Annotated in this window: 50 protein-coding genes (2 of these 50 cut by a window edge); 17 read left to right on the top strand and 33 right to left on the bottom strand. The window is 65.4% G+C overall.

Translation table 11 applies throughout. The annotated features are described in order from the left end of the window. Positions 1-509, top strand: the 3' end of a protein-coding gene (locus tag GN330_RS09345) for an SAM-dependent methyltransferase (RefSeq protein ID WP_156712412.1). The gene continues 739 nt to the left of window position 1, outside the view; only the last 509 of its 1,248 coding nucleotides appear in the window; its start codon lies off the left edge, out of view; the stop codon is at positions 507-509. A 116-nt stretch (positions 510-625) separates the two neighbouring features. Continuing rightward, the gene (locus tag GN330_RS09340) at positions 626-922 is read left to right on the top strand and encodes a hypothetical protein (protein ID WP_156712411.1); all 297 of its coding nucleotides are present in this window, start codon (positions 626-628) and stop codon (positions 920-922) included. A gap of 132 nt (positions 923-1,054) precedes the next feature. Here the strand turns inward: GN330_RS09340 and GN330_RS09335 are convergent, their stop codons facing one another. Both GN330_RS09335 and GN330_RS09330 read right to left on the bottom strand, forming a co-directional pair. After that, positions 1,055-3,031, bottom strand: coding sequence for a bifunctional 2',3'-cyclic-nucleotide 2'-phosphodiesterase/3'-nucleotidase (locus GN330_RS09335; protein WP_156712410.1), 1,977 nt, complete (start codon positions 3,029-3,031; stop codon positions 1,055-1,057). 275 nt (positions 3,032-3,306) lie between these two features. Beyond that, positions 3,307-5,709 carry a putative bifunctional diguanylate cyclase/phosphodiesterase gene (locus tag GN330_RS09330; RefSeq protein ID WP_197435103.1) on the bottom strand — a complete coding sequence of 801 codons (2,403 nt, stop codon included), beginning with the start codon at positions 5,707-5,709 and terminating at the stop codon, positions 3,307-3,309. Between the two features lie 302 nt (positions 5,710-6,011). Here GN330_RS09330 and GN330_RS09325 point away from each other — a divergent pair, with 302 nt between their 5' ends. Next, entirely contained in the window at positions 6,012-7,337 is a 1,326-nt protein-coding gene (locus GN330_RS09325) for a mechanosensitive ion channel family protein (protein ID WP_156712408.1), read from the top strand. Between the two features lie 7 nt (positions 7,338-7,344). Here the strand turns inward: GN330_RS09325 and GN330_RS09320 are convergent, their stop codons facing one another. Beyond that, positions 7,345-7,818, bottom strand: a complete 474-nt coding sequence (locus GN330_RS09320; protein ID WP_156712407.1) for an Lrp/AsnC family transcriptional regulator — start codon at positions 7,816-7,818, stop codon at positions 7,345-7,347. Between the two features lie 155 nt (positions 7,819-7,973). On the opposite strand from GN330_RS09320, the gene ald reads away from it, so the two are divergent. Further along, positions 7,974-9,089 (top strand): alanine dehydrogenase, encoded by a 1,116-nt coding sequence (ald, locus tag GN330_RS09315; protein ID WP_156712406.1) that lies wholly within the window; start codon positions 7,974-7,976, stop codon positions 9,087-9,089. Between the two features lie 128 nt (positions 9,090-9,217). Here the strand turns inward: ald and GN330_RS09310 are convergent, their stop codons facing one another. The 4 genes from GN330_RS09310 to sseA all read right to left on the bottom strand — a co-directional run bounded on the left by GN330_RS09310 (position 9,218) and on the right by sseA (position 14,265). Continuing rightward, a complete protein-coding gene (locus GN330_RS09310; protein ID WP_156712405.1) occupies positions 9,218-12,052 on the bottom strand; it encodes a caspase family protein in 2,835 nt (944 codons plus the stop codon). Positions 12,053-12,337: 285 nt separating this feature from the next. Next, on the bottom strand, positions 12,338-12,808 hold the full coding sequence (locus GN330_RS09305) for a DUF1203 domain-containing protein (RefSeq protein WP_156712404.1): 471 nt from the start codon (positions 12,806-12,808) through the stop codon (positions 12,338-12,340). A gap of 75 nt (positions 12,809-12,883) precedes the next feature. Further along, positions 12,884-13,411: a GNAT family N-acetyltransferase gene (locus tag GN330_RS09300; RefSeq protein WP_156712403.1), complete on the bottom strand. Its 528-nt coding sequence runs from the start codon at positions 13,409-13,411 to the stop codon at positions 12,884-12,886. A gap of 2 nt (positions 13,412-13,413) precedes the next feature. After that, positions 13,414-14,265: a 3-mercaptopyruvate sulfurtransferase gene (gene sseA / locus GN330_RS09295; protein ID WP_156712402.1), complete on the bottom strand. Its 852-nt coding sequence runs from the start codon at positions 14,263-14,265 to the stop codon at positions 13,414-13,416. A 282-nt stretch (positions 14,266-14,547) separates the two neighbouring features. Between sseA and GN330_RS09290 the strand changes: the two genes are divergently transcribed. Continuing rightward, positions 14,548-14,697 carry a hypothetical protein gene (locus GN330_RS09290; RefSeq protein WP_156712401.1) on the top strand — a complete coding sequence of 50 codons (150 nt, stop codon included), beginning with the start codon at positions 14,548-14,550 and terminating at the stop codon, positions 14,695-14,697. 58 nt (positions 14,698-14,755) lie between these two features. Here the strand turns inward: GN330_RS09290 and GN330_RS09285 are convergent, their stop codons facing one another. Then, a complete protein-coding gene (locus GN330_RS09285; protein WP_156712400.1) occupies positions 14,756-15,499 on the bottom strand; it encodes an alanyl-tRNA editing protein in 744 nt (247 codons plus the stop codon). After that, the gene (locus GN330_RS09280) at positions 15,499-16,533 is read right to left on the bottom strand and encodes a cysteine synthase A (protein ID WP_156712399.1); all 1,035 of its coding nucleotides are present in this window, start codon (positions 16,531-16,533) and stop codon (positions 15,499-15,501) included. The genes GN330_RS09285 and GN330_RS09280 overlap by 1 nt, the downstream gene beginning before the upstream one ends. Before the next feature lie 272 nt (positions 16,534-16,805). Between GN330_RS09280 and GN330_RS09275 the strand changes: the two genes are divergently transcribed. The 3 genes from GN330_RS09275 (at position 16,806) to GN330_RS09265 (ending at position 19,350) form a co-directional block, all read left to right on the top strand. Further along, on the top strand, positions 16,806-17,450 hold the full coding sequence (locus tag GN330_RS09275; protein ID WP_156712398.1) for a ChrR family anti-sigma-E factor: 645 nt from the start codon (positions 16,806-16,808) through the stop codon (positions 17,448-17,450). A gap of 45 nt (positions 17,451-17,495) precedes the next feature. Beyond that, the gene (locus GN330_RS09270) at positions 17,496-18,296 is read left to right on the top strand and encodes an SDR family NAD(P)-dependent oxidoreductase (protein WP_156712397.1); all 801 of its coding nucleotides are present in this window, start codon (positions 17,496-17,498) and stop codon (positions 18,294-18,296) included. An 82-nt stretch (positions 18,297-18,378) separates the two neighbouring features. Continuing rightward, positions 18,379-19,350, top strand: coding sequence for an alpha/beta hydrolase (locus GN330_RS09265; RefSeq protein WP_156712396.1), 972 nt, complete (start codon positions 18,379-18,381; stop codon positions 19,348-19,350). 60 nt (positions 19,351-19,410) lie between these two features. Here the strand turns inward: GN330_RS09265 and ccoS are convergent, their stop codons facing one another. From ccoS to ccoN, 8 genes are all read right to left on the bottom strand, one after another. Continuing rightward, positions 19,411-19,608 (bottom strand): cbb3-type cytochrome oxidase assembly protein CcoS, encoded by a 198-nt coding sequence (gene ccoS, locus GN330_RS09260; protein WP_156712395.1) that lies wholly within the window; start codon positions 19,606-19,608, stop codon positions 19,411-19,413. Beyond that, a complete protein-coding gene (locus tag GN330_RS09255) occupies positions 19,605-21,893 on the bottom strand; it encodes a heavy metal translocating P-type ATPase (RefSeq protein ID WP_156712394.1) in 2,289 nt (762 codons plus the stop codon). The genes ccoS and GN330_RS09255 overlap by 4 nt, the downstream gene beginning before the upstream one ends. Next, entirely contained in the window at positions 21,890-22,387 is a 498-nt protein-coding gene (locus GN330_RS09250; RefSeq protein ID WP_156712393.1) for a FixH family protein, read from the bottom strand. Before GN330_RS09250 ends, GN330_RS09255 begins: the two co-directional genes overlap by 4 nt. Beyond that, positions 22,387-23,943 (bottom strand): cytochrome c oxidase accessory protein CcoG, encoded by a 1,557-nt coding sequence (ccoG, locus tag GN330_RS09245; protein ID WP_156712392.1) that lies wholly within the window; start codon positions 23,941-23,943, stop codon positions 22,387-22,389. Before ccoG ends, GN330_RS09250 begins: the two co-directional genes overlap by 1 nt. Before the next feature lie 222 nt (positions 23,944-24,165). Continuing rightward, positions 24,166-25,026 (bottom strand): cytochrome-c oxidase, cbb3-type subunit III, encoded by an 861-nt coding sequence (ccoP, locus tag GN330_RS09240; protein WP_156712391.1) that lies wholly within the window; start codon positions 25,024-25,026, stop codon positions 24,166-24,168. Between the two features lie 3 nt (positions 25,027-25,029). Then, positions 25,030-25,191 (bottom strand): cbb3-type cytochrome oxidase subunit 3, encoded by a 162-nt coding sequence (locus GN330_RS09235; RefSeq protein WP_156712390.1) that lies wholly within the window; start codon positions 25,189-25,191, stop codon positions 25,030-25,032. Continuing rightward, a complete protein-coding gene (gene ccoO / locus GN330_RS09230) occupies positions 25,191-25,922 on the bottom strand; it encodes a cytochrome-c oxidase, cbb3-type subunit II (RefSeq protein ID WP_156712389.1) in 732 nt (243 codons plus the stop codon). The genes GN330_RS09235 and ccoO overlap by 1 nt, the downstream gene beginning before the upstream one ends. Before the next feature lie 13 nt (positions 25,923-25,935). Then, positions 25,936-27,552: a cytochrome-c oxidase, cbb3-type subunit I gene (ccoN, locus tag GN330_RS09225; RefSeq protein WP_156712388.1), complete on the bottom strand. Its 1,617-nt coding sequence runs from the start codon at positions 27,550-27,552 to the stop codon at positions 25,936-25,938. Positions 27,553-27,736: 184 nt separating this feature from the next. Between ccoN and GN330_RS09220 the strand changes: the two genes are divergently transcribed. Then, positions 27,737-28,207 (top strand): hemerythrin domain-containing protein, encoded by a 471-nt coding sequence (locus tag GN330_RS09220; RefSeq protein WP_156712387.1) that lies wholly within the window; start codon positions 27,737-27,739, stop codon positions 28,205-28,207. Positions 28,208-28,247: 40 nt separating this feature from the next. Here GN330_RS09220 and GN330_RS09215 read toward each other — a convergent pair whose 3' ends face one another. After that, positions 28,248-28,976 (bottom strand): Crp/Fnr family transcriptional regulator, encoded by a 729-nt coding sequence (locus tag GN330_RS09215; protein WP_156712386.1) that lies wholly within the window; start codon positions 28,974-28,976, stop codon positions 28,248-28,250. A gap of 181 nt (positions 28,977-29,157) precedes the next feature. Between GN330_RS09215 and hemN the strand changes: the two genes are divergently transcribed. Then, a complete protein-coding gene (hemN, locus tag GN330_RS09210; protein WP_156712385.1) occupies positions 29,158-30,507 on the top strand; it encodes an oxygen-independent coproporphyrinogen III oxidase in 1,350 nt (449 codons plus the stop codon). A gap of 34 nt (positions 30,508-30,541) precedes the next feature. Here hemN and trpA read toward each other — a convergent pair whose 3' ends face one another. The 4 genes from trpA to trpB are packed head-to-tail and all read right to left on the bottom strand — an operon-like array spanning position 30,542 to position 33,203. Then, positions 30,542-31,372 (bottom strand): tryptophan synthase subunit alpha, encoded by an 831-nt coding sequence (gene trpA, locus GN330_RS09205; RefSeq protein WP_156712384.1) that lies wholly within the window; start codon positions 31,370-31,372, stop codon positions 30,542-30,544. Further along, complete coding sequence (gene cutA / locus GN330_RS09200) at positions 31,369-31,716, bottom strand: divalent-cation tolerance protein CutA (protein ID WP_156712383.1); 348 nt, start codon at positions 31,714-31,716, stop codon at positions 31,369-31,371. The genes trpA and cutA overlap by 4 nt, the downstream gene beginning before the upstream one ends. Then, positions 31,706-31,945, bottom strand: a complete 240-nt coding sequence (locus tag GN330_RS09195; RefSeq protein WP_156712382.1) for a hypothetical protein — start codon at positions 31,943-31,945, stop codon at positions 31,706-31,708. Before GN330_RS09195 ends, cutA begins: the two co-directional genes overlap by 11 nt. A 31-nt stretch (positions 31,946-31,976) precedes the next feature. Then, positions 31,977-33,203, bottom strand: a complete 1,227-nt coding sequence (gene trpB, locus GN330_RS09190) for a tryptophan synthase subunit beta (RefSeq protein ID WP_156712381.1) — start codon at positions 33,201-33,203, stop codon at positions 31,977-31,979. 256 nt (positions 33,204-33,459) lie between these two features. On the opposite strand from trpB, the gene GN330_RS09185 reads away from it, so the two are divergent. From GN330_RS09185 to GN330_RS09160, 6 genes are all read left to right on the top strand, one after another. After that, positions 33,460-34,500, top strand: coding sequence for an AraC family transcriptional regulator (locus GN330_RS09185; protein WP_343040485.1), 1,041 nt, complete (start codon positions 33,460-33,462; stop codon positions 34,498-34,500). Positions 34,501-34,631: 131 nt separating this feature from the next. After that, on the top strand, positions 34,632-36,143 hold the full coding sequence (locus tag GN330_RS09180) for a xylulokinase (RefSeq protein WP_246188601.1): 1,512 nt from the start codon (positions 34,632-34,634) through the stop codon (positions 36,141-36,143). After that, positions 36,140-37,057 carry a sugar ABC transporter substrate-binding protein gene (locus GN330_RS09175; protein ID WP_156712380.1) on the top strand — a complete coding sequence of 306 codons (918 nt, stop codon included), beginning with the start codon at positions 36,140-36,142 and terminating at the stop codon, positions 37,055-37,057. Before GN330_RS09180 ends, GN330_RS09175 begins: the two co-directional genes overlap by 4 nt. 318 nt (positions 37,058-37,375) lie before the next feature. Then, on the top strand, positions 37,376-38,884 hold the full coding sequence (locus GN330_RS09170) for a sugar ABC transporter ATP-binding protein (RefSeq protein WP_156712379.1): 1,509 nt from the start codon (positions 37,376-37,378) through the stop codon (positions 38,882-38,884). Positions 38,885-38,898: 14 nt separating this feature from the next. Beyond that, on the top strand, positions 38,899-39,828 hold the full coding sequence (locus GN330_RS09165) for an ABC transporter permease (protein ID WP_156712378.1): 930 nt from the start codon (positions 38,899-38,901) through the stop codon (positions 39,826-39,828). Continuing rightward, positions 39,825-40,538: a UTRA domain-containing protein gene (locus GN330_RS09160; protein ID WP_156712377.1), complete on the top strand. Its 714-nt coding sequence runs from the start codon at positions 39,825-39,827 to the stop codon at positions 40,536-40,538. The genes GN330_RS09165 and GN330_RS09160 overlap by 4 nt, the downstream gene beginning before the upstream one ends. Before the next feature lie 155 nt (positions 40,539-40,693). On the opposite strand, the gene GN330_RS09155 is transcribed toward GN330_RS09160, so the two are convergent. From GN330_RS09155 to pyrC, 10 genes are all read right to left on the bottom strand, one after another. Then, positions 40,694-42,265, bottom strand: a complete 1,572-nt coding sequence (locus tag GN330_RS09155; protein ID WP_197435102.1) for an ABC transporter substrate-binding protein — start codon at positions 42,263-42,265, stop codon at positions 40,694-40,696. Positions 42,266-42,305: 40 nt separating this feature from the next. Then, positions 42,306-43,400: an S-methyl thiohydantoin desulfurase family protein gene (locus tag GN330_RS09150; protein ID WP_156712376.1), complete on the bottom strand. Its 1,095-nt coding sequence runs from the start codon at positions 43,398-43,400 to the stop codon at positions 42,306-42,308. Beyond that, entirely contained in the window at positions 43,397-44,521 is a 1,125-nt protein-coding gene (locus GN330_RS09145; protein ID WP_156712375.1) for an S-methyl thiohydantoin desulfurase family protein, read from the bottom strand. Before GN330_RS09145 ends, GN330_RS09150 begins: the two co-directional genes overlap by 4 nt. Continuing rightward, positions 44,505-46,073: a hydantoinase/oxoprolinase N-terminal domain-containing protein gene (locus GN330_RS09140; RefSeq protein WP_343040481.1), complete on the bottom strand. Its 1,569-nt coding sequence runs from the start codon at positions 46,071-46,073 to the stop codon at positions 44,505-44,507. The genes GN330_RS09145 and GN330_RS09140 overlap by 17 nt, the downstream gene beginning before the upstream one ends. A gap of 33 nt (positions 46,074-46,106) precedes the next feature. Then, a complete protein-coding gene (nikE, locus tag GN330_RS09135; RefSeq protein ID WP_156712374.1) occupies positions 46,107-47,786 on the bottom strand; it encodes a nickel ABC transporter ATP-binding protein NikE in 1,680 nt (559 codons plus the stop codon). Between the two features lie 2 nt (positions 47,787-47,788). After that, positions 47,789-48,664: an ABC transporter permease gene (locus GN330_RS09130; protein WP_156712373.1), complete on the bottom strand. Its 876-nt coding sequence runs from the start codon at positions 48,662-48,664 to the stop codon at positions 47,789-47,791. Beyond that, the gene (locus GN330_RS09125) at positions 48,664-49,692 is read right to left on the bottom strand and encodes an ABC transporter permease (RefSeq protein ID WP_156712372.1); all 1,029 of its coding nucleotides are present in this window, start codon (positions 49,690-49,692) and stop codon (positions 48,664-48,666) included. The genes GN330_RS09130 and GN330_RS09125 overlap by 1 nt, the downstream gene beginning before the upstream one ends. Before the next feature lie 152 nt (positions 49,693-49,844). Continuing rightward, positions 49,845-51,782, bottom strand: coding sequence for a LuxR family transcriptional regulator (locus GN330_RS09120; RefSeq protein ID WP_156712371.1), 1,938 nt, complete (start codon positions 51,780-51,782; stop codon positions 49,845-49,847). A gap of 145 nt (positions 51,783-51,927) precedes the next feature. Continuing rightward, positions 51,928-52,623, bottom strand: coding sequence for an orotate phosphoribosyltransferase (locus GN330_RS09115; protein ID WP_156712370.1), 696 nt, complete (start codon positions 52,621-52,623; stop codon positions 51,928-51,930). Between the two features lie 46 nt (positions 52,624-52,669). After that, positions 52,670-53,659, bottom strand: a complete 990-nt coding sequence (gene pyrC, locus GN330_RS09110; RefSeq protein ID WP_246188641.1) for a dihydroorotase — start codon at positions 53,657-53,659, stop codon at positions 52,670-52,672. Between the two features lie 495 nt (positions 53,660-54,154). Between pyrC and GN330_RS09105 the strand changes: the two genes are divergently transcribed. Next, positions 54,155-55,048, top strand: coding sequence for an alpha/beta hydrolase family protein (locus tag GN330_RS09105; protein ID WP_156712369.1), 894 nt, complete (start codon positions 54,155-54,157; stop codon positions 55,046-55,048). Between the two features lie 13 nt (positions 55,049-55,061). On the opposite strand, the gene GN330_RS09100 is transcribed toward GN330_RS09105, so the two are convergent. After that, positions 55,062-57,671: the 3' portion of an efflux RND transporter permease subunit gene (locus GN330_RS09100; protein WP_156712368.1), read on the bottom strand. 459 nt of this gene lie beyond the right edge of the window; 2,610 of the gene's 3,069 nt are visible here — the last part of the coding sequence; its start codon lies beyond the right edge, outside the window; it ends in the stop codon at positions 55,062-55,064.

Genomic DNA, 57,671 nt, shown 5'->3' with positions numbered 1-57,671 from the left:
GCCTCGCCGAGAAGGTCGAGATCAAGTTGCAGGATTACCGCGACGAACAGGGCCGCTACGACAATATCGCCTCGATCGAGATGTTCGAGGCGGTCGGCGAAAAATACTGGCCGGTGTTTTTCGGCAAGGTCAAGCAATGCCTGAAGCCGAACGGAACCGCAGCCTTGCAGATCATCACCATCAACGAAGAGGCCTTCAAGCTCTATCGCAACCGGCCGGACTTCATCCAGCGTTACATCTTCCCCGGCGGCATGCTGCCGACGCCGGAAATCCTGCGCAGTCTCGGCGCCGAACAGGGGCTTTCCTTCCTGCGCGAACGGGCTTTTCCGCAGGATTACGCCCGCACGCTGGCCGAATGGCGCGCCCGCTTCTGGGCGTCGTGGGAAAAGATCATGCCACTCGGCTTCGACGAGCGTTTCAAGAAGTTGTGGGAGTTCTACCTGCATTATTGCGAGGCCGGCTTCCGGGCCGAATTCATCGACGTCAGGCAGGTGGTCTACAAGGCCTGATACGCCGCGCATGACGCGCGACGCCGCGCGCAACCGATACCGGCTGTGTTAATTAGTTCGCTGTCGGCTCCATCCGCGGCCCGCACAATGAAACCGTCCCCGAAAAGGAGGGTTTCATGGCTAGCAATCGGTTCAGCGAATATGACTGCAAGGGTCTTACCGAGGTCGGCAAGCTGATCATCGGCTCGGCCGACGCCGTGGTCGCGCAGATGCGATCTTGGTCCAACCATCCCAACCAGGACATTCGCGGCCTGGTGATGAAGTCACTCAGGATCCTGTTCAAGTTCCTGCAGGACATGTGGACCGACGCAAGGATGGAATACAGCCGCAAGAGCTGCGGAAGCGGCGATCTGGCCAAGGATATCGGCAGCAACTTCCCCTCCAGCCCGGCCAATCCGCAAGACCCGCTCTGACGGCCTTTCATCCGGCCGCGCCGTAACGCCTGCGAAAGCGGCTCTTGTCGCCGTCCTTGCGCGAGAGTGGAAAGATCGTGCTCCTTCAGAGTGTTGAAGCACGATCTCGATTCAATCTCGCAACATCCGCGCCTAAAGCGTGATGCGGTATTGGGCGAAACCGTCGGCGCCGTCGCCGGCGGCCTCGATCGCCACGCCCTTGACGTCGGCAATGAAGTCCTTCGCCTTCGGGCCGGTCTCAAACAGCACGGTCGCGCCGTCCACCGGCGCGAACGACCAGTTGGCGTCGGCCGCCGGATTGATGGTGCCCTGCTCGACGATGAAGCGCACGATCACGTCGCGATTGGTGTCAGGCGCCTGGAAGATCACCTTGTCCGGACCGATATCGGGGAAATTGCCGCCGCCGCCGGCGCGGTAATTGTTCGACGCAACGACGAATTTCTGCTCCGGATCGATCGGTTTGCCGTCGAACTCGAGCGCCACGATCCGGTTGGCGCCCTCGTTGATGAGATTGCCCTTCGGATCGTATTTCGGCGGCTGAGCCAGGTCGATCCTGTAGGTCACGCCGTCGATGACGTCGAAATTATAGGACGGAAACTCCGTGTTGATCAGCGTCTGGTCGGCCTTGCCGGGTTCGACCTGGTTGAAGATTCCAGCCGACATCTCGAGCCAGTCCTTGACCTGGGCGCCGGTCACCAGCACCGCCTGGACCGTGTTCGGATAGAGATAGAGGTCGGCGACGTTCTTGATCGCGATGTCGCCCGCCGGAACGTCGGTATAATAGTCCGGTCCGCCGCGACCGCCGGCCTTGAACGGCGCGGCCGCCGACAGCACCGGCAGGTCTTTGTGCTCGGTCTCGCTCAGCATGTCGGCGATGTACCAGGTCTGCGCCTGGGACACGATCTGCACGGAGGGATCGTCGGCCACCAGCGCGAAATAGGAATGCAGCGGCGCCGCGGTTTTGCCGACGGCGGTGCGCACATAGGCCAGTGTCGCCTCGTGCATGTCGCGGGCCGCGTCCTCGACCTCGGCCTTGCTTTCGACCAGTGGTTTGGCCTTGCGGTCGACGCGCTCGAAGATCGGCCGCGCCTCGCTGGTCGAGGCGCTCACGCGCCAGTTCTTGCCGTCGCGCTCCAGCATCAGGTCGATCAGGCCGAGATGCGAGCCCCAGAACCCGCCCATCACGGCCGGCTTGCCGCCGATCGTGCCCTTGGCGTTGTCGACACCCTCCATGCCCTCGAATTTCGGGCCCGGGAAGTCGAGATGGCTGTGGCCGGTGACGATCGCGTCGATGCCGTCGACGCCGGCCAGGTGCAGCGAGGCGTTTTCGAGGTTCTCCTCATACTGGGCCGGCCCGACGCCCGAGTGCGACAGGGCAATCACGATATCGGCGCCCTCTTCGCGCATTTGCGGCACCCAGGCCTCGGCCGCCTTGACGATGTCGCGCGTCATTGCCTTGCCGGTCAGGTGGCGGGCGTCCCAGTTCATGATCTGCGGCGGCACAAAGCCGATCAGGCCGACCCGGATCGGATGGTCCTGGCCCGCGCCGTCCGTGATCGTCTTGTCGAGGATCACGTACGGCTTGATGAACAGCGCGTCGTCGCGCGCGTTGGCAGCCAGCGACCCTTTGGTCAGGTTGGCGCACACGAACGGGAAGTTCGCGCCCGCCAGCACCTTGAACATGAAGTCGAGCCCGTAATTGAACTCGTGATTGCCGAGCGTGGAGCATTCATAGCCCAGCGTGTTCATGGCGGAGATGATCGGATGCATGTCGCCATCCTTCATGCCGCGCTGATAGGCGATATAGTCGCCCATCGGGTTGCCCTGCAGAAAATCGCCATTGTCGATCAGCATCGAATTGCCGGCCTCGGCGCGGATTCCATCGATGATCGCGGCGGTGCGCGCCAGACCCATCGTGTCGTTCGGCCGGTCGGCATAATAATCGTAGGGAAATACGTGCACATGCAGATCGGTCGTTTCCATCAGCCGCAGATGGGCCTGATTGGCGCTCGCACGCGCGGCGAAGGGATGGAGCATGACCACGCCGCCCAGTGCTGCCGCACCGGACAGGAATAGGCGGCGGGAAATCGGATGGAGCATTGCGGACATTGTCGTCTCCCTGGATTTCTGGACGGTCGCGCCCCGTGCGCTGCGTCGCTGTGTATCAGGTCGCGGAGTTGCGCGTTTCATCCAGCAGATTTCGATGACGGCCGCATGACCGCGTCCGCGCCATTGCGGCTGCGCACCATGTCGCCATCACCCGAAAGCGAGTGTCGGTCCGAAAAAGGCGCGAGGCAAGGCTGAAACGCGGGCCGGGCCGCAATTGTGACGCCGGCCGCGGTTTTGCCCGGCGCGACCGGATCGGATGCTGGCTCTATCCGGATTCAGGCAGCGCTGTTGCGCGACGAGCCCGGCACGTTCTTCGACTGTGTGTCCGCCGTCAGGAGATCGGCGACCGCATCGCCCGGCATCGGGCGCCCGAAATAGAAACCCTGCAGGCTGTCCACGCCGATGCCGCGCAGAAAGGCCTCCTGCTCGGGTGTCTCCACCCCCTCCGCCGTGACCTGCATGCCGAGCGTGCGGCCGATGGTGACGATCGAGCGCAGCACGCTGACCGTGCGCTTGTCGGCGGCTCCCTGGCCCACCAGCGACTGGTCGATCTTGATCTTGTCGAACGGAACCTCGCGCAGCGATGACAGGCTGGAATAACCGGTGCCGAAATCGTCCATGGCCACGGTCACGCCAAGCTCGTGCAATTGCGCCACCACGCTCGCGACTAGGCCCACGCCACCGCGATAGGCGCTTTCGGTGACCTCGATCTCGAGCCGGTTCGGCACAAGGCCGGTGGTCTCCAGCACGGCCCGCACCAGGTCCGGTAGGTCGCCATATTCGAGCTGGCGCGGGGAAATGTTGACCGCGACACGCACCGCCTGCGGCCACATGGCGGCCCGGCCGCAAGCCTCGGCGAGCACCCAGGCGCCGATCTCGCCGATGCTGCCGGTCTGCTCGGCGAGCGCGACAAAATCACCGGGCTCGACAAGGCCGAAATCGGGATGGCGCCAGCGGGCGAGCGCCTCGAACAGGATCGGGCGACCGGTGCGCGCCGAGACCACCGGCTGGAACTCGACGAAGATCTCGCCGCGCGAGATCGCCTTCCACAGATCGAGTTCGAGCTGTTTTCTACGCGCGAAGGCCGCGCCCGCCTCGTTGCTGGCCAAGCGCACCTGCTCCTTGCCGCGCGATTTGGCATCGTAGAGCGCAATGTCGGCGAGCTGCATCAATTGTTCGGGGTCGCGGCCGTCATCGGGCATGACGGCGATCCCCGCGCTCACGCCGACCTTGAAGGTGCCGTCCGACGATTCGACCGGTCGCGCCACCTCGTGCACGACCTTCTCGACGATCTCGCGCAGGCGCGCGGCGTCCATGTTTTCCTTAATCTCGATAATGGCGGCGAATTCGTCGCCGCCGATCCGTGCCAGGAAAGAATCGCGCGGCAGAAATCCGGCGATGCGACGCGTGGTGGTTTGCAGCACGGTGTCGCCGACAGAATGTCCGGCGGTGTCGTTGATTGCCTTGAAATCGTCGAGGTCGAAAAGCACCAGCGCGAAGCGGCGCGAAGCCGCCTCGGCAAGTCCGCGGGCACGCACCAATTCGCGGTTGAAACGTGCCCGGTTGCCGACACCCGTTAAACTGTCGTGGTGGGCGAGATATTCGAGCTCTTCCTCCTTGATCTTCTGCGCCCCGATATCGCGGCCGATACCGCGGAAGCCGGCGAAAACACCGTCGCGATCATAGGTCGGCGTACCCGTGATCGACCACCAGCGCTCGTGCCCGTCGATTACGAGAAGCACCGCGCAGTCGCGGAACGCCTCGCCGCGCAAGAGATGCAGCAACACTTCCTCGCGCCGGTCGCCGGCCCTTTCTCGGGGTGACGCGCACATCGTCAGCACGCGGTCGAGCCGCAGCCGGCTGAGCCTGCCGGCGGACAAGCCGGACTGTTTGGCAAACGAATCGGAGGCGCGCACGAGGTTCAACCGGGAATCGCACTGCCAATGCCAGTCGTTTGAATTCGCTTCAAAATCATGCAGAAGCAACGAAATGAGCTGGGTTTGCTCCCGCACCTGAGCCATCGCAATCACCCGTTCGGCGAACGCACTGGCATGCTGGCGCAGCGCGATCGGGAAGGCGAGCGCGTAGACGCCGATCAACTGGAGTTCGAAGGTGTGGCCGACCACGCCGGCCTGCACGAAGGTGACGACCATCATGATCGCGATCGGAACCGAAAAGGCGAACACGGCCAGCGGCAAGGCAGCGAGGATAAAAGCCGAGGAGGCCAGATAGGCGGTTATCAACACCGTCAATATGTGGCGAACGCCCTCGTCCGCGCCGGCGTAGAAAATCAATGGCAGGCTGCCCCACACCGCGCCGAACAGGAAGCAGATGACGATATTGCGCCAGTATTGGGCGGCGACCTCGTCGCGCGCCGGCCTCTGGCCGGCCAGAGGCGGTCCGCTCAGAATGTCGAAAATGATCGCGGCCAGCATCACCCCGAACCAGGCCGGCACGATCGCCGCGTCGTCCGAACGCGCAAGCGCGTCGAGCACGATCAGCGCGCCAAGCAGATGGGCGAGGATTGCGACGGGTCGCAGCCGGTTGATCGCCTCGACCTGGTCGGTGCGTACCAGCAGCCGCTGCTCGGTCGTCACCGATCGGCAACGCATGATGCTGGATGTGAAGTCCTTGCCTACCCATCCACGCAGGAAAGCCATCCCGGCGCGCTCACCCATATCTGTCCCGAACTGATTTCCCTCGCGGCACCTCGACCATAGGTCCGCAAAGGAACGAAAAGCCTTACCGATCCGGTCTAATTTTAGAGGTTGGATACAAAACCGTCTCGTGGGACGTCCAGGCGGCGCGGCAAGGTGCCGTCGAACCGCGCCAGTTGCCGTCGGGTCGACGATTGCCGGAATTGGCCAGGCACGCCGGGCGAACCGGTTCAATCTCGCCATGAAAGGCTCTACCATGCGGTTTCAGACTCGCGACGAGCGGCGCCTGCCGCCGCAATGGCCGAAAGGGCAGTTCAGACGCGATGAACGATTACGTGCAGTTTTTGGCGGACCGCCTCGCGCTCTTCGTCGACACCGCCGTCCGCTACGCCTCGGACGCGTGGTTCTTTTACCAAATCGGACTGATCGTGTTGCTGTTCGCGCTGGCCAAGCCGATCGGCAACGCCCTGGAAACCAGGCTCGAAGGGCTGGCGCGCCACATCAAGGGTCAGCCCGGCCTGTTGCGGGTCGCCGTGGCCACGATCCGCCGCACCAACTGGATCGTCTTCGTGCTGTTGCTGTTCGTGGCGCTGACCGCACTCAGGGAGCTTACCTGGCCAAGCCGGAGCTGGCTGGTCTCGACCGCGTTCTCCCTGGCCCTCGTCTGGCTTCTCGTCTCGGTCGCCTCGCGGGTGATCCGCAACCGGGTTGTCGCGCGCACGGTCGCCTGGCTGTTATGGCTCTATGCCGCCCTGGTGATCCTGCAATTCGACAATACGGCCGCCACGCTGCTCGATCGGCTGGCGCTGCCGGTCGGCGAATTGCGCATTTCCGCACTGATGGTGCTGAAGGTCGCCGTCCTGCTCACCGCCGCCCTGTGGCTCGCCAACGCGATCGGCAATTTCGTCGAGCGCCGCGTCCAGAATTCGGCCGAATTGACGCCGTCGATCCGGGTCCTGATCGGCAAGATCGCCAAAATCGGGCTGGTGCTTCTGGCCGGCGTCGTGGCGCTGTCGGCCGTCGGCGTCGACCTGACTGCACTGACGGTGTTTTCCGGCGCGGTCGGCGTGGGCCTTGGCTTCGGCCTGCAGAAAGTCGTTTCGAACTTCATTTCCGGCATCATCATCCTGCTCGACAAGTCGATCAAGCCGGGCGATACCATCTCGCTCGGCGACACGTTCGGCTGGATCCGCGAGTTGCGGGCCCGCTTCGTGTCCGTCGTCACCCGAGACGGGCGCGAATATCTGATCCCGAACGAAGACTTCATAACCCAACGCGTGATCAACTGGTCGTTCAGCGACGAGCTGGTGCGTCTCGACGTCGCCTTCGGCGTCTCTTACGAGGCCGATCCGCACACCGTCAGCGCGCTGGCGATCGAGGCGGCGACGAGCGTCGGCCGCGTCGACGCAGATCGCCGACCGGTGTGCTGGCTGACCGGGTTCGGTGAGTCCTCGCTGGATTTCGTGCTGCGCTTCTGGATCCGCGATCCCCAGCAGGGCCTGACCAATGTCCGTGGCCGGGTGCTGCTCGCCCTGTGGGACGCTTTTAAGGAAAACGGCGTCCAGATCCCCTACCCGCACCGCGAGATCGTCATGAAGACGCCGGTCAGGGTCGAGGACGGCGAACCGGCCGCGTCGCCGCGAGACTGACGCTGCCTCACGCGATATCGGGTCTTATGCCGACACCGGTCCGGTCGATCACCTCGCGCAAGGCGAAGGAGGAGTTGATCTTGATGACATGCGGCATCGCCGTCAGCCATTCCTTGTGAACGCGCTCGTAATCCTCCAGATCGCGCGCAGCGATCCTGAGAACATAGTCATATTCGCCCGACATCAAATGGCAGGACAGCACGTTGGGGCAGCGTTTGATGGCCGCCTCGAATTCGGCCAGCGACTTTTCGAACTGGCCCGACAGCGAAATGTGCACGATCGCCGTCATCTTGTAGCCGAGCGCGGCGTTTGACAGCTTGGCGTGATAACCGTGGATGACGCCGGATTTCTCGAGACTGTCGAGACGGCGCGAGCAGGCCGACTGCGACAGCCCGACCTTCTCGGCAAGCGCGGCATTGGAAATCCGCCCGTCCCGCTGCAACGTATCGAGAATGGCGTAATCGATCCGGTCGAGGCTCATAATCGGGATTATCTTCGAGTTTTTCTCTAAAATACGCAAGGATCGGCGAAAATTCCCGGGTGCCCCCGCCGACTTCGCAAACACATGCGCAACGCAATGTGCTCTACTCAACATCCATCCTGAATACAACCCGCAACCGGTGGAGGAGAGCGGTTATGCTTGTGGGCTGCCCGACGGAAATCAAGAACCATGAATATCGCGTCGGCCTGACCCCGGGCTCGGTGCGCGAATACATCGCCCACGGCCACGACGTACTCGTGCAGAGCGGCGCCGGCGCCGGCATCGGCGCCGACGACAGCGCCTACAAGGCGGCGGGCGCGCGCATCGCCAAAACCGCCGAAGAGGTTTTTGCCAAGGCCGACATGGTGGTCAAGGTCAAGGAACCGCAGCCCGGCGAATGGGTGCAGCTTCGCGAAGGCCAGCTTCTCTACACCTATCTGCATCTCGCCCCCGATCCGGACCAGACCGAGGGTCTCGTCAAGTCGGGCGTGACGGCGATTGCCTATGAGACCGTAACCGACGACCGCGGCGGCCTGCCCCTGCTGGCCCCGATGTCGGAAGTCGCCGGACGGTTGGCGATCCAGGCCGGCGCCACCGCGCTGCAGAAGGCCAATGGCGGCCGCGGCGTGCTTCTGGGCGGCGTGCCCGGCGTGCTTCCGGGCAAGGTCGCCATCATCGGCGGCGGCGTCGTCGGCCTGCAGGCGGCCAAGATGGCGGTCGGCCTCGGCGCCGACGTCAGCATCATTGACCGCTCGATCCCGCGCCTGCGTCAGCTCGACGACATTTTCAACGGCCGTATCCACACCCGCTATTCGACCGTCGAGGCGCTCGAGGAGGAATGTTTTTCGGCCGATATCGTCGTCGGTGCGGTGCTGATCCCGGGCGCCGCGGCGCCCAAGCTGGTCACCCGCGAGATGCTGTCGGGCATGAAGAAGGGCGCGGTTCTGGTTGATGTCGCGATCGACCAGGGCGGCTGCTTCGAGACCTCGCACGCGACCACTCATGCCGAGCCGACCTACGAGGTCGACGGCATCATCCATTATTGCGTGGCCAACATGCCGGGCGCCGTTCCCGTCACCTCCGCGCACGCGCTCAACAACGCCACCTTGCAATACGGCCTCCAGCTTGCCGACAAGGGGCTGCGCGCGCTGGCCGACGACACCCATCTCAGAAACGGGCTCAACGTCCATCGGGGCAAGATCACCAATCGCGCGGTGGCCGAAGCGCTCGGCTACGAAATGGCCGAACCCAGGACCGTGCTTGCCGCCTGAGCGGATTTGAAGGGACACCTCCCCACCGGCCCGCGGGTTTTCGCCCGCGGGTCTTCTTTTTCGAAACCGCGCCGTGGATGCCGGCCAGCGCCCGACCGGCGCCCGGAAGGCGGAAGCTCGCAAGCAACCTATTGAAACCCGATCTCGACCCTGAACGGGTTCGGCGAGCGGGCGTCATTGTTGCCGTCCCTGACCTCGAGCCTGTAATGGCCGGGCCCTTCGACCGGCAGACGCGCCTCGGTAACGCCGCCCTTGCGCGGCGGCCCCACCCAGCTTCCGGCCTTGCCGTCGGGGTTCCACAACCGCACATGGATGTCGAGTTCCGGATCGACCTCGTCGATCACCACCGCCAATTCGCCCGCGCGAGGCGCCTCGACAAGAAACCAGTCCGCATCGCCCAGGGGCAGCATGGTCGCATGAAAGACGACACCGGGTGACACCGGGCGCGCCGCGCCGAAACTGTCGTTCGGCTCGAACCGGTCTCCGGTCGCGGTAAAGACTGTCTTCAAGGTCGCGTGATCGATCGAGCGCGCATCGTTGTTGCCGTCCGCGACCTCGATGAAGTAGCTGCCTTCCGTAGCCAGATCGACGAACCCCTCGGTCAGCCCGCCTTTGCGGTAGGGCGCCACCCAATTGCGGATGACGGCGCGGTTGGCATCCCACACCCGATAGTGCAAATCGAGATTGTCGGGACCCTCGTCGATCGAAATCGCCAGTTCACCCTGCGCCGGCACTTCAACCCTGAACCAGTCCCGGTCGCCCTTGGGCAGGATGTTGAATAAGATCTCCCCGCCGGGGGTCAATGGCGCCGCCTCGGCCGGCCCGTCATTGGGCTCGTACTGGTCGGGCTGCGGCGTGAACGCCAACCGGTACTCAAACAGATGCGCGCTCGACGCATCGGAATTGCCATCGGCGATCTCGACGAAATAGCGGCCGGGACGCGGCAGGTCGACAAATCCGTCGGTGTCCCCGCCCCGTCTGAGCGGCGCGATCCAGTTGCGGATTACATCCTTGTTGGAATCCCACACCCGCATGTGGATATCGAGCTGTTCCGGCGATCCGGTCGCCAGCATGCGCAATTCGCCGGGCTGCTCGACATCGATGCTGAGCCAGTCGCGGTCGCCGCGCGGGAAGATCGCCAGCTTGCGCCGGCCGGAGCGTTCGACCGGCGCTGCCTCGGCAAAGCTTTCGTTCGGCTCGGTCTCGTCCTCGACAGGCGTGAAGCTGGCCGACAGGTCGAAGGTTTCATGGCTCGATGCGTCATTGTTGCCATCGGCCATCTCCAGTACGTAGACGCCCGGCACCGCCAGTTCCGCCTCCAGCACGGTGTCGCCGCCGGCGCGTGCAGGCTGTTGCCAGTTTTGCACGACATCGCCGTCGAGGTTCCACAGTCGCAAGGCGATGTCGAGACGGTCCGGCACGTTTTCCGCAACGACGCTCAAGAGCCCCGGCTGCGCGATCCAGAACCGCAGCCAGTCGCGGTCGCCGCGCGGAAAGATCGCCGGCCGGACGGCGCTGGGCAGCGGCAGCGGCTTTGCCGCGCCGACCGTGTCGTTCGGTTCCAGCGGATCGTTCGACGGCAGGAACTCGAAATCGATCGCAAACGGCGCGGCGCTGTCGGCGCTGTTATTGCCGTCGGCGATCTCGATCCGGTACTCGCCGGCTGCCGGAATCTCGAAAACGGCGTCGAGCGCACCGCCATCGCGCGGGGCGCCTTGCCAGTTGCCGGCAACGGCGACATCGGCGTTCCAAAGCCGGGCGTAAAGGTCGATGTTTTCCGGCGGCGCGTCGGCGCCGACGCGCAGCAGGCCGGCGATCGGCACCGTCAGCCGATACCAGTCGCGATCGCCGCGCGGGGTTATCCTGCCCTCGACGCGGGCGTCGGGCGGAATGGCCTGGGCCGAGCCATAACTGTCATTGCCGTCGGCCTCGACGATCGGTTTCGGCGCGGCGCGGCGGTAGTCCGGCACGACCGGAGCCGCAACCTTCTCCGCCCACACCGGCTTGCGGATGGCGCGGTTGCCGAAAAACCCTTCCGCGCGCGTCGAGCGCACGACGACCCCCTTTTCGGCCGCCGCCGCGGCCACCACGATTTCCTCCGGCGCCGGCGGTGCCGGCTGGGTCGCCGCCTGGTCGGCGACCGGCCGGGCCGCCGACGCCGAACCGGGGTCGTCCGCGATCGCGACTTCGACCGCGGGCGCGGGTTTCAGGTAGACCTCGTCGACCAGACGCACCAGAAGCTCCGGCCGCTGCATGCCGCCCGTCGCCTCGAAGACACGGCCGGCCGCGCGCCGAAACATCAGCCCCACTTCCACGCCCGGCGTGGCGATCTCTTCAAGCAGGGCCTCGCTGTAGGGCGAATGGTCGCCGGTGCCGTCGCTTGCGACTTCACCGGCAGCGGCGGCGTAGGCGATGATCGCGCCTCGGCCAGAAAGCCGCATCAACGACAGACCCTCGAGCGGGCGCGCCGCGCGGTCGTCCTGTACGGTTTTTGCGATGGCGTCGACATAGGGATTGTCGCGACAGGCATCGAGCACGACCAGCGTCACCCGCGCCCGGCTTTCCATCTCGGCCACCACCTCGCCGATGTCGATGGCGCTGTAGCGCAGTGCGCGCTCGCTCGATATGTCGACATCGACCGGCAGCAGGAAGTTCCGCCCGGAAATCTGCATGCCGTGCCCGGCATAAAACAGGAACGCGATGTCGGCGTCCGTCAGCCGCCGGGTAAACGCGTCGATCGCGGAAATCGCGGCGCGGCGATCGATGTCGTTTGCCAGCGTGACATCGAAGCCGAGCGCTTCGAGGGATTCGCCGATCGCCCTGGCATCGTTGATCGTGTTGACCAATTGTCCGGTGCCTTCGTAAGCACCGTTGCCGATCACCAGGGCAACCCGTTTTTGCGCCCAACAGGCGCCAGCCGTTCCGAAGAACACTAGGAAGAGGATGAACAACAGCTTGCGCATGCAGCCCCCACGCGCCGGTTTTGTTCCGTTTGCCTACCAACCAGTCTATCGGAAAAAATGGCGAAATCACGAGATTTTCCCGCAAAACAGACCGAATTCGTCGCTTCGAGCCGCACGAACGATGTCTTTTTTCCGCGATCCGCCGACGGAAATCCGCAACGCGGCGAAACTTTGTACAACGGCTCTCACAGTGCGGACCGGTCTGGCGGGCTCACGCCGCGCCGCCCGTTGGCCCGCGGGTTTCGGTCGCCGGGCCGTTCGAAACGGGCCGCCGAAACGCCGGCCTCAGGCGCGTTCCACGCGCACCTGATAACAATTATTGCTGGCCGAGCGCATGTGCAGATAGGCGATCTCGGGCCGTTGCAGCAATTCATGCGCATGCGTGCATATCCGGTGCGTCGGCACGACGCCGCCGGAACCGTAGACGATGCGGTCGTCAGGACCGTAGCCCCGCAGGATATAGCTCGGCGTGGCCTGGAACATCGCAGGCACGATGTCGGTCTCGGGCGCCCGTCGGCATGGGTCGGCGTGCAGGAAGATCGGTCCCGTCTCGGCGTAGGGCTGCAAATCGGGGAACGGCCGGTAGGCGAGGATCAGATAGGCTTCGCCTTTGCCGACGGTCTTCAGGCAGTGGCGGCACGGTATGCCAGTTCCGTCGGAAATGCGCCGCTCCGGGAGATGCCCGTAAGCGTCGGAACCGCCGGCCTGCAGCGCGCGGACCTCATCGGTGGGCAGGGCAACAAAGCGAATGAGCATCGGCAACCTCCTGGGATCGAAGGTCTAGCGCTAAGGCCAACCGTGCCGGTCCGCCACCCGATTCCCGCCGAGCCCTCAACTCCAGGGCTCGACCTCCTCCTCCGACCACGAGACCGCGGCGAAGCCCATCTTCTGGTAAAGCTGCAGCGCGCGCGGACTGTCGAGCGTGTTTGTATGGATCGTGACCTTGTCGGGATCGTGTGCCCAGGCGGCGGCGACAGCGCCCGACAGGAAGAAGCGGGCGAGCCCCCTGCCCTGAAAGTCCGGCATCAGCCCGAAATAGAGGATCTCGACCTCGCCGGCGAGGCGGGACAGGTCGAGTTCGAAAAAACCGGCCGGCGCGCCGTCGACGTAAAGCACCTCGATTTCGGTCGTCGATCCATGCACGGCCTCGGCGAGCGCGGCGTCCGAACAGTCTCGGCGCAATGCCCAGTGATGCGGCCTGCCGACTTGCTCGTAGAGATAGCGGTAGAAATGCAGCGGGATTGAATTGACGCGCATCATCGCGAGCCGCGCCCCGAGCGGCATCGACACCGGCTTGCCCGGCGGCGTGGTCATTTCGAGATGGGTGATACGCGCCTTGAGCGTTTTCGTCCGCGCCATGGTTACGGCGCACCGGTTTCGACCGGCGTGTCGTCGCGGCCGCCCCATTCCGTCCAGGAACCGTCGTAAAGCCGGGTGTCGGTGTGGCCGAGGCTCTCCAGCGCCAGCGCGAGCACGGCGGCCGTCACGCCCGAACCGCACGAAGTGACCACCGGTCGCGACAGATCGATACCGGCCTTTTCGAACGCCTGCGCCAAGGCGGCGGGCGGCAGCAGGGCGCCGTCCTGGACCAGGGAGGCCGCGGGCACATTGCGTGCGCCCGGCATATGGCCCGAGCGCATGCCTTTGCGCGGCTCCGGCTCGCTGCCGGCAAAACGCCCCGGCGATCGCGCATCGGCGACCTGGGTCGTTCCCCCGGCAACGATCCGGCGCATGTCGTCCAGCGCAGCCACCCGGTTTTCGTCGAAATCGGTCTCGAACAGGCAGGAGGCGACCTTGGTCGGCTTGGCGGTCACGAACCGGTCTTCCGCCTTCCAGCGGTCGATCCCGCCTTCCAGGATACGGACCGTCTTGGCGCCCATGACGCGGAACATCCACCACGCCCGGGCCGAGGAAAACAGACCCGGCCCGTCATAGACCACGATCGTGTCGGTGGCCGAAATGCCCATCGAAGCGGCGAAGGTGGCAAAGGTCCGCGGCGACGGCAGTGCGTGCGGCAGGTCCGAATCCGGATCGACGACCAGGTCGTGATCGAAAAACACCGCCCTGGGAATGTGACCGGCATCATATTCGGCGCGTGCGTCGCGCCCCTGAGCCGGCAGATACCAGGACGCATCGACGATCGACAGGCCGGGCTCGTTCAGATGCTCGGCCAGCCAGTCGGTCGTGACGAAGAAAGCGTTTTTGTCGGTCATCCCGATCACCCGATCCAAATTCGCCGACGGTGGCGAAACACAATCCATTCCTGTCGCATTTTTGCCACCGCGCGAAAAGCCGCAAGCCTTATGGCTCCGAGCTTTTGTTCACCGGAGCCACCGGAATGGACAACACGTTCGACACCCAAACGGTTCCGGCCCAAACCGGACACGACGCGCTCGGCCGGTTCGTCGCGGCCGGCGTGGCGGCTGCCTTGGCTTGTCGGTTGCCCCTCGCCCGGCACTGCGGTAGCCTTCAAGTCCCGCCAAAGGAGGTCCGACATGCGTAGAGCCGTCCTTGCCGTGCTTGTCCTGTCGCTTTCCGGGTCTGTGGCCGGTTCGGCCCTGGCCGCCGCCGACCAGCCACCGCCGTCCGAGGGAAGCGGCGGCCACGAATGCGAGCGCACCAAGGGCGAGCCGCAAACGTCCTGACCGCGCGATCTCGAATTTCGGTTTCGAGGCCGGACAGAAACTGCGTACCAGTACCGCCCTACATAGCCGGCAACGCGCCGAACCTGATGCGAAAGCGACGGTTTTCGCGGCCCTTTTTCTCGATCTTGCCGATATGTATATCGCCCACTTCCTGGGTTTCCGACACATGTGTGCCGCCGCAGGGCTGGCTGTCGACCGCCGCCTCATCGCCGATGCACACCAGCCGGATACGGCCCGAACCCGCCGGCGGACGGACGTTTTTCGACTTCACCAGGCCCGGATTGGCGGCGAGTTCCGCCTCGCTGATCCATTGCGTGAAGATCGGATGATTGGCCGCAACCAGCGCCATCATATCGGCCGTCACGCCCTCCTTGGACACGCCGGCGTCGGGCAGGTCGAAATCAACCCGCGATTCGTCCTCGCCGACCGCCGCGCCGGTGATCGGATAAGGACACACCACGCTCAAGAGATGGCAGGCGGTGTGCATGCGCATCAGCTTGTAGCGACGCGCCCAATCGATGTGCAGCACGAGCGTCTCGCCGATCTCCGGCCGGGCCGCGTCCGGTGCCGGCAGATGAACGATCTCTTCCTTGGTCTGGCCGGTAATCGTGCCGGCAATCGTGATCCGCGCCCCGTCGGCGCGCTCGAAAAAACCAGTGTCGCCGGGTTGGCCGCCCGAGGTGGCATAGAAATTCGTGCGATTGAGAACGATGCCGCCACGCTCGTTGATCGCGGCGACAATACCTTCGGCGGTCGACAGATAGGCATCTTCGCGAAACAGCGCCTCGGTGGCATCGCCCATTACGGCACCTCCTCGTACGGCACGCTTATGTCGCTGGTCTTTTCGATCCAATCGGGCACCGGCAGCCCCTTGCCGCGCAGGAAGTCCGGATTGAACAGCTTCGACTGATAGCGCGTACCGTAGTCGCACAACACCGTCACGATGGTGTGTCCGGGGCCGAGCTCCCTTGCGAGCCGAACCGCGCCGGCGATGTTGATGCCGGTCGAACCGCCCATGCACAAGCCTTCTTCCCGCACGAGATCGAAAATGATCTGGAGCGCCTCGTCGTCGGCGACCCGGTAGGAAAAATCGGGCGCGAACCCTTCCAGATTGGCGGTGATGCGGCCCTGGCCGATGCCTTCGGTGATCGAGGAGCCTTCCGATTTCAGTTCGCCCTCGGTGTAGAAGGAATAGAGCGCGGCCCCCATCGGGTCGGCGAGCGCGATCTTCACGTCCTTGTTGTTCGCCCGCAGCCCCTCGGCGACACCGACCAACGTGCCGCCGCTGCCGACGGAGGCAACGAAACCATCCACCTTGCCGACGGTCTGCTGCCAGATCTCGACCGCCGTCGTTTCGACATGGCCCTGGCGATTGGCGACATTGTCGAACTGGTTGGCCCAGATGGCACCGTTCGGCTCGACCCTGGCCATCTGCTCGGCCAGCCGGGCGGACAGTTTGACGTAATTGTTCGGGTTCTTGTAGGGAACCGCCGGCACCTCGATCAGCTCCGCGCCGAGGACGCGGATGGCGTCCTTCTTCTCCTGGCTCTGGGTCTCGGGAATGACGATCGCGGTGCGGTAGCCAAGCGCCCTGGCCACCAGCGTCAGTCCGATGCCGGTATTGCCGGCCGTCCCCTCGACGATCAGCCCGCCCGGCCGCAGCAGCCCCCGCTTCTCGGCGTCGCGGATGATGAACAGCCCGGCCCGGTCTTTCACCGACTGGCCCGGATTCATGAATTCGGCCTTGCCGAGAATTTCGCAGCCGGTCTCCTCAGACGCACGCTTCAGCCTGATCAGCGGCGTGTTTCCGATGGCATCGATCACCGATCGGTCCATGATTTTTCCTTCGTCTGCCTGACGGCCGCACGCCGGATCGGCTCGCGACACTCTTCGGCTTTCACGTCTAAGCAGGCGGCGGGCGGCTTTCAAGAAGCGTTTTTTTGCCGAAACCGGCAAAACCGCGATTATTTTTCTGGATCGCCGATGTGATGACATGGTCGGTCTGTCCGGCTGATCCGGTTGGAGCCCGCGCCCGTATGTGCCACAAGAATGCCGCCGGAAACCGGATCGAAACCCGGTTTTAGAGACGGCCAGCCATTCGAGGTCACATGACATCCGCCGCACAGACCGTCGATTCGCTGATCGCGAGCCACATTGCCGGCACGCTGCCGCTGCCGGCGCATGTGCTCGTGGCCGCGCATCTGCAACTCAAGAATGACAACCGCGCCTTCGCCGGCGACCTGGAACGCCTCGGCGGGCTTGGCCTTTCGGAAACACCCCCCATCGCACTCTCCGACCGGGACCGACGGCTCGCCTCGGTCCTCGACGGCGCCGATCCGGGCGATGGTTCCAACGCGGGACCAACACAAAACGGCCTGTTTCCGCCCATCCTGCGCGATTTTGTCGGCTTCGACGTCGCCGACGTGCCCTGGCGCACCAAAATGCCCGGCTTCCGCGAGCATGATGTCGGCCAAATCGACGGCTGCCATATCAACCTGTTTTGGATCCGTCCCGGCCGTGCCATTCCAACCCACACCCATGGCGGGCTGGAATTGACCCTGGTGCTGGACGGTGCCTTCAACGACGTCAACGGCCGCTACGGCCGCGGCGACATCGCGTTCGCCGACGAGACCGTCGAACATCGCCCGGTCATCGAAAAGGACCGGCCCTGCATTGGCCTGGCGGTCACCGCCGCGCCGCTGCGCCTGACCGGCCCGCTCGGCCGGAGGCTGATCGACATTATCGGCGGTTGACGCCGCCGCGTCGAAAATTCCCAATTGCACCTGACGAGGTTTCCGATGTCCCTTTATCGCGCCGGACCGCAAGATGGTGTCGCCTGGGTGACGGGCGCAAGCAGCGGCATAGGCCGCCTCCTGGCGCTCGAACTCGCCCGCGGCGGCTATGCCGTTGCCGTCACCGCCCGGCGCGCGGAGCGACTTGACGAACTTGCGGCCGAGGCCGGCCCGCTCGCCGGCAGCATCCGGTCTTTCGCCTGCGATGTCACCGACGAGGCCGCCATGACGGCCACTGTGGCGGCGATCGAACGCGACTGCGGACCGATCGCGCTCGCCGTCTTCAACGCCGGGGACTATTTTCCCACCCGCGGCGAGGCCCTGGGCACACGTGAATTCGTCGACACGTTCGGCGTCAATGTGTTCGGCACGGTGTTCGGCCTCGTACCGGTCGTCGAGCAGATGAAGTCCCGAGGCCGGGGCCACGTCGCCATTGTCGGCTCGGCCTCCAGCTATGGCGGGTTGCCGCGCGCCGCCGCATACGGCGCGACCAAGGCCGCCCTCAACACCATGGCCGCCGGGCTGAAATTCGACTTCGATCTCCTCAACATCCGCATCCAGGTCTTCAATCCGGGCTTCGTTGCGACTCCGCTCACCGAACAGAACCGTTTCGCCATGCCGGCGTTGATGAGCGTCGAGGCCGCCGCGCGGCGCATCCGCGACGGCTTGCGCACAGGAGGCTTCGAGGTTTCCTTCCCGCGCCGCTTCACATGGGCGCTCAAACTGCTCGCGCTGTTGCCTTATCCCGCTTATTTCGCGGTCGTTCGCCGCGCCACCGGGTGGAACCGGCGCTCGCCGAAAGGTTAGCGGTTCGTCCCGCCGGTCACGAGCGATTGCGCGGTCCGCCAAGCCGTCCTATGGATCGGGCCGCAAGGAAACGGAGGAGCGCATGCGGCGCATGGTGGGTATCGTCCTGATTGTGATCGCCGCGGGCGCGGCGGCCTGGTTTTTGGGACCACGCGTCGCGCGCGACACCACCGTCAGTTTCGACCCCGCCGCGATCGGCCAAGATGTCGAAGCCTGGCTCGCTGAGACGGAAGCGCGCGTGCCCAACCTGCGCCCCGACGCGCAAAAGCAGATCGTGTGGGCTTTCCCCGCCTCGCGCGCCCGCACGCCGCTCGCCATCGTCTACGTGCACGGGTTTTCCGCCTCCAAGAACGAGATCAGGCCGGTGCCGAACCGCGTCGCCGCAACGCTCGGCGCCAATCTGTTCTTCACCCGCCTGACCGGCCACGGCCGTGACGGCCCGGCGATGGCCGAGGCGAGCGTCAAGGCGTGGGTGAACGACTATGCAGAGGCGCTGGCGGTCGGCCGCCGGCTGGGCGAGCGCGTCATCGTCGTCGCGGTGTCGACCGGCGCCTCGATCGCCGCCTGGGCGGCGACCCGGCCGGAACTGGCTAAGGACGTTTCCGGCTATGTGCTGATCTCGCCCAATTTCGGCGTGCAGGCCGGCGGCGCCGGGCTGCTGGCGGGCCCCTGGGGCCTGCGGATCGCCAAGCTTGTCGCCGGCGACGAGCGCGGTTTCGAGCCGCACAACGAAGCGCATGGCCGGTTCTGGACCACGCGCTATCCCACCGAAGCGCTGCTGCCAATGGCGGCGACGGTCGAACTGGCCGCGGCGGCCCCGGTGGAAAAAGCGACGGCTCCGGCGCTGTTCATCCTTTCCGATCACGACAAGGTGGTGCGGCCCGACATCACCCGGCAGATCGCCGAGCGGTGGGGCGCGCTGCACGAGCTGCGCACGGTCGAACACAGCGACGACCCGTCCCATCACGTGATTGCCGGCGACGCGCTGTCGCCCGGCAATAATGACCGGTTCGTCGACTGGATCGTCGAGTGGGTGCGCGCACACACTGAATAGGGTTTCCTTGCCCGGAACGATCCGCTTGTCCCGCGTCTCCCAGGCGCGACACGGCGCGGATCAGGACAGCGGCCCGCCGTCCTTGCCGGGTTTTTCCTCGGCGGGTTTTTCCTCGTCGTCGTCGTCGTCGTGCAGGATGCGTTCGGCGGCGCCGTCGAGATCGTCATACTGCCCGCTCCTGAGCGACCACAAAAAGGCCGCAAGACCGACCACGCCCAGAAAAAGCGCGACCGGTATCAGGATGGCGAGGTTGATCATGCCGTCTTGCCGCCGGCCGACGGGAGAGCGGCCGGGGCCCGGCCCGAAGGCGCGACGAAGGATGCTGCGGCGGCCTTGCCGCCCCGCAGCCGCAGCGCATTGGCGATCACCAGCAGCGAAGACAGGGACATCGCCGCCGCCGCGATCAGCGGGGTGACGAAGCCGGCGACCGCGATCGGCACCGCGATCACATTATAGGCGATGGCGAGCCCGAAATTCTGCCGCACCAGCCGGTCGGCCCGGCGCGCGATCGCGATCGCGAACGGCACCGCCTGGAGACTGTCGTGCAGAAACACGAAATCGGCGGCGTTGCGCCCGATATCGGCCGCCGTCGCCGGGGCCATCGAGACATGGGCCGCCGCCAGCGCCGGCGCGTCGTTGAGCCCGTCGCCGACCATCAGCGCCTTGTGGCCGTCGGCGGCCAGGCGCGCCAGCCTCTCGGCCTTGTCGCCGGGCAGCACGCCGGCGCGCACGGTCGCGATCCCGACCTCGGCGGCCACGGTTTGGGCGTTGGCGGCGGTGTCGCCACTCAGCAGTTCGATCTCGAGCCCGTCGTCCCGCAAGGCGGCGAGCGCTGCGCCGGCATCGGCGCGCAACCGGTCGCGCATGCCAAACCGCGCCAGGATTGTGCCGCCCCGCGCCAGCACCGGATCGCCGGCGTCCTCGCTCGTCCCCGCGTCGGCGCCCTTGCATGCCCAGCCCGCACGGCCCAGCCGGTAAAGACTGCCGGCCGACCGGCCCTTAATGCCGCGGCCCGGCACTTCCACGATATCGCTGAAAGCCGGCGCCTTGTTCCGCGCATCGTCGAAGGCCCGCGCCAGCGCGCGCGAGACGGGATGGCGCGAATGGGCCGCAAGCGCGGCGACATGCGCGGCGGTCGCCGCGTCGATGCGGTCTATATCGGCGACAACCGGGCGACCGACGGTCAGCGTGCCGGTCTTGTCAAACACCACCGTGTCGATTTCGGCCAGACGTTCCATCGCCGAGCCGTCCTTGACCATCACGCCCCGTTCGAACAGCCGCCGCGCGGCGACGACCTGAACGATCGGCACCGCCAGGCCGAGCGCGCAAGGGCAGGTGATGATCAGGACGGCGATGGCGATCGTGATCGCGCGGTGCCAGTCGCCGGTCGCCGCCATCCAGCCGACAAAGGTCGCCAACGCGGCGAGATGGACCAGCGGCGAATAAAGCGCGGAGGCGCGGTCGGCGATGCGCCGGTAGCGCGCGCGGCCACCCTCGGCCGCCTCCATCAGCCGCACCATTTCGGCCAGGAACGACTCGCGCGCCGCCGCCGTCGCCTCGACCAGCAGCGAGCCGGTCAGATTGACCATGCCGGCCCGCACCGCGTCGCCCGTCGCCATCGGCTGGGGCGCGCCCTCGCCGGTCACCAGCGACACGTCGACATCGGACCGTCCCTCCAGGATATGTCCGTCCACCGGCACCCGGTCGCCGGCCGCGATCCGCAGCCGCATGCCGGGCTCGATCTCGTCGAGCGGCAGGAAGCGCGCCTGTCCGTCGGCGCCGATCACCGTCGCCCCGCCGGGCGCCATCCGCGCCAGCCCGCTGACGGCCACGCGCGCGCGTTCGCGCATCACATGGTCGAGCGTGCGGCCGATCAGAAGGAAAAACAGCAGCGATACGGAGGCGTCGAAATAGGCGTGCTGGCCGTGATTGATCGTCTCGTAGAGGCTGAGCCCGTAGGCCAGCGACACGCCGAGCGCGATCGGCACGTCCATGTTCATGCGCCCGTGTCTGAGCGCCTGCCATGCCGATCGGTAAAAAATGCCGCCGGCGAAAAACAGCGCCGGCATCGCGATCAGCGCCGACAGCCAGTGAAACAGGTCGCGCGTCGCGCCGTCCGCGCCCGACCAGACCGAAACCGACAACAACATGATGTTGCCGGCCGCAAAGCCGGCGACGGCCAGCGCGCGCACCAGCTCCGACAGGGTCTTGTCCTTGCCGGCCGTGCCGTCGTCGCTCAGATGCGCGGCGTAGCCGAGGCGGTTGAGCGTGTCCACGATCGCCGGCTGGGTGTCGTCGCGCCAGCGCACCCTTACCCGCTTCGTCGACAGATTGACGCGCGCCTCCTCCACGCCGTCGAGCCGGCCGAGCGCGGTTTCGATCGTATGGATGCAACCGCCGCAATGGATCGCCGGCACGGATAGGTCGCTCTGGCGCGCGCCATCGCCGAGATCGCGGCTGGCCAGGCGCAATTCTTCCGGGCCCGGGCCGGCCGGAACCCCGTCGTTCCCCGCCCCCTCGACGCCCGGCGCGCAGCAACTCATCTGATTTCGCCTCCGGCGACGCGGACCCGCTCGACCTGGCGGTAGGGATCGGCCTGACCGACATCGGAAAGGATTTCCACGATCCAGCCGCCATCGGCGATTTCGATCGCTGCGGCAAAGACGCCCGTGCCGGCGCGGGCGAGCGCCAGCGCGCGGTCGCCCTGTTCAGACACCGGCCGGCGGAAGATCATGCGCACCGCTTCGACGGACACCGGATCGCCGGACCGGTCGGTCAGCCGGTATCCCACCGTCCCGTCCGATATCGTCAATTCGCCGCGCCACCCCAGCGCATCTTGCGCCCGCGCCAGCGCGGCCTTGTCGTTGAACTGCTGGCTGGCGACATAGGAATTCTTGACCACCAACCCGGTCCAGCTCCGATTCGCAAACGTCGCCATGGTCAGGTTGACGGTGATGATGGTTCCGAAAAAGGCAAGCATGATGAAGAACATGTGCCGGCCGGTGAATTCGCCCTTGGCGCGTTTACTGATCTTCATCATCTCGCCTCCGGCGCATTGAACGTCGCGGTGTAGGCATCGCTTTCGAAACTCGCCTTGTCGTCGGCGACGAAACGGAAGCGCTGCGCAGTACCCTCGATCAGGTCCTGCGGCTGGCGCACGAAGATTTTTAGCGTCCGCAGCCGGTCGGGTTCAACCGGAATCACCAGGGACCGTCCCTCCGGCTGATCGATGCCGTTCGCCGTCATCGTGGCGCCCGGCAATCCCTCGAGCGACAGGAAGATCACGCGCGGCTCGGGAATCATGTTCAACAGCTTGACCGTGTAGCCGTTGCGGATCGAGCCGTCGGCGAGCGTGACGAATTGCGGATTGCGGTCGTGCAGCACGTTGACCTCGAGCCGGTCGCGCGAGAACAGGGCGTAAAGCAGGACGATGCCGATCAGCCCCCACATGCCGAAATAGACGAAGGTACGCGCCCGGAAGAGCTGGCGCAGGCGGAAATGCCGGACCTTGTCCGACAATCGGCCACCTTGGTCGCGCACACGCGCCGGATCGATAGCGGCGGTGCCGCCGGCGGTCGCGAGCGCCATGTTGGCGTTGTATTCGTCGAGAGTTGCATAGGAGATCAGGCCGCGCTCCTTGCCAATCTTGTCCATGACCGCGTCGCAGGCGTCGATGCACAGCGCGCAGGTGATGCATTCGAGCTGCTGGCCGTCGCGGATGTCGATGCCCATCGGGCACACCGCCACGCAGGCGTTGCAATCAACGCAGTCGCCGACGGACTGGCCCGCCGCCGCCGCCTTCTTGACACCGCGCGTGCGCGGTTCGCCGCGCCAGTCATTATAGGTCACGGTGAGGGAGTTTTCGTCGAGCATGGCCGCCTGGATACGCGGCCAGGGACACATATAGGTGCATACCTGTTCGCGCATCAGCCCGCCGAAAACATAGGTCGTAGCCGTCAGCACGGCGACCGTGATGTAGGCCACCGGCGCCGCCTCGCCGCGCCCGAGATCGACCAGAAGGCCGGGCGTATCGGCGAAATAGAAAATCCACGCCCCGCCGGTCGCCACCGCGATCACCAGCCAGATCGCATGTTTTGCAACCCGCTTTGCAACTTTGCCGGCGCTCCAGTCGGCTTTGTCGAGCTTGATGCGTGCGTTGCGGTCGCCCTCCACCCAGCGTTCCACGACGAGAAACAGGTCGACCCAGACCGTCTGCGGACAGGTATAGCCGCACCAAGCCCTCCCCACCGTCGAGGTGATAAGGAACAGGCCGACACCGGCCATCACCAGCAGACCGGCCACGAAAATGAACTCCTGCGGCCAGATTTCGATGAAAAGGAAGTAAAAGCGGCGATTGGCGAGATCGATCAGCACGGCTTGGTCCGGCGCGTGCGGCCCGCGGTCCCAGCGCAGCCAGGGCGTCAGATAATAGATGCCGAGCGTGACCAGCATCACCAGCCATTTGAAGCGCCGGAACTGTCCGCTGGCCCGCTTGGGAAAGATTTTCTCGCGCGCGGCGTAGAGCGGCTGGCGCACCTTGGCCGAATTGACAGCCTCCGCCTCGTGGCGTTCGACTTCGCTCGTATTCAGCATTGCCGCCTCCTGGGTAGACGCGCCGCGACCACTCGGCACGGAACAGGGCGGGACTGCTCGGTCCGTGCCCGGCCGCGGCCCGACCGAAATGCCCGGCCCATAACGCAGCGACCTTGATTCAGATCAACAAGGCCGATTAAGGGTAAAAGAGGGGCCCGGCACGAAGCCGGACCCCCTTCGCCCGGACGGCCCCAGGACGAATAGGGAGGTTCCCGCCATGCCCTATTCGCCGCCGCCAAGCGAATGCACGTAGACGGCCAGTTCCTTGACCGTCACATCGCCGAGCCGCTCCCCCCAGGCCGGCATCACGCCGTGCTTGGGTGCACGCATCTGGCTGGCGATGTCTGCTACCGTCGATCCGTAGAGCCAGATCGCATCCGTCAGGTCCGGCGCGCCGAGATCGGCCATGCCCTTGCCGCCGTCGCCGTGGCAAGCGGCGCAGTTTTCGGCGTAGACCGTCTGGCCGCGCTCCGCCGCCGCGCCATCGGCCGCCCCGCCCGACAGCGACACGACGTAATTGGCCGCATCCGTGATCTGGCTGGCCTCCAGATAGTCGAAAGCCGGCATTTCCGAAAACCGTGTCTCGTCGTCGCCGGCGAAGCGGATGCCGTGGGCGATGGTCAGGCGAATCTGCTCGACCGAACCGCCCCACAGCCATTCGTCATCGTTGAGATTGGGATAGCCGGCCGAGCCCTGCGCGCCCGAGCCGTGGCATTGCACACAATTGACCTTGAATGCGGCCGCGCCGGCGGATACCGCGAACAAGCGCAACTGTTCGTCAGCAAGGATATCGGCGACGTCCTTGCCGGACACGGCCTCGACATAGCCGCCCTTGGCGGCCTCGGCCGCGTCGAGCTCGGCACGCACATCCTGTCGGCTCGAATAGCCCAGCACCCCCGTCGTCGCCGTCGAGATCAGAGGCCAGGCCGGATAGGCGATTACATAGCCGATCGACCAAACTATGGTGGCGTAGAAGGTCCAGACCCACCAGCGCGGCAAGGGATTGTTGAGTTCGCGGATGCCGTCCCACTCGTGACCGGTGGTTTCGATCCCGGTCACCTCGTCGATATGGTCCTTGCTCATGCCTCAGTCATCCTTCAGCGGAATCTGCGCCGCGCGCTCGGCCGCCTTTCGTCCACCGGGACGGAAGACGAACAGCACGACGCCGATGAAAAAGAGCATCAAAAACAACAGCCCCCAGCTGTCGGCGAAGGCGCGCAAGGTGTCGTAGTTGAAGAACCGTTCCATCACCGGTATCCCGCAGCTTCGTCATAGGTGGAAAAGTCGACAAGCGTGCCGAGCATCTGGAGATAGGCGACAAGCGCGTCCATCTCCGTCAACGCGGCCGGATTGCCGTCGAAATCGCCGAGCTTGGCTTTCGGATAGCGCGCCTCGACGCCCGACGTGTCGGCGTTCGGGTCGGCCTGGGCGAGAAGGTCGGCCTTGGCCTCGGCGATCATCTCGTCGCTGTAGGGAACGCCGACCCCGCGATTGGCCTGCAGATGGTAGGCGACGTCTTCGACCGGCAGCGGCGTTTCCTTCAAAAACGCGTAGCTCGGCATGACCGATTCCGGCACCACCGAGCGCGGTTCGATCAGATGCTGGACATGCCACTCGTTGGAATAGCGATCGCCGACGCGGGCGAGATCCGGCCCGGTGCGCTTCGATCCCCACTGGAAGGGATGATCGTACATCGATTCCGCGGCCAGGCTGTAATGCCCGTAGCGCTCAACCTCGTCACGGAACGGTCGGATCATCTGCGAATGGCAGGTATAGCAGCCTTCGCGGACATAGATGTTGCGCCCCGCCAGTTCGAGCGGCGAATAGGGCCGCATGCCCTCCACCTTCTCGATGGTGTTTTCCAGGTAGAACAGCGGTGCGATCTCGACGATCCCGCCGACCGTGACGACAAGGAACGACCCGACCAGAAGCAGCGTGGCGTTCTTTTCGATAATTTCGTGTTTGTCCATCAAACCCATCGTGCGGGCTCCCTTATTCGGCCGGCTGGAGAGCGGGTACGGCCCCGCCGATCGGTGCTTCCTCGCGCTGGCGGCCGAGGATCGTCATGGTGATGTTCCACACCATCACCAGCGCGCCGGCGAGGTAGAGGGCGCCGCCCATGGCGCGGACGACGTAATAGGGGAACATCGCGGCGACCGATTCGGCGAACGAGTAGACCAGGAAGCCCTGATCGTCGTACTCGCGCCACATCAGGCCCTGCTGGATGCCCGACACCCACATCACCGCCGCGTAGACGACGATGCCGAGCGTGGCGAGCCAGAAGTGCCAGGTCACCAGCCTGAGCGAATAGAGCCGCTCGCGGTACCACAGCTTCGGCACCATGTAATAGACCGCGGCGAACGAGATCATGCCGACCCAGCCGAGCGCGCCGGAATGCACGTGGCCGATCGTCCAGTCGGTATAGTGCGACAGCGAATTGACGGCTTTGATCGACATCATCGGGCCCTCGAAGGTCGACATGCCGTAGAAGGCGATCGCCAGCACCATCAGTCGCAGCACCGGATCGGTCCTGAGCTTGTCCCAGGCGCCCGACAGCGTCATCAGCCCATTGATCATGCCGCCCCAGGACGGCATCCACAGCATGATCGAGAACACCATGCCGAGCGTCTGCGCCCAGTCGGGCAGCGCGGTGTAGTGGAGATGGTGCGGACCCGCCCAGATATAGAGAAAGATCAGCGCCCAGAAATGGATGATCGACAGCCGGTAGGAATAGACCGGCCGGTTCACCTGCTTGGGCACGAAATAATACATCATCCCCAGAAAGCCCGCCGTCAGGAAGAAGCCGACGGCGTTGTGGCCGTACCACCATTGCGTCAGCGCGTCCTGTACGCCGGCGAAGGCCGAATAGCTCTTGCTGCCGAAAACCGAGACCGGGATCGCCAGATTGTTGACCACGTGCAGCATCGCGATCGTCACGATGAAGGACAGGTAGAACCAGTTGGCGACATAGATATGCGGTTCCTTGCGCTTGAAGATGGTGCCGAGGAACACGACCAGATAGGCGACCCACACGACGGTCAGCCACAGATCGACATACCATTCCGGCTCGGCATATTCGCGGCTTTGCGTGATGCCGAGCAGATAGCCGGTGGCGGCCATGACGATGAAGAGCTGGTAGCCCCAGAACACGAACCAGGCGAGATCGCCACCGAACAGCCGCGCCCGGCAGGTGCGCTGGACGACGTAGAACGAGGTGGCGATCAGAGCGTTGCCGCCGAAGGCAAAAACCACGGCCGACGTATGCACGGGCCGCAGCCGCCCGAAACTCAGCCACGGTTCGACGTTCAGGTCGGGAAAGGCGAGTTGGAGGGCGACCACCACGCCGACCAGAAAACCCGCGATCCCCCAAAACAGCGTCGCGATCGAGCCATAGCGGATCGGCCCGTCCATATAGTCTGAGCGTTCGTCGACGGCCGGAACCGCCGGCGAGAAGCTGGTATTGCGCAAAAGCACCACGGCCGAACCGAGCAGGACGAAAAACAGAACCCACATATGCGCGGCGAACTGCGCGTCGCGCGCGAAAGCCGCTGCGATCAGGGCAAGAAAGGTCATAACGCCGATCCCTGCGATCGCGGTGCCGTGTCTCATCGTGAATCCCCTGACAATGGTCTCAAGCGGCGAATCCCCTCTCCGGCGATGCGCTACATGCCTCTTCACGCAGCGCGCGTCCCGACGCCTTGATCTGTGTCAAGGCCGGTCGGACCGGCTGCGACCACTGTGTGCGAAAGAGCAAACACAACGGACAGTGATGCGGATCTTGGCGTCAGGCAGGATGGATCGGAACTTTTCCTCGCCCTTCCCACTCCACAACGGACTGTCGCCGGCGGTGCTGTTGCGGCGCGCCCACGGCTTCAAGCTCGATCTGTGTCACGCCCTGGAGCGGATCGCCGACAATCTGCCCGACAATATCGACCGCATGGAATGCCTGCGGATCGCCAATATACTGGCGCCTGCGATCCGGCAGATTCATGCCTGTGAGGAAAAGGATATCTTCCCCGCTTACGCCGCGGCGCTGGCGGTTTCGTCCGATGCCGACATGGAGACCCTGCGGCGTCTCAAGGCCGAGCATGTCGAAGACCAGTGTTTCGCCGACGAGGTCACCGACACCCTGCTCGGCATCGGGCATGGCCGAGGAATAGACAATGCCGAGGCGGTCGGCTTCATGCTGCGCGGCCTTTTCGAAACGATGCGCCGCCACATCGCTTTCGAACGCGCGCACATCCTGCCGATACTCGACCGGTAAGGCCGGCCTCTGTGTTTTCGCGCGCCAGCGGCGCTCCGGCTCAATCGCCGCAGCGCAGCTCGAGCCGTTCCAGGCTTTCGACTATGACGTGACGGTTGTTTTCGATCGTGATCACCCCGTCGGCCCGCAGCTTGGTCAGTTGCCGGCTGACCGTCTCGATCGTCAGGCCAAGAAAGTCGGCGATGTCGGCCCGCGTCAGCGGCAGGTCGAACGTGGTTTTTTCGGCCGGCGGCGGCGACGCCGGGTCGATATTGCGCGCGATCAGGAGCAGAAAGCTCGCCACCTTCTCGCCGGCCGTTTTGCGGCCAAGCGTGACCATCCAGTCGCGCGCGTCGTCGAGTTCGGCCAGTGTCTGCTGCAACAGCCGGTGTTCGAGCCCGGGCGATTCCTTCATCATCCGCTCGACCGCAGCCTTGGGAAAGCTGCATAAAGTCACGTCCGTGGTCGCTTCCGCGCCCAGCCTGCTTTCCACCTTGAACGGGCGCCCGAGAAAATCGGGTGCAAACTGCAGCCCGACGATCTGCTGGCGACCGTCGGAAAGCCCCTTGGTCAGCTTGACCACGCCCGAAAGCACATTGGAGTAGGAACCGACCGCCTCGGCGTCGCCGACAAGTTCGGTGCCCGGCTCCACCTTGCGTTTCCACGACGCTTTCGACAGCGCCTGCAATTGATGGTTGTCGAGCGCGGCGCAAACACCGCCATGACGTGCCTCACACGACTGGCACAGGACTGGAATATCGGAATTGTGGATGTCTTTCCGCGTTGTCATGGCGCTGCCTCGAACGTGATCGTCGCCCCATGTAACATCGGCGGCACCGCAAATCCCGCGTCAGTTTGTCGTTGCCCTCCGGCTTTGCCGTCAAAGTTGATCGACATCAAAGCGCCGACGCAACCGGCTCGGCATGGCTGTTCCCGATCCAGTACCTTGCGGACGATCGGAGACGAGACCCATGAGCGAGCATATCATCGCACGCGCCGGCGAGCAGGTGCCCCGTTATACCAGCTATCCGACCGCGCCGCATTTCCACGCCGGGATCGACCAGACGACCGCGGCGGACTGGATCGCCGCTCTGCCGGCGGACGAGGCGATCTCGCTTTATGTCCATATTCCCTATTGCGACCGGCTGTGCTGGTTCTGCGCCTGCAACACCAAACAGACCCTGCGCTATGGGCCTGTGCAAACCTATCTGCGCGCGCTCCACCGGGAGATCGCCACGGTCGGCCAATTGGTGCCTTCGGGCGTTTCGGTCAAGGCGCTGCATTTCGGCGGCGGGTCGCCGACCATGCTCAAACCGGCCGATCTCGTCATGCTGACCGAGCGGCTGCGCGCGGCCTTCCACCTCGACCCCGACGCCGAGATCAGTGTCGAGATCGACCCCAACGACATGGACGATGCGCGCTTCGAGGCGATGGCGGCGATCGGCATGAGCCGCGCCAGCGTCGGCGTCCAGGATTTTGATCCCAGGGTGCAAAAGGCGATCAATCGCGAGCAGAGTTTCGCGCTGACCGGAACCGTGGTCGACAAGTCCCGCCGGCACGGCGCGCGCTCGGTCAATCTCGATCTGCTTTACGGCCTGCCGCACCAGACCCTCGAAAGCCTGACGGCGACGATCGGTCAGGCGTTGTCGCTGGCGCCCGATCGGGTCGCGCTGTTCGGCTATGCCCATGTGCCATGGTTCAAGAAACACCAGACCATGATCGACGAGGCAGCGCTTCCCGACGGCGCCGGACGCCTGGCGCAGTTCCAGAAAGCCCGCGCCCTGATCGAGGCGGCCGGCTATCAGGCGATCGGCTTCGACCATTTCGCCCTGCCGGGCGACCCCTTGGCCGTCGCCGCGCGCCAGGGCCGTCTGCACCGCAATTTCCAGGGCTACACCGAGGACGATTGCGCGACGTTGATCGGGCTCGGCCCGTCCTCGATCAGTCGGCTGCCGCAAGGCTATCTGCAAAACACGCCGGCCACGGCCCAATATGAACGGCTGGCCGCCGCCGGTGAGCTTGCCACCTGCCGTGGGATCGCCTTTTCCAACGACGATCGCGCCCGCTCCTGGGTGATCGAAAGGCTGATGTGCGATTTCAGCTTTTCCGCGCGCCAGGCCGAGGATTTGTTCGGCGCGCATGGCCACGAAATCGTCGTGGAAGCTGAACGCATCGCCGGCGAAGGCGCCGAGGCGATGCTTGAGCGCCGCGACAGCGATTTCGTCGTCCGGCCGGAGGCGCGGCCGCTGGTGCGCACGCTCGCCGCGCGCTTCGACCGCTATCTCGATGTCGGCGCCAAACGCCATTCGGCGGCCATATAGGCCGGCTCACCGAAACCGACGCGTGCCAGACCGATCAGGCCCGCGCCTCGATCATCGCCGTCTTGAGGCTTGCGACAAATGCCGAAACGGCAGCGGCCGGGTCCCCCTCGCGCTGGCCGTCCGCATCGAGCGTGGCAGCGATGATGTTGACGATCGCTGTGCCCACCACCACGCCGTCTGCCGCCGCCGCGATCGCGGCGGCCTGTTCGGGCGACTTGACCCCGAAGCCGACGCAGACCGGCAGCGGCGTGTGCGCCTTGATGCGCCCCACGGCCTCGCCGACCCGGCTCGTATCGGGCAGGGCCGAGCCGGTAATGCCCGTCATGGAGACGTAGTAGACGAAACCGGACGTGTTCTGCAGCACGGTCGGCAGGCGCTTGTCGTCGGTGGTCGGGGTTGCGAGCCGGATGAAGTTGAGCCCCGCCTCCAGCGCCGGTACGCACAATTCGGCGTCCATTTCCGGCGGCAGGTCGACCACGATCAGCCCGTCGATGCCGGCCGCCTTCGCGTCCTCCAGGAAGCCCTCGACGCCGTAGCTGTAGATCGGGTTGTAGTAGCCCATCAACACGATCGGCGTGTCGTCGTCGGCGGCGCGGAAATCCTTAGCCATGGCGAGCGTCTTCTTCAGCGTCTGGCCGCCCTTGAGCGCGCGCAGCCCCGCGGCCTGGATCGCCGGGCCGTCAGCCATAGGATCGGAAAACGGCATGCCGAGTTCGATGATGTCGGCGCCGGCTGGCGGCAGCGCCTTCATCACCGCCAGCGCGCTATCATAGTCTGGATCGCCTCCCATCATGTAGGTGACCAGGGCCGGACGGCCTTGCTCCTTCAGCGCCGCCATGCGGCGGTCGATGCGCGTCGATGTCATGATGGTGTCGTTTCCTCTTCGATCCAGCGCGCAAACGCGGCGTTGGCGCTGCCGCCGTCGTGGCGGATGATGGCCGGCGTGTCATAGGGATGGCGCTCGGCGATGAAGGTTGCCAGGGCCTCGGCGCGCGCCGTGCTCGTCTTGAACAGGACGGACACCTCGTTCTCCTCGGCGATTTCGCCCTGCCACCAGTAGAGCGAGCGCACGCCGGCAAAAATGTTGGCGCAGGCGGCAAGCCGCGCTTCGAGCACGGCGCGTGCCAGCGTCCGTGCCTGCCCGGCATTGCCGAACGTGACGTGATATTCGACGACGGCATTGCCGAACGAGCCGGCCTCACTCGGCATGTTCGCGCACCTCGATGGTGACGGCGAAGGCGTAAAAGCCGTCGCGTTCGATCCGGCCTTTCGCTTCGTCGGCGTCGAAGGCGATGCGCGGCCGGTCGTCGTCGGCGATCCTGGTCATGAACGCCAAATTGCCGCTTTCGCGGATGCCGCGCGCGTTCTCGCCCATGTCGTCCGCCCGTATCGCGACATAATGGTGCCGGTTCTGCCTTGACCGATAGATCTCGAACATGCCGATCCGCCTCCCCTGGGCTGGCTTGTCTTCACATCTCCAGGCCGAGCATCTTGGCGACGGTGAAAATATCCTTGTCGCCGCGCCCGCACAGATTCATCACGATGATCGCCTCGCGATCCATCGCCGGCGCCCGCTTGACCACCTCGGCCAGCGCATGCGCCGGCTCCAGCGCCGGGATGATGCCCTCCAGCCGGGTCAGCAATTGGAAGGCCTCCAGCGCCTCGTCGTCCATGATCGGCACATAATCCACGCGCCCCGATTCCTTCAGCCAGGAATGCTCGGGGCCGATGCCGGGATAGTCGAGCCCGGCCGAGATCGAATGCCCGTCCTTGATCTGACCGTCATCGTCCTGCAGCAGATAGGTCCGGTTGCCATGCAGGACGCCGGGCCGGCCCGCCGTCAGCGAGGCGCAATGCTCCTCGCCCGACAGCCCCCTGCCGCCGGCCTCCACGCCGACCATGCCGACGTCGGGATCGTCGAGGAACGGATGGAACAGCCCGATCGCGTTCGATCCGCCGCCGACCGCGGCGACCAGTAGATCCGGCAGGCGGCCTTCGGCGGCCATGATCTGCTCGCGCGCCTCGCGGCCGATCACCGATTGGAACTCGCGCACCAGCTCCGGATAGGGATGCGGCCCGGCAGCCGTGCCGATCAGGTAATAGGTGTCCTCAACATTCGTTACCCAGTCACGCAGCGCCTCGTTCATCGAATCTTTGAGAGTACCGTGTCCCGAGTGCACCGGGCGCACCTCCGCGCCGAGCAGCTTCATGCGGAAAACGTTCGGCGCCTGCCGCTCGACATCGGTCGCGCCCATATAGACGACGCAGTCGAGCCCGAACCGCGCCGCGACCGTCGCCGTCGCCACGCCGTGCTGGCCAGCGCCGGTCTCGGCGATGATGCGGGTCTTGCCCATGCGTTTTGCAAGCAGGATCTGACCGAGGCAATTGTTGATCTTGTGCGAGCCGGTATGGTTGAGCTCGTCGCGCTTGAAATAGATTTTCGCCCCGCCGAGATGCTCTGTCAGCCGCTCGGCGAAATAGAGCGGGCTCGGCCGGCCGGTATAATGTCGGTTCAAGTGATCCAGCTCGGCCTGAAAATCGGCATCGGCGCGCGCGCGCTGCCAATGGTCCTGCAGGTCGAGGATCAGCGGCATCAGCGTCTCGGCGACGAACCGCCCGCCGAAAATGCCGAACATTCCGGCTTCGTCGGGTCCGGCGCGGAACGAATTCAAGCTGGGGGCGGCGCTGATGGTCATTGGGCGGTATCCTTGACGCGGCGGTGGGGCCGAAACGGTCTGTGTCGCGCTATGTGCGCACGACATATAGTGACAAGTCAAACATCCGCCGCACGGCCAACCGGATGTTTTTCTCACGAAGAATCGCCAATGCAGCCATGTCGGCATATATGCGTCGCATTCGACTTGTCCCTATCGGGGGCCCGGCCTGCGGCGCGGGAAAACCTGCTCCCGGAGGGTGCGCGAACGCGTCCGATTGTGGACACAGCCCGTCCGCGTGCCTATCCTCGCCGCCATGACAGCGCCCGAACTCCAGGAAGCCTCGCACCGGCTCGGCACTCTCCCCGGCCTGCATTCGGGCGACATCGCCGAGGCTGTCAGCGCCATGTCGATGCGTTACCGTCCGCACGATCTGTCTCTGCCCGGCGGCGGACGTCATCCGATCGATTTCCGCCACCACGCCGTCGAGTTCGGCGGCGCGACGCTGAACCTTTTGCGCTACGGCCCCGAAGTCGTCATCGAGGCCGGCATTTTCGAGCAATTCTACATGCTGGAGTTCCCGCTCTCGGGCGGAGTGTGTGTCGATTTCGGGCGTCGGCGCGTACGGTCGGAAATCGGGCGCGGCCTGATCCTGTCGCCCGGTCCCGCCATTCATTCCAACTGGCGCGCCGGGACCACCCAGTTGATGCTGCGCATCGAGCGCGGCGTGGTCGAACGGGCCTTTCGCGACCATGTCGGAGACGCGGCGGCCGGCACGCCGGTCTTCGCGCCGGAAATCGACCTCGACACGCAGGCCGGGCGCCGCATCGCCCGTCTGCTCGGCCTGCTCGTCGGCGAACAGATCGAGGCGGACCGCCACGGCACAGCCGCCCTGCCGGCCGGGCCGATCGTCCAGGCGGTGCTGGAGACGGTTTTTGCCCACATTCCCTACGAGGTCGCCGAAACCGCGGTGCCCTTGCTCCGTGGGCCGGTTCCCCGTTGCGTGCACCGGTTCCGCGCCCTGCTCGACGATCCGGCCATGCTCGCGCTGACCGTCGGCGATCTCGCCCGCCGGATCGGCGTTTCCCAGCGCACGCTCACCACCGATATGCGTCGTTTTGCCGGCCACAGCCCGCACCAATATCTGACGGCGCGCCGCATGGACCGCGCCTGTGCGCTTCTGACACGTTCCGACCTGCCGGTGGCCGAAATCGCACGCTGTGTCGGCTATGCCAATGCCGGGCGTTTCGCCGCCCTGTTCAGGCAGGCGCACGGCGTCTTTCCGGCCGATTACCGCCGCTTCGCCGATCCCGGCCAGGCGCCGGAAACGCATCAATAGGCGCAGCGCGGATCATCCGTTTCGGGAAGGGATCGTCCGTTTTGGAACGCAAAGACGCGCGCCCGCCTGATCACGGTTGACAAACCCGCCGTTCCCGGTCGCCTTGTCTGCAACGATAACAATAAGGGGCAATGGCTTTGGAGCGAGGCCTGCTGGCTGTCGATGCCGGATCTTCGGCGCTGAAGGCGGTTCTGTTCGATGCGAGCGGCATGGTCGTGGAGGCCGCGTCGCACCCGCTGCGCACGATTTCCGATGCCACGGGACGCAGCGAACAGGATGCCGAGGACTGGTGGCGCGCGCTCGGCGCGGCGGTGAGCGCGCTCGACCAGCGCCAGCGTATCACCGCGCTCGTACTGACCGGCTCGATGCAAAACCTGATCGTCGCCGCGCCTGACGGCCGTCCGCTGGCGCCGGCGATCCTTTATTCCGACCGACGGCTTGCCTCCTTCGAAACCGCGGCCGTGTACAAAAAGTTGCCGCCGGACTACGCACTCCGCTGTGGCAACCATCCCGATCCGGCCCACACCATCGTCAAGCTGATCGCCCGCGACCGGCATCTGCCCACCGGCACGCTCGCCGGCGATGTCCGGCTGCTGTTCGGCGCCAAGGACGCGCTCGCGCTGCGGCTGACCGGCCGCGCCGCCATCGACCCGACCACGGCCTCCACCACCGGGCTGATGGATATCCACTCGCGCCGTTGGGACACGGCGCTCCTCGACTGCGCCGACCTCGCGCCGCGCATGTTGCCCGACATCCTGCCCGCCGATGCCGTGGTGGGCACGCTGTTGCCGGCCCCGGCGGCCGAACTCGGGCTGGCGCCGGGCCTGCCGGTCTATAACGGCGCCGGCGACGCGGCCGCTGCCACCTGGGGCGCTCTGGCCGACCGGCCTGGAACCGCCTATGCCTATATCGGCACGACCGGCTGGGTCGCCGCCACCCTGCCGCTCGCCGACGCCGCGCCGCCGCGCGACATCTATACGCTCGCCGACCCCGTCCACGCCGACCGCGCGATCGTCATCTCGCCCTTCCTGACCGCCGGCGCAGCACTCGACTGGGTGTGCGACATCGCCGGCGCCGACCACGACACACTGCTTGAGCGGGCGACGGAAGAAGACGCCTCGCCGCCGGAGGCGCTTTTCCTGCCCTATCTGTCCGGCGAACGCGGACCGTTCGAGGACGGGGCGGTGCGCGGCGGCTTTCTCGGTCTCGACCGCAGCCAGCGCTCCAGCGCGCTTGCCTACGCGGCGATGGAAGGCATCGCCTTCGCCATCCGCCACAATCTCGACACGGCCGGCCTGCCACCCTCGCCCCTGACGATCATCGGCGGCGGCGCGCGCCACGCGCTGCAGCGGCAATTGCTGGCCGACAGCCTCGCCCGCCCGGTCATGGTACCGAGCGGAAGCCGCGAAATGACGGCGTTCGGCCTGCTGCGCATGGTGGCCGGCCCGCTCGGCTTGGCATTGGCCGACCACCGGCGTCTCGCGCCGGCCGAAACCGTGCCGCCGCGTCCCGAACGCGCCGAGCGCGGCGAACGGCGCTACCGCACCTATCTCGGCCTGTCGCGTTTCGCGCGTGATATCGCCCCCGCTTTGCGTCCGGCCGGACGCTTCGACCAGGAACACGACCACAGGAGGACAGGATGAAACGGACTTTGTCGATCGGCGCGATCGCGATGGGGCTCACAGCCGCCACGCCCGCCCTTGCCGAGGATGTCGCGGTGCTCACACCTTATCTTAGCTCGGTGGCCACCAACGAGATGGTGGAAACCTTCAAGACGGACGCCGAGAACAAGGGCTGGACCGTCAATGTCGTCGACACGCGCGGCGACTTCCAGCAATTGGCGAGCCGTGTCGAGGACGTCACGAATGCCGGCGTGGACGCGATCGTGCTGGTCAGCGTCGACCCGAACCAGATCGGCGACCAGATCAAGGCGGCGTCCGACGGCAAGATCCCCGTCTTCATCCTCGACGGCGCGCTCGCCGAGGGCGTGACGGCCAACATCACCACCGACAATTTCGCCCTCGGCACAATCCTGTCGGACTATCTGTTCGAAGCGATTGGAAACAAGGGCAATATCGTCAAATTCTTCCATTCCGCCCACCCGGGCGTACGTCAGCGGGAATTGGCGCTCGACGAGGCACTCGAAAAGAACGGCGATGTCACCGTGATCGCTGAACATTACGTCCAGGTTCCGGGTCCGATCGACAATGCCCGCCAGGCGATGGAGACCTTCCTGCGTCAGCACGGCGACAAGATCGACGGTGTATGGGCAGCCTGGGACGAGCCGGCGATCGGCGCTCTGCTCGCCGTGCAGAGCGACATGCCGACGTCCAAGATGGCGATCGCCGGCATTGACGGGAACCCGCAGGCGATCGATCTGATCGGCCAGTGCACCAATCTGGTCGCGACAGTAAGGCAGGATTTTCCCGCTATCGCGCGGACCGCGGTCGCCGAAATCGAAAAGGTGATGGCCGGCGAGGCGCCGAGTAATCCCGAGATCTTCGTCGACGCCATGGTCGTCGACCGCAAGAGCCTCGATGCGACCTGCGACGGCTGACCTGGAGCCGTTCCTCTTTAGCTGGGAGCAGTTTGATGGAATGGATTTTCGCTCCGCAAGGAGAAGCCCGCAGCGCGATATCAATATCGGGCAAGGGCTTCGACACGGGCCGCGGCGCAAAAGCCGTCCAGACCTGGAGCGTCCTGTGGTTTTGATATCGCCTTTAAAACCGCAATCGCCCGACCTAGGTCTTTCGCACGTCTTACAGCGTCGCACGCGGCTCACGGTGCCTGCACCGCATCGCCACGCGCTCCTGGCCGGACTGCGAAATCCCGGCGGTCAAACGATTCCATTCAAACAGGAACGGCTCTAGCCACGATGCTCGCACTGGACGGTCTCGTCAAACGCTTCGGCGGCGTCACCGCGCTTGACGGCGTCGCCATGCGTGTGGCGCCGGGACGCGTGCACGCGCTGTTGGGCGAAAACGGCGCCGGCAAGTCGACCTTGCTGAAGTGCCTGTCGGGCACGCACCGGCCCGACGCCGGCACGATGCGCCTGGCCGGCGCGGCCTATGCGCCGGCCAGTCCGCGCGCGGCCGAGGACGCGGGCCTGCGCTTCGTGCATCAGGAACTCAATTTGGTGCCCGAATTCACCGCCTATGAGAACGCCTATGTCGGACGCGCCTATGAAAAGCGTTTCGGTCTGGTGCGCTGGCGGATTATGCGAAAACGCTTCGCCGCGGTACGCGACCGGTATGGCCTCGACCTCGATATCGACCGCCCTGTCGGCCGGCTTTCGGTCGCCAAGTGCCAGATCGTGGAGATCCTGCGCGCGCTTATGGACAAGGCGAAGATCCTGGTTCTGGACGAGCCGACCGCCTCGCTCAGCGAGGCCGAGGCCGAGACGCTGCGCGCCATCGTCCGGCGCCTGGCCGACCAAGGCACCGCGGTGATTTTCGTGTCGCACCGGCTCGACGAGGTGTTTGCCGTCGCCGACGACTTCACCGTGTTGCGCAACGGCAAAACAGTCAATCACGGTCGGCTCGCCGAGACCTCGCGCGAGGCGATCATCGCCGAAATGGCCGGCCAGGCCTTTAAACAGCGGGCGCGCGCCGCGTCGGCAACCGGCGGCGCGACGATGCTGGAATTGTCCGGCCTTCGGGTCGCCCCCGCCCGGCCCTCGATCGACCTGACCATCGGCGGCGGCGAGATCGTCGGACTTTACGGCATCGTCGGGTCGGGGCGTTCAAGCCTTTTGAAATCGATCTGGGGCGCCAATCCGCTCTGCCGGGGTTCGCTCGTGCTCGATCGCAGCGCCCTGCCCCGCACCGGCATAAGGTCACGCATCGCGGCCGGCGTCGCCTATGTGTCGGAAGATCGGCGCAACACCGGCCTGATCATGCACCAATCGATCCTCGACAACGCCGCCCTGCCCCGGCTTGGCCGTTACCGGGCCCATCGCGGCCTGCCCGTTCTGTCGCACAGGCGCTTGCGGGCCGGTGTGGACGCGATTCTCTCCGGGCTCGCCGTCAGATTCGGTCGTCTCGACGACCGCATCTCGACGCTTTCGGGCGGCAACCAGCAAAAGATCATGATCGGCCGCTGGCTCGACGACGACATCCGCCTGTTGTTGCTCGACGAGCCGACCCGCGGCGTCGACATCCGCTCCAAGGCGGATATTCACGCCCTATGCCGGGCGCGCGCGGCCGGCGGTGCCGCGGTGCTGTTTGCCACCAGCGATATCGAGGAATTATTGATGCTCGCCAGCCGCATCGTCGTGATGGCGCAGGGCGCCGTCACACTGGACATCGCCAATTCGGGCGTCAGCCGCGAGACGGTGCTGAAGGCCGCGTTTCACGCGCCAGCGCGGTCCGGCATGGCTTCATAGATCGGGAGTTGACATTGGCATTCTCGGCTCGCTACGGCACGCTGATCGGCCTCGTCGCCATCATCGCCCTGTTTTCGGCCCTCTCGCCGGCTTCGTTCGCGCAGGCCTCCAATCTGATCAACATCACCCAGCAGATGTCGCTATTGGCGATCGTGGCGCTAGGCGCGACCTTCGTCATGGCGCTGTCGGAATTCGACCTGTCGGTCGGCGCGGTCGTCTCGATGGCCGGCATCGTGTCGGTGAGCCTGTTCGGCGCCGGCTGGGGCGTGCCCGTCACGATCGCGGCCACGCTCGCCGCCGGCTTCTGTGTCGGGCTGATCAGCGGTTATCTGATCGCGACCTTCCGCATGCCGAGCTTCATCGTCACCCTCGCCATCGGCACGGTGATCGGCGGCATCACTTTCTGGATCAGCGACGGCGCGACCCTGTTCGGCAACATCCCGGTCGCCTTCCGCGACCTCGGCCGCGGCACGCTCGCCGGCGTTCCGGTGCTCACCTTGTGGGCGCTGGCGGCAACCGTACTCGCCCTGTTCGTGCTTGACTGGACCGAACTCGGCCGCCGGGTCCTGGCCATCGGCGGCAACCGCGAGGCTGCCCGGCTGAGCGGCGTGCGCGTCACCTACAACAGCGTGTGGGCTTTCGCGCTGTGCTCGCTGTTCGCCGCGATCGCCGGCCTGCTTTTGACCGCGCGCCTCGGCAGCGCCCATCCCACCGGCGGCAACGGCTTCCTGCTGCAGGCCTATGCAGCCGTCTTTCTGGGCATGACCGCTTTCCGCGACGGTCAGGCCAATGCGCTCGGCACGCTGCTGGGTGCGGCGATCATCGCCGTCGTCGCCAACGGGCTGACCATCCTCGGCGTTCCGAACTACCTGCAGGATATCTTTACCGGCCTGATCATCATCGGCGCCGTTCTGGTGCGCAATATCGGCCACCGGGCATCGTGACGCGCGCGCCACGAACACCCCCCGCCTATCGCCGCCTGGCGCAACGCCTCGCCGCCGAACTGAAAACCGGATTGTGGCGTCGTGGCGATACGCTGCCTCCCGAAAACGAACTCGCGCGCGGCTATGGCGTCAGCCGGCGGACCGTACGCAGCGCGCTCGCGCTGATGCAAAACGACGGCCTGATCGACAAGGGACAGGGTCGCAACGCACGTTATTGCGCGCGCGTCATCGAGAGCCAGGGCCGTAATCTCGACGATTTTCCGACCGCCGCGCGCCAGGTCGGCATGACACCAGCAACCCGCGTTCTGGGCGTCGCGCGCCGCAGTTCCGGCCTTGCCGAAAGCCGCGCGCTCGGGCTTGCCGTCGGCACGGCGGTGACCGAGATCGAACGTCTGCGGCTGCTCGACGGGCGGCCCGTGGTCCGCCAGGCCAGCGTGCTGCCGCAATGGGTCGCCGACACGCTGCCCGTCGACCGGCTGATGCGGGACTCGCTCTACGATCTGATCCGCCGCGCCACCGGCGCCACGCTGAGGATCGGTTCGCAGCATTATTCCGCCGTCGCCGCTTCGCCCGGCCAGGCCGCCGATCTCGGCCTGGAACCCGGCGCCAGCCTGTTGCGGCTTTGCCGGCTGGTCGTCGACGCCGAGGGCCGGCCGGTCGAATATTCCGATTCGCTGGTGCGCGACGGCTATTTCCGTTTCGATGACTGACGCGGCCGGAATCGGCAGGCACACACAAAACGCCAACCCTTCCAGGCACTTGCAACCAAGGCATGATTCAAGCCGATAAGTCCTTGAATCAAAGCCGCAACAAAAAACGGCCGGCGCACGGGGCGCCGGCCGCTCGCTCCAACCGGGTGTTCCGGCTATCCTTCGCAATCCCACCAGAAGCGCGAGAAATCCGTGTCCCAGCTCTGCATCGGCACCCAGGCATAGCCCTGCAGGCAGCTATTGGCGGCAAACCGCTTCTTCTGGGTCAGCAGATAGATGTCGGACTGCCGGTCATGCAGTTTCTGCTGGATTTCCTTGTAGATCGCGTTGCGGGCCTCAACATCGGTTTCGCCGCGCGACTTGTCGATCAGCGCGTCGATGTCGGGATCCATCACCCATTCCATCGACGACCACGTGCCCTTCGCCTTGGAATGGTACTGGACATAGAAGACGGAGTCCGGGGACGGATAGGTCGGCCCGTAGAAGACCTGGGTCGAAGCCGGCGTCGTGTCGACCGCCGAGGCCAGTTCGGTGATCCGGTTCCACGGCTCCGGCTGCAGCTCGACCTCGAAGCCGATGGTCTCCAGCGTCGACTTGAGCAACAACCCGATCTCTTCCTCGAAAGCGGTCTTGGCGACATAGGCGTGGGCGAGCTTGATCGGCGTATCGCCGGCATATTTCGACTTGGCGACCTCTTCCTTGGCCTTCTCGAGGTTGAATTCCGGCGATGGCAGGCTGTCGAGATGGGCGTCGGCGAACACCGGCGCCAACGGCCCCTTCAACTCGCCGCCCGGATAGATCACGTCCCGGATCGTGGCGTAGTCGGTCGCATAGGCGATCGCCCGGCGAATATGGACGTCGTCGGTCGGCGCCACCTGGTTGTTGAGCTTGATGTAGAAGCCGGTCGCCGTGTCGGCGGCGATGATCTTGTAATTGTCGAGCTTGTCGATCGCCTCATAGGTTTCGTTCGACTGGTACTGCGACGACATGCCGAGTTCGCCCTTGGTGGCGAGCGCCTTGACGGTCGCCTCGTCGCGCGTGATCACGAACCGCAACTCGTCGATCGGCTTTTGCTTCGGCCAGCCCATGTGATAATCGCCGTAGCGTTCCATCACCATCTGCGAGCCGCGAGTCCAGCTCGCCAGGCTGTAGGGTCCCGCGCCGGCCGAAGCGTCGGCCAGGTAGGTCTCGCCCCATTCCCCGTCGCCCTTCTCCTTCACCAGGTCGGAATTGACGACCAGGATCAACGGCGTGTTGGAGATGAACGGCGCATAGACGCGGTTGAGCGTGATTTCGACCGTGTGGTCGTCGAGCGCCTTGACGGCATCCGGCTCGACCAGGCCGGAAAACAGATAGGCCGGGCCTTCATTGATCGCCAGCAGGCGCTGCATCGAATAGACTACGTCCTTGGCCTCGACCGGAGTGCCGTCCTGAAAGGTCGCATCGGCCTTCAGCTTGAACGTGTAGGTCTTGCTGTCGTCCGAAATCTCCCAGCTTTCGGCGAGCTGCGGCACCACCGCGCCCGTCGCGTCGACTGTGGTCAGCGCATCGTAGAGGTTCACGATCGCCATATATTCGGTGTAGTCGTTGACCTTGGCCGGATCGACCGTGCCGAAGATCTGCACCGCGTTGACGACCAGCGACACCTTGTCCTGGGCAAGGGCGGCGGGCGCCAGCGCGCTGGTGCCCAAAAGGGCGGCAAGAGCGACTGGAAGCATGCGTTTCATGGCTTTCTCCTCTGGATATTATGGTTGCGGTTCCTAAACGTCAGGCAGCTTTCGTGAGTTGTTCCAGCGGCACGAAATCCTGGTCGTAGCCGAAGTAGCGGGGTCCAACGAGGTCGAGCCCGGCCTTGGTGCGCCATTGCGGGTCGCTCGGCATGCCGATGAACGACAGGGCAAGCCCGTAGCGCAGCTGCTCGGTGGTGATCGGCAGTCCGCCGTCGGCGTCGAGGGCGCAGATCAGGTCGGGCGTGGTGGCAAGCGCGGTCCCCTCGCCGTCGCGGGCGATCAGGAACTCGTTCTGGAATTCGACGGAGAAACTCCGGCCCTGGTCGGCGTCGACTCCCTTCAGGATAGCCTTGCCGCGCGCGAACCCGCCAGTCGTGCGCCGTTCGATGTCGACCACGCGGGCGGTAAACAGGCGCCGCCCGTCAAGCCTGGCGATCAGCGCCTCGGCCGGATTGCGGTTTTGCGCCCGCTCGGTGGCGATCGTCTCGCCGACCTCCTTGATCAGCGAAAGCGTGTTGCGCAAGATACCCTTTTTCATCCGTGCGCCCTGCATGGGATAGATCGCCACCAGCGCGGCGCCGCCCATCTCCACCGTCTGGGCGCGCGCCAGCTTTTCCGTCCATTGGTTCGAGATCGTGTTGATGACCGAGGAATTGCCCTTTTCGTCGGCGATCACCATCGGCGTGGCCGCCACCCCGTGCATGGTGAAGCTCACCATCTGCAGCTCGGGAAAGGCACGCCCCATGCCGTCGCCGTCGATCAGCGGCAGCCCGGTCGCCGCGGCGACCGCGAAGGGAATGGTCGAGTTGAGCCCGCCCGCCTCGATGCAGATCAGCGCATCGGCCTTGCGGCCGAGAAAGGTCTCGAGCTGGGTCAGCGCCTCGCGCGCCTCGTCGCCGCGCGGCAGCTTTTCAACCATCACCGTCGGCGCGCCCATCATCGCCACCGGCACGCACAAGGCGTCGTCGGAAACCTCCTCGGCATCGATCACACGCACCGGACCGTATTGTTCGATCGCCGCGCGCGCCATCAGCTTGCCGATATGCGGATCGCCGCCGCCGCCGGTTCCCAAAAACGCGCCCCCCAGCGCGATCGGCTCCATGTCGGCGGCCGAAACCGTAAATGTCGTCATGTGGCGCTCCCTTGTGTCGGATCGTCCGCTTCCATCGGCCGGTAGGCGATGTCGTCGAAGCCGAATCCCTTCGGGCCGACGACCTCCAGCGCCTCGGGCGTGCGCAGCAGCGGGTGGCAGGGCAAGGCCACCACCGCGACCCGTTGGCCGTAGCGCAGCATTTCGGTGGTGATGGCGTTGCCGGTGTCGATGTCGAGAATGATGATCAGGTCGGGCACGGCGATCTCGACCACGCCGTCGCGCTTGAACACCAGGTTCTCGTTCTGGATCAGCACTGCGGCCGTCTGGTCGTTACAGCCGTCGAAGCCTTCGATGATCGCCTCGCCGGTAACGAAGCCGCCCTTCAGATGCCGCTTGAGATCCTTGATCTTGCCGGTGAAGCAGACCCGCCCGTTTTCCATCTCGCAGATCGCCGCGATCGGGTCGGCATGGCGCTGACGCGCCTCCATCACCGCGCGGCCCAGCCCCACCGCCTTGGTGTAGGAATCGGGGATGGAGAACCGCTTGACGAAGGCGCCGCTCATCGGCGCGCTGGCCAGGGTCGAAGCCCCGCCCTGCGAGATAACGCAGGCGCGCGCCATCCGTTCGTGCCATTTCTCCGAGATCGCGTGGTCGAAGATGACGACATTGCCGTGCGGATCGCACATCACCGACGGCGTGGAACGATGACCGTAGATCGAATAGGTCGTCATCTGCATTTCGGGAAAGGCGCGGCCCATGCCGTCGCCGTCGACCACCGGCAAACCGGCCAGCGAGGCGGTGATCAGCGGCTCCATGGCGTTCTGGCCGCCGATCTCCTCGCAGGCGATCGCATCGGCCTTGAAACCGAGGCGCTCCTCCAGGGCGCGCACGCAGCGCAGCCCTTCGCGGCCTTCCTTGATGCGCTCGAAGGAAATCAGCGGCGCGCCGATGCCGCCGAGCGACACCACCTTGGCGTCGTCGGGCAGATCCTGCATCTTGATAACGCTGAGCGTGTTGCCGCTGCGCAAAGCCTGGCGTGCCCTAAGCTTGCCGATATAGGGATTGCCGCCACCGCCGGTGCCCAGGATCGCCGAGCCGATCTCCAGCGCCTCGATGTCGGCTTCCGTCAACGTCCAGAGTTTGTCAGGCCGGGAGAGCATCGCCGCCTCCCATCTCGCCGACCACCTTGACGTGGATGCGCGTCGCGTTGCCCGGCAGATAGGCCAAGGGCACGTCCTCGCGCTCGATGACCTCGATCGTGGCGGCGGCAGCGCCGGCGCCGATCGCCTTTTCGGTGGCCTCCTCTTCGGCCTGTTTCAGGCAGATCTCGCGCGTCAGGCCATTTTCCAGCGAATAGATCCGGTCGACCTCGCCGCTGATCTGCGCGATCGCGGCGCCGACCGCGTTGGCGACGGCGAAATGGTCCGGCCGCAGAACCTCGAGATCGCCGAGCCGGTCCGGCATCAGGATCGAGCCGCCGCCGACCGCGATCACCGGCAGCGGTTCGGGCGAAATCCGGCTGCGCTCCACGGCCGCTTCCAGCATTGCCGTTATGGCCTCGCGGGCGCCTTGCGCGAGATCGCCGCCGACCGAGGCGAGTTTCGACTTGTCGCCGATCTCGGCCTCGCCGCGGGCGACCGCGATGTCGGTCGCCGTCAGCGTGTCGCCGCCAAAGACCAGCGCCTCCCGGGTCAGGCGGTAGCCGACCGATTGCGGGCCGACCGTGACCGTTCCGTCTGGACTGCGCCGCACCAGCGAGCCGCCGCCCAGACCGATCGAGAACACGTCCGGCATGCGGAAATTGGTACGCACGCCGCCAATGTCGACCACGGTCGCGGCCTGGCGCGGAAAGCCGAGCTGCAACGCGCCGACATCGGTGGTCGTGCCGCCGATATCGACGACGATGCCGTTTTTGATGCCGGTCAGGAACGCCGCGCCGCGCATGGAGTTGGTCGGTCCGGACGCGAAAGTCAGCACCGGAAAGCGCTTGACCATCGCCGCATCCATCAGCGTGCCGTCGTTCTGGGTGATGAAGAACGGACAGTGCAAGCCGGTCGATTTCAGCGCCGAACCAAAGGCGTCGACCGTGCGTTCGCTCAGCGCCAGCAGGCTGGCGTTCATGATCGCCGCGCTTTCGCGCTCCAGAAGCCCGATACGGCCGATATCCGACGACAGCACCACCTGGAGATCAGGGCACTTTTTCAACAACCGATCCCTGGCATCGACCTCCATCTGCCGGTTGATCGGGCTGAAGACGGAACTGATCGAGGCCGAGCTGATCTTCTTGGCCAATATGTCGTCGGCGATGCGGTCGATCTCGTCGCCGTCGAGCGGTGCGATCTCGCGCCCGTCGAACTCGTAGCCGCCGCGCACCAGATAGCCGAGATTGCCCGCAGCCTCACGCAGGTCTTCCGGCCAATCGACCATCGGCGGCAGGCAGGCGGTCGCCGGCAGTCCGAGCCGGATCGCGGCGACCGGGCTGATATGTTTGCGTTCGATGACCGCATTGGTGAAATGGGTTGTGCCGATCATCACATTGGCGATCTTGGCGCGGTCGACGCCGGCCTTCGACAGCACGTTGTCCAGCGCTTCCAGAACGCCGGAGGTCACATCCTCCGTCGTGGCCGCCTTTACGCCGGCAAGCACCTCGCGGTCATGCATAACCACCGCGTCGGTATTGGTTCCCCCTACGTCGATACCCAGACGATACACCGCATTTCTCCTTTCTTCATTTGCCGGCGGCGTTCAGGCGACCGCATCGACAAGAAAACGCTTTCTTTCCTCCGCCGAGACGGAGGGTTTCATTTGTTCTTCCTCGTCGGCCATGACCGGAACCGCGGCGATCAGCGCCCGCGTATAGGGATGGGCCGGTTTGGCGAAGACGGTCCTCGGTTCGCCTTCCTCCACCAGTTCGCCGCGCAACATCACCGCGATCCGGCTGCAGAAATTGCGCATCAAGGACAGGTCGTGGGAGATGAAGAGATAGGTCAGGCCAAGCTCGTCGCGCAGCCGTTGCAAAAGCGCGATGACGTTTTTCTGCACCGACACGTCGAGCGCCGAGGTCGGCTCGTCGAGCACGATGATCTTCGGGTTGGCTGCCAGCGCGCGGGCGATCGCCACGCGCTGCTTCTGTCCCCCGGACAATTCGTGCGGATATTTCGACACGTAATGCGCCGGCAGGTCTACATGGCGCAGCAATTCGGCGATCCGCGCGTCGAAACGCACCCGCTCGAGCCCGGCAAAACGCAGCGGCACCGATAGCGTCTGTCCGACCGTGCGCTTCGGGTTCAACGACGTGCCGGGGTTCTGGTAGACGATCTGGGTCAGGTGGCGGAAGGCGTCGCTGCGGCCGGTACCGGCCATCTTGACGCCGTCGACGGTAATCTCGCCGGTGCTCGGTGCGATCAATCCCATGATCATGCGCGCGACCGTGGTCTTGCCGGAACCGGATTCGCCCGCCAGCCCGAAAATCTCGCCCTTGCCGATCGTCAGGTCGACATCCTTGACCGCGATGTGCTCGCTGCCGCGCCCGATCAGCCGGCGCTCGGAAAACACCTTCGACACGCCGGTGAGTGCGATGATCGCCTCGCCCTCGACGGGCGGCTGGTCGACCACTTTCGGTCCATAGAGCGGCGGGATCGCATCGACGAGTTGACGCGTATAATCTTCGCGCGGACTGGTGAAGAGTTGGCGCAGCGGCCCATGCTCGACGATCTCGCCGTGGCGCATGACATAGATGTCGTCGGCCATCTGGCGCACCACGCCGAGATTATGGGTGATCATCAACAACGACAGGCCGTTTTCGGAGACCAGCCGGTTGATCAGCTTCATGATCTCGTCCTGGGTGGTGACGTCGAGCGCCGTGCCCGGCTCGTCGGCAATCAGCAGCTTGGGCTGGTGCAACAGCGCCAGCGCGATCAGCACGCGCTGGCGCATGCCGCCCGACAATTGCGCCGGATAGGCCGAAAACACCCGTTCGGGATCGGAGAGCTGGACCTTGCGCAAGACTTCGTAGATGCGTTTTTGGCGCTCCGCCGCGCCCGACCGTTCGCCCAGCCGCATGTCGGCAAAGCGCATCACGTCGTCGAGATGGCGTCCGATGCGGAAGACCGGATTGAAGGAGGACAGCGGGTCCTGCATGATCACGGAAAAGGCCGTGCCCTTCATGCGGTCGCGCTCGGCTTCGGCAAGCTGCAGCACGTCGCGGCCCTCGAACAGGATCGAACCGCCTTCCACATGCGCGTTGCCGGGCAAGGTGCCGAGGATCGACTTGGCGGTGACCGACTTGCCGGACCCGGTCTCGCCGATCAGCGCGACCCGCCCGCCCTCGGGGATCGACAACGAGACGTTCTTGAGGATGTGGGCGCGGAAGCCATAGGTGCGGAAGGCAACGTCCAGGCCGCGGATGTCGAGCAGATTGCCCATCCTCACGCCTCCACGTCGAACATGTCGCGCAGCCCGTCGCCGAGCAGGTTGAAGCCGAGCGTGGCGTAGAAAATGGCGAAACCCGGCGCCAGCACCTCCCACCACATCTCCGGCAGGAACTGCCGCCCGTCGGCGACCATCGAGCCGAGATCCGGCGTCGGCGGCTTCACGCCGAGCCCGAGAAAGGACAGCGTCGCGCCGAACAGGATGACGAAGGCGGCGTCCAGCGTCGTCTTGACCGAGATCACCGAGATGCAGTTCGGCAGGATTTCGCGCGTCAGGATATGCCAATGGCTGGCGCCGGCGAGCCTGGCGGCCTCGATGAAATCCTCGGCCGCTATCGATTTCGACACCCGGTAGACGAGTCGCGCGTGCCAGGTCCACCACAACAGGGTGATCGCCAGCATGGCATTGACCAGGTTGGGCTCCAGCACGTTGCCGATCGCCAGCGCCATGACCAGCGGCGGGATCGCCAGCATGACATTGGTGAAGCCGGTGATGATGCGCTCCGTCAAGCCGCTGAAATAGCCGGCGGCCAGACCCAGCGCCGCTCCGACCGGCACCGCGACGCCGAGCACGCCAATGACCAGAAACAGCGACACCCGGAAGCCGAACACGACGCGGCTCAAGATGTCGCGCCCGACCTTGTCGGTACCGAGAAGATGGGCCATGTCGGGCGCGGCGTGGCGGTTGCGGAAATCGACCACCGCGCCGACATGGTCCGGATAGGGCGCGATCAGCGGCGCGAAGATTGCGGCGAGGATGACGGTGACGACCATGAACGCACCGATCACCGCCGCCGGATTGCGGGTGAACCGGTACCACGCCATGTAGCGGGTCGAGAGCGCCTCGGGCTGCGGCATTGCGGGAGCCGACATCAGCGCGCCTCCTTGAACCGCAGGCGCGGGTCAATCATCAGCAGCACCACGTCAATGATCAGATTGGCCACGATGAAGAAGAAGCCGGAGACCAGCACCACGGCCATGACCGCGTTGAGGTCCTTCTGCAGGATCGCCTCCAGCCCGTAAGACGCGAACCCGCCCCAGGAAAACACCAGTTCGACGACGAAGGCGTTGCCGATCAGCGAGGCGAATTCCAGGCCCATGATGGTCAGCGGCGCGATCGAGGACAGTTTCAAAAGATAACGGAAAATGATCACCCGGTCGGGCACGCCGAAGGATTTCAACGTCAGCACGTGGTCGCGCCGCTGATGCTCGATCATCGCCGAGCGCGTGATGCGGGTCACCTGTCCGATGCCAGCCATGGCCAGCGCGAGCGCCGGAAACAACAGATGCTGCAGCGCGCTGGCGAAGACGTCGAAACGGCCATGCGCGAGTGAATCGATCAGAAGCAAGCCGGTGGGGCCCTGGGGCGCGGTCAGCGTATAGTCGATCCGTCCGAGGATCGGCCAGCCGGGAAAGAAATTCGCCGCGGCGAGCTGAAGCAGGATGGCGAACAGGAAGCTCGGCATCGTCACGCCGATGATGGAGAAAAAGCGGCCGGTATTGTCGATCCAGCTGTTGCGGTAGCGCGCGGTGACCACACCGAGCGGCACCGATATCACGATCATCAGGAACACCGTCACCAGCACGAGTTCCAGCGTCGCCGGCAGAAGTTCGAGGATTTCGCTCGCCACCGGCTTGCCGGAGATCAGCGAGCGGCCGAAATCGCCGCGCAGGGCGCCGCCGACATAATTCACGAACTGGATCAGGACCGGATCGTCGAGCCCCATTTCCAGGCGCATTGCGTCGACTTGCTCCTGGGTGGCGCTGGGACCGAGCGCGATGCGGGCCGGATCGCCCGGCACCACCCGCGCCAGCACGAAGATCATCAGCGACAGGACCAGCATGACGCCGGCGAAGCCGAGCAGCCGCCGCAGCATGACGTCGAGCCAATTGGTGTTCATGTGCCTCCGGTTCCGCCTCGTGGCGGCATTGGCTGCCGCGCTGTCGTTGCCAAAAGTTTCCCGCGACCACCGCATCCGGATCAAGGGCGAGATAGGATAGGTTTTGATAGAATAGGTATAGGTTTTTGAGAGGCCTGGTCGATTTCGCCCGCTCAGGCGACCCAGCCCAGCGCCTTGGCGGTCGCGATCGCCTCGCCCCGGCGGCGGCAACCGATCTTGCGGTAGATGTTGGACAGGTGAAATTTCACCGTCACCTCGGACAATCCGAGCTGGCGGGCGACGAATTTGTTGGTCCCGCCCTCGACAACGAGAAGCAGCACCTTCATTTCCTTGCGCGTCAGCCCCGCGCGCCGCGGCCCGTCCGAGGTCGGCATGTCGAGCGCCTTGAGCCGGCGCATCGCCTGGCGGACATCGTTCGAAGCCAGCACGAACGAGCCGATGCGCTTGTCGTCGAGAAGCGGTTGGATGAGTTGCGGCTCTTCGGCCAGCGGCATGATCGTGCCGAGCCGCGCACACGCCTCCAGTGCCTTCAGCGTATCGGAGCGGGCTGTGGTGATGTCGCGGTGAAGGCGCGCCAGATGAGCCGACCACACGCGCACCGTCACGCGCTGGCGGTCGGTGAGATGGTCGTTGGTCAAAAGGACGGCGACCTGGTCGCGCAGCATCGGCCGGGTCGGCACCTCCCAGATCAGATGGCGCAACCACGCCATCACGAGCGCGATTTCCTGCGGGTCAACGAGACGGATCAGGTTTTCCACCGCCCCCTCGACCCATGTACGGTTCGCCCGTGACTGCACGGCGGTGAGAAGGTCGGAGGCCTCCTGCCAGCGATTGCCGTTTTGCAGGATCGCGACCTCGCGCAGGGTGATGACGAGCCGGAACCGGTTCGAACGCCATTCCTGGACACGCCATTTGTCGAGAAACACCCGCGCCGCCGCGCTCGACACATGCCGGCTCAGCGCCTGGCCGCCATAGTTGATCGCCAGTTCGGCAACGGTCGGCCAGATCTCGCCATAGGCGAACCGGTCGAACTCCTCGTTGAGGAAGCGCACCAGGGTACGCACGTCGCCCTGCTCGTAGCGGATGACGGCTTTCACCAGGCCCAGCAGTCGGCCGTCCGACGGCGTCTCAAACGGGACACGGGCAAGTGTCTGGCCGGCATGGCGAGCATGGCTGTCGGCGGCCGTGAGCGCGCCGCGCAGCAGGCACAGGATCGCCTGGTAGAGATCGACATAGAAACCCAGCAGGTGGGCATCGGCTTGCCGATAATGGTGGCGCGCGCGCCGCGCGATCTCGTCGGCGGAATCATATTCGCGCCGACGCACCGCGACTTCCAGCATGGCGTTGTAGAAGCTGCCGCGCTGCAGATGATCGTCGAGCGGCACCTCGCCGAGCGCATCGAACACCAGCGCCCGCGACTTGTCGGTGATGGCGATGTCCTCGTACATGGCCATCAGGAACCGAAACAGCCTGAAATCGAGCGGAAAACGGGCCCGATCGTCCAGAACCAGGTTGAGATCCAGCGACTCGGCGCCGAAGCGGCGAGTGATCAGATGCCGGGCGCGGCTGACATTGCCCGATTTGAGCGCATGCATGGTGTAAGCGAAGACCAGCACGTTGTGGCGATCGCGCCAGTCCTCGGGAAATCCGTCCAGAACCTCAAGACATTGGTCCAGCCCATGGAAATGCATGAAGAATTCCCGGCCACCGGCGTAGAAAAGACGTAGTGCCTCGTCGAAATCGCCCTGTTTCTGCGCCGCCAGGATCGCCGCCACGGTACCGTCGCTCCGTGGCGCGTCGCCTGTTTCCGGTGCAACGGCGTCGGTTCCCTGCCGAGCCGAAATCGGCGCAAGGGCGGTGCGAAACGCCGCGGCGACCTCGGCGACGCGAAAGGTCAGCACGCCACGGTCCGCATCGACCCGCACCAGGGCGGGAAAGCGGTCGCACAGTTCGACCACCCGGCCCGCGTCGACCAGGTCGGTGGCCAGGCCGTCCGGCGCCCGGGCAAGCGCCTCCAACAGCGTTTTGAACGGATCGGAGAGCAATCCGAGCAATTCGGCCGCGATCAACGCGCCGGCGTCGGTCGCCAAGCCGGCGTCGGCTCGGCCCGCGACCGGCGGTGTGGCGTCTGTTTGATGCCTGTCGTCTTGCACGCCCATGCGCGGTGTGCCCCAAAGCGTTATCGGCCGGGACAATGCCGCATTTTCGGCACCGGTCCAATGCCGGCGCCGGCGGTCAGCGCGTCATCTCGGCGATCCCGCCATTGGCGGCCGACCAGGCGAGCGGCGCCTTGAGAAAGCTTTCGACCTCGCCGAGCACATGCGGCGAAAACCGGCCCTCGTCCTCGCACACCTTCAAGACGTCCCACCAGGTCGCAAGATAGTGCAGCCGCATCCCGGCCGCCTTCAGCCGTTCCGGCGCGTCCGGAAAAATGTCGTAATAAAACACCGCGAACGTGTCGGTGACCCGCGCGCCGGCGTCGTTGAGCGCTTCGGCAAACTTGATTTTGCTGCCGCCATCTGTGGTCAGGTCTTCCACCAGCAGGATGCGCTTGCCCTCCACCGGTGCGCCCTCGATCTGCGCGTCGCGGCCGAAACCCTTGGGTTTCTTGCGCACGTAATGCATCGGCAGGCCGAGCGAGTCGGACAACCACGCCGCGAACGGAATACCGGCCGTTTCGCCGCCAACCACGCCATCGAACTGCTCGAAGCCGACATCGCGCAGGATCACCGATGCGGCGAAATCCATCAGCGCCGCGCGGATGCGCGGATAGGAGATCAGCTTGCGGCAGTCGATATAGACCGGGCTCGCCAGCCCCGAGGTGAACGTATAGGGCTCGTCGGCGCGGAAATGAACGGCCTCGATCTCGAGCAACATCCTGGCCACGGTGGTCGAGATCACCGCGCGTTCGGGAAAGGTGTTGGAAAACATGCGTTCGTCCTCGGGCTGTTGACGGGTCGTGCGGACGTTCCGGGTTCTAGCCGGCTTCGTCCGCGACGAACCAGTGGATCGGAAACATCGGATCGAACACCGTCACCGGTCCCTCGCCGGTCTCGATGCGGGGCGGAAAGGCGATCGGGTCCGCCGCGCGCTTCAGGTGCATCCGCGCCTCGTTCGGCGGCAGGCCGTAAAAGGCCGGGCCGTTCAGCGAGGTGAAGGCCTCGAGCCGGTCGAGCGCCTCTTCCTCCTCGAACACATGCGCCAGACAGGCCATAGTGTTGATGGCCGAAAAGATGCCGGCGCAGCCGCAGGCGGTTTGCTTCGACGCATCGGTATGGGGGGCGGAATCGGTTCCCAGGAAAAAGCGGGCGTCGCCCGACGTCGCCGCCGCGCGCAGCGCCAGCCGGTGGGTTTCGCGCTTGGCGACCGGAAGACAGTAATAATGCGGGCGGATGCCGCCGGCCAGGATCGCGTTGCGGTTGATGATCAGGTGATGGGTGGTGATCGTGGCCGCAAGCCCCTTGGGATTGGCCAGCACGTAGTCGACACCGTTCTTGGTCGTCACGTGCTCCATCACCACCCGCAGGCCCGGCACGCGCCGGCGCAGCGGCTCCAGCACGCGCTCGATGAACACCGCCTCGCGGTCGAAAATGTCGATGTCGGCGTCGGTCACCTCGCCATGGATGCAAAGCGGCATGCCGATCTCGGCCATACGCTCCAGCACCGGCACCACCTTTTCAATGTCGCGCACGCCGCTTTGCGAATTGGTCGTCGCCCCGGCCGGGTAGAGCTTGACCGCGCGCACCACGCCCTCTTGGAAGCCGCGCGCAACATCGTCGGCGTCGGTCGCCTCGGTCAGATAAAGCGTCATCAGCGGCTGGAACGTCGATCCCGGCGGCAGCGCCATTTCGATGCGGTTGCGATAGGCCGCCGCGTCGGCCGTGGTTACGACCGGCGGCACCAGGTTCGGCATGATGATCGCTCGGGAAAAATGTGCCGCGCTATAGGGCAGCACGCCGGCCAGCATCGCGCCGTCGCGCAGATGTAGGTGCCAATCGTCGGGTCTGGTGATTGTGAGGCTGTTCACGCTGTGCTTCCGATCCTTGCCGGCCGTCCGGTTTGCCGGCGTGCCGCGCGGCCATGCTGCGAGCCGGTTCGAAACGATAGCAGCCCAATGCCATGAAGCCGCGTCCAGGAAAACCGGCTTGCGCGCGAAATCCGCAACTTTGTGCCCGGCAGACCCGCGAAAATAGCCCAATCACGATGGGGCCGGACATCCGACAAGCCACGCTCGGGCAAGCTCGAGGGTCCAGTTCTGGCCGACAAGGTCCCGACCGAAGGAATGGTGGCTTTCCTCCGACGCGAGCCCGGCGGGCTCCGCCGTCGAAATCCCTGCCCGCCGGTCATGCTGCGCCGCGGATTTCTCCCTGCCTGGACGAAAATCCGTTTCCGTCAGGTGATTCCATTTCCGAATGAACGGTTCTAGAACCGACCGTGGACAGGCCCGCATCGGAACGACGCCATGACCCCGGACGACCTCAAGAGCCTGATCCGTATCCCGGCGCGGGAGCGGCGCGCGCCCATCGTCCGCGCGGCCGAGCGGTCCGACGAGGGCGATCATGTCGTCGAGCGCCTGATATTCGATTTCGGCGACGGCAGGCCGGTACGTGGACTGCTGACCCGACCGGCGCGCGCGAGCGGCCGCTGCCCGGCGGTGCTATATTGCCATGCCCACGGCAACAAATACGCGATCGGGGCGTCGGAACTCCTCGTCGGTCGTCCAAGCCTTATCGGCCCCTATGGACCGGTGCTGGCGAAAGAGGGGCTGGTGACCTTGTCGGTCGACATGCCGACCTTCGGCGATCGGGCCGAGTCCGGGGAAAACGCGCTCGCCAAGGCGATGCTGTGGCGCGGGGCGACGCTGATGGGGCTGATGCTGGCCGACCTGTTGGCCGCCTTCGATCATCTGGCCGCGCGCGCCGATGTCGATGCGACCCGGATTGCCACGTTCGGCCTGTCGATGGGGGCAACCCACGCCTATTTTCTGGCTGCCCTCGAGCCGCGCGTGGCGCGTACGGCGCATCTTTGCGCCTATGCCGATCTCGACAGCCTTATCGAAACCGGCGCCCACGATCTGCACGGCCACTATATGACGGTCCCCGGCCTGCTTGCCGCCACCTCGACCGGACGCATCGCCGGCATGGTCGCGCCGCGCCGGCAACTGATCTGCACCGGCGACCACGACCCGCTCACCCCGCCCGACGCCGTCGAAACCGCCTATCGGCAGACCCGCGCGGCCTACGAGACGGCTGGCGCGGCAACGGCGCTTACACGCCTGTCGCAGCCCGAGACCGGACACCAGGAAACCCCGCAAATGCGCCGCGCGGTGCTCGATTTCCTGGGCGCCATGCGCTGAGACAGCGCCGGCCCTACTCGGCCGGCGCGATCCGCGGCTGCTCGGGCTCCGGCGCCAGTTCGCGCCGGGTGATCAGCGTGTAGAACATCGGCACCACGAACAGCGTGAACATCGTGCCGATCAGGATGCCGGAAAAGATCACCAGCCCCATCGAGTAGCGCGCCGCGGCGCCCGCGCCTTGCGCGGTGATCAGCGGCACGACGCCCAGCGCCATCGCCGCCGTGGTCATCAGGATCGGCCTGAGGCGCACCTTGGCCGATGCGATGATCGCCTCGAACCGGTCGAGCCCACGCTCGTGGCGCTGCTGATTGGCGAACTCGACCAGCAGGATCCCGTGCTTGGTGATCAGTCCGATCAGCGTGATCAGTCCCACCTGCGTATAGATGTTCAGCGTGCCCAGGCCGAGATTGAGCGGCACGATCGCGCCGAAGATCGACAAAGGCACCGACATCATGATGATCAAGGGATCGCGGAAACTTTCGAACTGGGCCGCCAGCACAAGGTAGATGACGATCAGGGCGAGGCCGAAGGCCAGCAGGATCGTATTGCCCTGCTCGGCCTCCAGCCGCGACTGGCCCGAATAATCGAGGAAGAAGCCGTTCGGCATCAGCCCCTCGGCGATCTCCACGATCGTCGACAGTCCGTCGCCGGTCGTGACGCCCGGCAAAGGCAGGGCCGAGATGGTGGCCGAGTTCAACTGATTGAACTGTTCGATCGCCGACGGCGCCGCATTGGTGTCGATCGACACGACCGCCGACAACGGCACCATCTCGCCGGTAACACTGCGCACGAAGAACTCGCCGATGCGGCGCGGATTGTCACGGTATTCCCGTGGCACCTGGGTGATGATGTCGTAGCTGTTGGATTCGCGGTCGAACTGGGCCACGGCGCCGCCGCCGACCAGAAGGCTGAGCGTCGTGCCGATATCGCGGATCGGCAGGTTGAGGGCGGCCGCCCGGTCGCGGTCGATGGTCACGGTGACCTGCGGCGCGTCGAAGGCGAGCGAGTTCTGCACCACGATGAAACGTCCGCTTGCCTCGGCCTCGCGCTTGATCTGCTCGGCGACCTCGAACACCTGGCTGGATTCGCCGGTCGCCCGGATGACGACCGAGATCGGCAGGCCGCCGCCCGCGCCCGGCAGCGATGGCGGCGCAAACACCAGCGCCTGTACGCCGGCGACCTTGGACAGCCGGGCGGTGATGTCAGCCTGGATTTCCGACTGCGAGCGCTCGCGCTCGGCCCAATCCTTGAACGACCACACCGCGATGGCGCTGTTGGTCTGGCCGCCCAGGCCGACGATGGAGAAATTGGCGTCGAGCTCCGGCAGATCCTTGGTCAGCTCCCGCATCTGGTCGGTATAAAGCTGGGTGTAGGGCGTGGTCGCGTAGCGTGGCGCGTTGACGAGTGCGAACAGCGCGCCGGCATCCTCTTCCGGCGCCAGCTCGGTGGACGTCTTGGTGAAGAGATAGCCGGTCAGTCCAAGCAGCACCGCCACGATCATGAAGGTGACGGCGCGATAGTTCAGCGAGCCCGCCACGAGCCGTTCATAGACATTGGCCACCCGGTCGAACGTGCCGTCGACGATGCGTTGAAAACGGCTGTGATTGCCCGCCTTGAGCAGGCGCGCCGACATCATCGGCGTGATCGTCAGCGCCACGAGTCCCGAAATGATGACGGCGCCGGCGAGCGTGAAGGCGAATTCGCGAAACAGCGAGCCCGTCAATCCGCCGGTGAAGCCGAGCGGGGCGAACACGGCGGCCAGCGTGACCGTCATCGCCACGACCGGGCCGGTGATCTCGCGCATGCCGCGATAGGCCGCCTGCATCGGACTCATCCCGTCCTCGATGTGGCGATGGATGTTTTCCACCACCACGATCGCATCGTCCACCACCAGGCCGATCGCCAGCACCATCGCCAGCAGCGACAGGAGGTTGATCGAATAGCCCAGCACCAGGAGGAGGAAACACACGCCGATCAGCGACAGCGGAATGGTGACAATCGGCATCAGCACCGAGCGGAACGATCCGAGGAAGAGCAGGATCACCAGGATGACGATCGCCACCGCTTCCGCGATCGTCTTGAAAACCTCGTCGATCGAGGCGCTGATGGTCTCGGTGGCGTCGTAGACCATGGTCGCGGTCATGCCTTCGGGCAGGCTTGCCTGGATCGCGGGCAGTTCCTTGAGCACCGCCGCCGACGTATCGAGCGGATTGGCCGACGGTGTCGGGAAGATGCCGACAAAAGTGCCCGGCTTGCCGTTGAAGCTTACGACCGTGTCGGTGCTTTCGGCCGCCAGTTCCACGCGCGCCACCTCGCCCAGCCGAACGACATCGTCGCCCGACGCCCGCAGTGGCAGCGCCGCGAAGGCTTCCGGTGTCTGCAGGGTCGATTTCAGCGTAATCGAATGAGCGACATAGTCGTTCTCGATCTTGCCGGGTGCCGACAGGAAGTTCGACGCGTTGATGGCATTGAGCATTTCGGCGGCGGTGATGCCGCGGGCGGCGAGCCGCACCGGATCGACCCAGACCCGCATCGAATACTCCGCCGCACCCAGGATCTGCGCCTCGGCCACGCCCTCGACCGTCGACAGGCGCGGCCGGATGACCCGGTCGAGATATTCGGT

The organism is Nitratireductor arenosus (assembly GCF_009742725.1).
In the GTDB taxonomy this organism is placed as follows: Bacteria; Pseudomonadota; Alphaproteobacteria; order Rhizobiales; family Rhizobiaceae; genus Mangrovimarina; species Mangrovimarina arenosa.
Note: the sequence above shows the minus strand (reverse complement) of the source record. Positions and strands in the feature narration are given on the sequence as shown.

Bases quoted from the DNA above. Each gene is read 5' to 3' on its own strand.
- GN330_RS09340 (WP_156712411.1), top strand. From the start codon at position 626: ATGGCTAGCAATCGGTTCAGCGAATATGACTGCAAGGGTCTTACCGAG.
- GN330_RS09335 (WP_156712410.1), bottom strand. From the start codon at position 3,031: ATGTCCGCAATGCTCCATCCGATTTCCCGCCGCCTATTCCTGTCCGGT.
- GN330_RS09330 (WP_197435103.1), bottom strand. From the start codon at position 5,709: ATGGGTGAGCGCGCCGGGATGGCTTTCCTGCGTGGATGGGTAGGCAAG.
- GN330_RS09325 (WP_156712408.1), top strand. From the start codon at position 6,012: ATGAACGATTACGTGCAGTTTTTGGCGGACCGCCTCGCGCTCTTCGTC.
- GN330_RS09320 (WP_156712407.1), bottom strand. From the start codon at position 7,818: ATGAGCCTCGACCGGATCGATTACGCCATTCTCGATACGTTGCAGCGG.
- ald (WP_156712406.1), top strand. From the start codon at position 7,974: ATGCTTGTGGGCTGCCCGACGGAAATCAAGAACCATGAATATCGCGTC.
- GN330_RS09310 (WP_156712405.1), bottom strand. From the start codon at position 12,052: ATGCGCAAGCTGTTGTTCATCCTCTTCCTAGTGTTCTTCGGAACGGCT.
- GN330_RS09305 (WP_156712404.1), bottom strand. From the start codon at position 12,808: ATGCTCATTCGCTTTGTTGCCCTGCCCACCGATGAGGTCCGCGCGCTG.
- GN330_RS09300 (WP_156712403.1), bottom strand. From the start codon at position 13,411: ATGGCGCGGACGAAAACGCTCAAGGCGCGTATCACCCATCTCGAAATG.
- sseA (WP_156712402.1), bottom strand. From the start codon at position 14,265: ATGACCGACAAAAACGCTTTCTTCGTCACGACCGACTGGCTGGCCGAG.
- GN330_RS09290 (WP_156712401.1), top strand. From the start codon at position 14,548: ATGCGTAGAGCCGTCCTTGCCGTGCTTGTCCTGTCGCTTTCCGGGTCT.
- GN330_RS09285 (WP_156712400.1), bottom strand. From the start codon at position 15,499: ATGGGCGATGCCACCGAGGCGCTGTTTCGCGAAGATGCCTATCTGTCG.
- GN330_RS09280 (WP_156712399.1), bottom strand. From the start codon at position 16,533: ATGGACCGATCGGTGATCGATGCCATCGGAAACACGCCGCTGATCAGG.
- GN330_RS09275 (WP_156712398.1), top strand. From the start codon at position 16,806: ATGACATCCGCCGCACAGACCGTCGATTCGCTGATCGCGAGCCACATT.
- GN330_RS09270 (WP_156712397.1), top strand. From the start codon at position 17,496: ATGTCCCTTTATCGCGCCGGACCGCAAGATGGTGTCGCCTGGGTGACG.
- GN330_RS09265 (WP_156712396.1), top strand. From the start codon at position 18,379: ATGCGGCGCATGGTGGGTATCGTCCTGATTGTGATCGCCGCGGGCGCG.
- ccoS (WP_156712395.1), bottom strand. From the start codon at position 19,608: ATGATCAACCTCGCCATCCTGATACCGGTCGCGCTTTTTCTGGGCGTG.
- GN330_RS09255 (WP_156712394.1), bottom strand. From the start codon at position 21,893: ATGAGTTGCTGCGCGCCGGGCGTCGAGGGGGCGGGGAACGACGGGGTT.
- GN330_RS09250 (WP_156712393.1), bottom strand. From the start codon at position 22,387: ATGAAGATCAGTAAACGCGCCAAGGGCGAATTCACCGGCCGGCACATG.
- ccoG (WP_156712392.1), bottom strand. From the start codon at position 23,943: ATGCTGAATACGAGCGAAGTCGAACGCCACGAGGCGGAGGCTGTCAAT.
- ccoP (WP_156712391.1), bottom strand. From the start codon at position 25,026: ATGAGCAAGGACCATATCGACGAGGTGACCGGGATCGAAACCACCGGT.
- GN330_RS09235 (WP_156712390.1), bottom strand. From the start codon at position 25,191: ATGGAACGGTTCTTCAACTACGACACCTTGCGCGCCTTCGCCGACAGC.
- ccoO (WP_156712389.1), bottom strand. From the start codon at position 25,922: ATGGGTTTGATGGACAAACACGAAATTATCGAAAAGAACGCCACGCTG.
- ccoN (WP_156712388.1), bottom strand. From the start codon at position 27,552: ATGAGACACGGCACCGCGATCGCAGGGATCGGCGTTATGACCTTTCTT.
- GN330_RS09220 (WP_156712387.1), top strand. From the start codon at position 27,737: ATGGATCGGAACTTTTCCTCGCCCTTCCCACTCCACAACGGACTGTCG.
- GN330_RS09215 (WP_156712386.1), bottom strand. From the start codon at position 28,976: ATGACAACGCGGAAAGACATCCACAATTCCGATATTCCAGTCCTGTGC.
- hemN (WP_156712385.1), top strand. From the start codon at position 29,158: ATGAGCGAGCATATCATCGCACGCGCCGGCGAGCAGGTGCCCCGTTAT.
- trpA (WP_156712384.1), bottom strand. From the start codon at position 31,372: ATGACATCGACGCGCATCGACCGCCGCATGGCGGCGCTGAAGGAGCAA.
- cutA (WP_156712383.1), bottom strand. From the start codon at position 31,716: ATGCCGAGTGAGGCCGGCTCGTTCGGCAATGCCGTCGTCGAATATCAC.
- GN330_RS09195 (WP_156712382.1), bottom strand. From the start codon at position 31,945: ATGTTCGAGATCTATCGGTCAAGGCAGAACCGGCACCATTATGTCGCG.
- trpB (WP_156712381.1), bottom strand. From the start codon at position 33,203: ATGACCATCAGCGCCGCCCCCAGCTTGAATTCGTTCCGCGCCGGACCC.
- GN330_RS09180 (WP_246188601.1), top strand. From the start codon at position 34,632: ATGGCTTTGGAGCGAGGCCTGCTGGCTGTCGATGCCGGATCTTCGGCG.
- GN330_RS09175 (WP_156712380.1), top strand. From the start codon at position 36,140: ATGAAACGGACTTTGTCGATCGGCGCGATCGCGATGGGGCTCACAGCC.
- GN330_RS09170 (WP_156712379.1), top strand. From the start codon at position 37,376: ATGCTCGCACTGGACGGTCTCGTCAAACGCTTCGGCGGCGTCACCGCG.
- GN330_RS09155 (WP_197435102.1), bottom strand. From the start codon at position 42,265: ATGAAACGCATGCTTCCAGTCGCTCTTGCCGCCCTTTTGGGCACCAGC.
- GN330_RS09150 (WP_156712376.1), bottom strand. From the start codon at position 43,400: ATGACGACATTTACGGTTTCGGCCGCCGACATGGAGCCGATCGCGCTG.
- GN330_RS09145 (WP_156712375.1), bottom strand. From the start codon at position 44,521: ATGCTCTCCCGGCCTGACAAACTCTGGACGTTGACGGAAGCCGACATC.
- nikE (WP_156712374.1), bottom strand. From the start codon at position 47,786: ATGGGCAATCTGCTCGACATCCGCGGCCTGGACGTTGCCTTCCGCACC.
- GN330_RS09130 (WP_156712373.1), bottom strand. From the start codon at position 48,664: ATGTCGGCTCCCGCAATGCCGCAGCCCGAGGCGCTCTCGACCCGCTAC.
- GN330_RS09125 (WP_156712372.1), bottom strand. From the start codon at position 49,692: ATGAACACCAATTGGCTCGACGTCATGCTGCGGCGGCTGCTCGGCTTC.
- GN330_RS09115 (WP_156712370.1), bottom strand. From the start codon at position 52,623: ATGTTTTCCAACACCTTTCCCGAACGCGCGGTGATCTCGACCACCGTG.
- pyrC (WP_246188641.1), bottom strand. From the start codon at position 53,659: ATGCTGGCCGGCGTGCTGCCCTATAGCGCGGCACATTTTTCCCGAGCG.
- GN330_RS09105 (WP_156712369.1), top strand. From the start codon at position 54,155: ATGACCCCGGACGACCTCAAGAGCCTGATCCGTATCCCGGCGCGGGAG.